Origin of the sequence: uncultured Martelella sp. (assembly GCF_963677965.2) — a bacterium.
Taxonomy (GTDB): domain Bacteria; phylum Pseudomonadota; class Alphaproteobacteria; order Rhizobiales; family Rhizobiaceae; genus Martelella; species Martelella mangrovi.
The window spans coordinates 3448117-3505787 of the sequence record NZ_CAXXFM010000001.1 but is presented as its reverse complement, the minus strand read 5'-3'; the positions used below and the strand labels follow the sequence as shown (position 1 = coordinate 3505787).

Sequence of the window (57671 nt, the reverse complement as noted above, 5' to 3'; positions counted from 1 at the left end):
CGCGCAACCCTTTTATTGGAACCCCGCCGCCAGACTTAAGTCGACACAAGATAAAAACCGCGACATTAATTCAATATTGCAGTGCAAATTTTCCGCATTTATCTGTTAAATATATATTTTCATGGAAATATTACGTCGAGAACCCCTGATGCTTCGCACCTGCGAAAGCCAACCGGATATATCCTTGAGTACGGCCCCACTGGTTCGAAAAAAGGTGCTCTAACACGCAACAGCATTTTTCTGTATCGTTACAGCCAATATCACATTAAGCTGCCCAATACGGGTGCCGGACCGCAGTGAACCCGGTATTTTCGTCCACCACACGCAGGACGGAGGACGGTTTCGGGCCTGGCGCAAAGGACGCCGCGCAAAATTGCCAGGAAGGTTCGCAAAGTTCGCGCGATCCGTGAGAATCAGCGTATCGTGGCCCATTCAGGCTGGCCACGATCCGGGGTCAGACAGGTTCAGACACCGGCAGGGAGAGAGGCCGAACCGCCTGAACCGGAACGACGCGGGAGATGAAGGACGCCGATGAAATCCACGACCGGCCAGATGCGCGACACAACCAGTGCGCGCCCGACACTGAAGACCATTGCCTATATGACCGGCCTCGGGGTGACGACCGTCTCCCGGGCGCTGAAGGATGCACCGGACATTGCCGAACACACCAAGGAACGCGTGCGCCTCGTCGCCAAACAGCTCGGCTACATGCCGAACCGCGCCGGCGTGAGGCTTCGCACCGGCAAGACCAATGTGATCGCGCTCGTCCTCAACATGGAAGAGGAGATCATGGGCATGTCCGGGCAGATGATTTTCGGCATCTCGGACGCCCTCTCCGGTACGCCCTATCATCTCGTCCTGATGCCCCAGCCGATCCATCACGACCCGATGGCGCCGATCCGCTACATTCTCGACACCGGCTCGGCCGATGGCGTGATCATTTCGCGCATCGCACCCGACGATCCGCGCATCGCGCTGATGCGCGAGCGCGGCATGCCATTCGCCACCCACGGCCGCACCGAGAACGACCACGATTATCCTTTTCATGATTTCGACAATGAAGCCTATGCGATGGATGCGGTCGAAAGGCTGGCAGAGCGTGGGCGCCAGCGTATTGTCTGTCTGCAGCCGCCAAGCCACCTGACCTATTACCGTTATTTCCGCAGCGGCTTTGAGCGCGGTCTTGGCCGTTTCGGCCTTCAGGAAACACCGCTGACCTCCGTCAGCACCGATTCCCCGCTTTCGGAAATCCGCGAAGGAATGATGGCCGCACTGTCATCCAGCACCCCGCCGGACGGCATAATCGCCTGTAGCGGTAGCAGCGCCGTGCCGATCATGGCGGCGTTGCGCTCACGCGGGCTGACGCTCGGTGAGGATATCGACCTCGTCGCCAAACAGCCGGCGCATTTTCTCAATTGGATAAGCCCGGAGATCATCGCCATGAGCGAGGATTTCAGACAGGCCGGGCGCGAACTCGCCCGCGCCGTCCTCGCCCGTATCGAAGACCGCACATCCGCGCCGCGACAAAGCATCAGCAAACCGGACTGGTCGATGGCGCCGGTGCTGAAAACGCCCGGCGATCACTGACGCTCGCTTCAGCGATCCGAGCGCACGGCAACAGGTGCGGGTGACGGACGCGTCACCACGAAGGCGGCGCAGCTTAAAAGCACCAGCCCGACGGCAAGCTGCAGCCAGAAAAAGGACTGTGCGAAAAACAGCACGGAAAGGAAACTGCACCCCATGGCCAGGACCGCCATGATCTTGGCCGGAACGGCGATTGCGCCCTGATGGCGCCATTGCCGGAGATGAGCACCGAAACGGGGATGGTTCATCAACCGCGCTTCAAGCTCCGGCGACGAGCGCGCGAAGGCCGCAGCGGCAACAATGAGAAACGGCGCTGTCGGCATCAGCGGCAGAAAAACGCCGATAACCCCCAGTCCAACCATGATCCAACCGACAACAAGCAAAAATCTGCGCTTCAACACCCTGCCTCCCGAAATCCGGGCTTCAATAACCAAAAACGTCTTCCCGGTCCAGAAGCGGCGTTCATGCGTTTGAAAACAGGCTTTTTTTTGACTGCGTTATACCAAGAGTCGATGACTAGAACGCATATGACCGGAGCGATTTTGAAAGCCGGCTAGGCGAAAACCGCAGTCGTAGCCATAGCTACGGCAAGGATTTTCAACGACGCGGGCTTTCAAAAGCGCCCGGCCCTTTAAGGGTGCGGCTGGAATGGCCACCGAGGGCGTCAAAATCCTCGCGCGATGCTACGGCATCGCTCTGCGGTATTTTCCTACTCGGACGACCATTCCAGCGCGCATCATATGAGTCCTAATCATCGACTCTTGGTATTACGGTGCAGGCGGCGAAATGCCCTGTTGTTCGGCACTTCCTTCAATGATCGATTCGATCAGCCTGTCCCAGTCACTGTCGGCGGGCAGCGGCGGTTCGCCCTGCATGGCGGTCTCGCCGTCGGGCGCAGGGGCTGGAATGGCGGACTGATCATCGGCGGCGTCACCGGCCTCGCGCGCGCGGCGCAGCTCTTCCTCGCGGCGCAGGCGTTCGGCTTCTTCACGCTGTTGGCGCTCGATTTCCCGCTGTTCCGCACGGAAGCTGTAGAGCGTCGCCTCACGGCGCAGGCGCTGTTTTTCGAGAATATCGGCCTGCAGCCGCTCAACCCGCGCTCGTTCGCGTTCAACCGCCCGCAACGCCAGAAAATTGTTCACCTCCGTCAGCTCGAGGCTGCGGTCGGGATCGGCAAGCGGCCCGGAAAAACCGATGGAAAAGCCCGCATTGGCCCCCTCTTCGCTTTCCTCACCGAGCTTCAGCGCCACGTCGATCGAAGCGTCAACGTCACGCCTGGCAAGATCGGTGCGCATGGCCCCGTATATCCGCGCTTCCGGCAGGTCGACGAAGACATTGCGGGCCTGCAGCACACCGTCGGTAATGCTGAAGGGCACAGCGACATCGCCTGCCTCAAACGATCCGTCGACAAAGATCAGCGAACGCATTTCCTGTTCGATTGCTTCATTGGTCACCTCGGTGCCCTGCGCATCGGCCCAGGCAAGCAGCGGATCGGCAACAGAAAGATCCAGCCCGGAAACGACCGGCGATTTCAGTGTCAGCATGCCGGAACCGCTCGCCTGTTCCAAAAGTCCGGCCGCAGTATCCGCCGTCGTTTCCACGACAAGGCCGAGATCGAAGCGCCCGCTCACCACAGGTGCTCCGTTCGATTGCCACAGCGTTTCCGGCAGCGCCGCGTCGGCGAGATTGACCTGCGCCTGAAAATAACCGTCGCCGCCGGCATTGCCGATCTGCAGATCACCCGACAGCGTGCCGCCCAGAAAGCGCCCGGAAAGTCCGGTCATCGAAAGCCCGCCACCGCGAAAATCCACCGTGCCGCTCATGCCGGTCACCGGCTCCATCAGGCCGGCATCGAATGAAGCGGCCTGAATGTCGATATCGGCCTCCGCCGTGCCGAAATAGGCAGAACCGAACGGCGTATCGGGCAACCCTTCCGGGCCGAGCGTGAAATTCGGCCCGTAGACCGCCTCCATCAACCATCCGAGATCGAAGCTGTCGAACGACAGCGCGCCATCAAGATGCGCCACCGGTTCGCCGCGGGCCAGCGCAAGCCGGCCGCGCACGGCATTGCCGTCCAGTTCCCCTTCGATGGCCGAAAGCGCGTATTGCTGCGCGGAAATATCGAGCGTCGCCTTTGCCGACAGCGGAACCCCGAACGCCGTTCCCGGCACGGCGAATGCGTTCATCGCAAGGTAAGGTTCAAGATCGGGACTGGTCAGGGAAACCGCATAACGGCCACCGAGGAAATTTTCGGTGTCGAGACCGGCCTCGCCGGAGACCGAAAGCCTCGTCTCTCCGCTTGCCGCACGCAGGCCGAGCGAGACCGGCCCCGTCGCTTCGGAGCGCTCCAGCGTGAGCGAAACCTGCGCGCCGGCCGGCGCGGGGATCGGCAGCGTCGCAAACCCGGCCTGACCGAAGACAATGGCGGCATCGGGGTTCGACAGCTGGATCTGCCCACTCATGCCGCCGGGGCCCATAAGCGCATCGCGCCGCCACGACCCGGAGATTTTGCTGTCATTGGCGCTGCCGCTGAAAACCGCGGACACGCCTGTCCCGTCCTGTCCAAAGGCGATATCCGCCTCCAGATCGGTATCTTGATACCAGGCGGCATTTTCCGCCAGTCTGTCGAGAACCGGATGATCGCCGAAACGCTGTTCGAGCGTTGCAACGAAACCGGAAATATCGTCAGCCGCAAAGGTCACCCGTCCCGACCCTGTCGGCAGCGAGCGGCCGGTCTGGGCCTGCCCAGAAAGCGTGATGGCCGCACCGGCGAGATCGCCGATCTCCAGCCGGTCAACGGTCACCGCGCCGGACTGATAGGTGAAATCCGTATCCACGACCTCGGCGCTCAGATCAAAGGCGTTCACGGTACCCGCCCGCAGCGTTGCGTGAATGCGATGCTGGTTGAGGCCGCCATCGATATTCTCGCCGACCATCAGCCCGGCAAGGGCCCGCAATGCGCTGAGATCGATAACATTGCCGGAAAGATCGAGGTCCAGCTGGGGTGTCCCCGTGCCCTGCGACTGGCGTGAGACGGCGCCATCGAGCACCGCATCCCCTGCAACGACCTGGAGATTTTCGAAAATCTGGGTATCCGGCGTCAGATTGACATCGGCGGAAAAGCCGGCCCTGTTTAGCGCCCGGATTTCCGGCCCCACCTCGCCCGTCAGCCACTGTGACAGACCGGAAGGCTGGCGCGAGGCAACAAGCAGGGAGCCGGCAAACGATGTCTCGTCACCGAGCGCAAGCCTGCCGGAAACCTCCACCTGCGTGCGCCCCGGCAGTTCGGCCGACCCATCCTCGATCGTCCAGCCGTCGCCATCGGGCGCGGCATCGAGAACGATGGAGCGGATCGTGGTATCACCGGATACGAGTGCCGGCAGACGGAAGGTGACCGTGCCCGGCAGCTGCGGCACCGGCACCTGCCGCAGAAAGCCGATCAGCGTATCGAGCCTTTCGCGCGCGCTCGGCGTTGCAACACGATCCTTCTTCAGATTGGTGTCGTAATCGGACAGCCGCTCGACATTGAACTGCTGGCCGTTGGCCGTCAGCAGAAACGTACCGCCCGGCCGTGTATCGAAATTCGCCTCGCCGGAAATCACGTAAGGGTCGACCTGAGTGCCGATCTCAAGCCGGTATTCGGAAACGGCGATCGACTCATTGGTGAGTTCGAACTGACCGCTGGCGCGTGGCGGCGGAATATCATCGGCATCGGCGTCGTCCTCGACAACCGAAAGCCGGAAACCGCCGGCATAGGCCGGGCGGCCATCCGTCAGCGTGACATCGCCTTCAAGTGCGGCCGAAACCGGCCATTCCTCGGGGTCCGCGGAAAGCCGGAGGCGCATCGTGCCGGTTTCGGCATCCGGCCGCCCCGTCAGGATGGTGAAGGCGCCCGGATGACCGTCAAGCACGGCGCTGCCTTCCATCCGCCACGGCCCTTCGATGGCGTTTGCCGACAGCATGGCGTTGATATCGGAAAGGGTGCGCACGCGACCGCTGCCGTCATCGGCCAGGCGGATCTCGCCGTCGCGCAATTCGACATCCTCGAACACCACGCGCCGGGCCGAAAGCGGCGCATTGCCGGTGGCCGTCCAGGACATCGCCCCGTTTTCATCCAGCGTCAGATTGAGAACCGGGTGGTCCAGCAGCATCTTGAAGATGCGGACCTCGCCGCTGAGAAACGGCGCAAGCTCGGCATCCATCGAAAAGGCATCGGCCGTGGCCAGCGGCATGCCCGACGCATCGCGGCCAACGCGAACATCATGCATGGTGATCGAGGGAAACGGCAGCACCCTGACATCGACCTCACCGACAACCTCGACCTTCTTGCCCAGCGCCCGGCTTGCCTGAACCTCGAATTCCTTGCGAAAACTGCCCCAGTCGACGAAATACGGGATAACCAGCGCCGAAAACAGCAGAAGAACCAGAAGCGCTCCGATGAAAACAAGTATTCGTCCTAGCAATCTTGCGGTTCCCTTATGTCATTCATGCAGGCGGTCGCGATAGTGCCGGCACCGGCAGATCGGACTTGCCCCCTCCCGTGCCGCAGGCGGCCTGTTCCGCCCGGATTACGTCATTGCCGCAAACCTATCACGAGCGACACAGGCAAACCAGTTCGGCGTGCCTCCCGACAGCCTGGACCGACCGATTTTACGCGGTCAGAAGATCTTGCCCGGATTGAAGATGTTGTCTGGATCGAGCGATTGCTTGATGGCGCGCATCGCCACCACCGCCGTGCCGATCTCCTGACCGACGACGCGCTTCTTGCCCTGCCCCACGCCATGTTCTCCGGTCGCGGTTCCGCCCATCGCAATCGCGCGTTCGGCCAGGCGCGTGGTGAAATCCTCGACACGGATAATTTCGTCGGGATTTTTTGCGTCGAACAGCACCAGAAGATGAAAATTGCCGTCGCCCGCATGGCCGACCACCGGTGCCAGAATGCCTTGGCGCTGAACATCGTCGCGAGTTTCGCGCATGCAGTCGGCAAGCCGCGAGATCGGCACGCAGACATCGGTTGAAAACCCGTCGAGTTCCGGCGCCAGCGCCCGCCCCGCCCAATAGGCGCTGTGACGCGCTTTCCACAGTTTGGTGCGTTCTTCGGCATTGGCCGTCCAGATGAATTCCGAACCGCCGCATTCGGCCGCGATTTCGGCAAACTGGGCCGACTGCATGGCCACCGCCTCCTCACTGCCGTGAAATTCCAGCAGCAGCAGCGGTTTTTCGGGAAATTCAAGCCCGGAATAGGCGTTGCAGGCCTTCACCTGCAAACTGTCGAGAAGCTCGATACGGGCCACGGGAATGCCCATCTGGATCGTCATGATCACGGCGTTGCAGGCGTCTTCCGGCGTTTCGAAGGACGATACCCCGCCGGCAATCTTTTCAGGGATCCCGGCAAGCCGCAGCGTGATCGAGGTTATGATGCCGAGCGTGCCTTCCGCCCCGACGAAAAGCCGCGTCAGGTCATAACCGGCAGACGATTTGCGGGCGCGCCGCGCCGTGGTGATCTCCTCGCCATCGGCCGTTACCACCGTCAGCGCCAGCACCATGTCCTTCATCGTGCCGTAACGCACGGCATTGGTGCCGGACGCCCGTGTTGAGGCCATGCCCCCGATCGAGGCATTGGCACCGGGATCAAGCGGAAAGAACAGACCGGTATCGCGCAGATATTCGTTCAGTTCCTCGCGGGTCACGCCGGGCTCGACCCGGCAATCGAGGTCTTCGGCATTGACTTCCAGCACCCGGTTCATGCGCGACAGGTCAAGGGAAATGCCGCCCTCGGGCGCATTGACCTGCCCTTCGAGCGAGGAGCCGGTCCCGAAGGGAATGATCGGAACCTTGTATTCGGCGCAAAGCTTCACAACCGCCTTCACATCGTCCGAGCTTTCGGCGAAGAACACCGCATCTGGCAGCTGCGGCGGCAGATAGGTGGTGGTGTGCGCATGCTGCGCACGGAAAGCTTCACCCGTCTGCACCTTGTCGCCGAAGCGCTCCTTCAACAGCGCAATGACCTGCTGGGCTGCCTGCTGATCACGCGGACGGGTCTGAACGTCTTCAATTGCCAAAACTTGCACTCCGAACCTGTTTTGCCATAGCTTCTCATCGAAGCCGGACCGTTTCAGCGTTTTATGCGAGGATCGTCCCCGACGTCCAGAGCCGGCGGGCATTGTAAACCATCCAGCAGCGGCATTCCCGATGAATGATTTTCAGGACACGATTGCGCAATTGCTCGGTGTCGAGCGTGTCACCCTTTCCCATTTTGCGTCCGGCGACCTGTCGTCCGTCATGCGGGCCGATACACACGATAACCGGCATTTCATCGCCAAGGGCGGCCCGGCGCCGGCGCTCGAAGCCGAAATGCTGCGCCTGATTGCCGCTGCCGGGGCGCCTGCGCCCAAGGTGATTGCCGCCAACGACAAGGTGCTGATCATCACTCAGGTCGACGGTCACAGCGGCTTTTCCGGCGCTCAGGCCGATCTCGGGCGCGCACTTGCCACGCTGCATGCTGCCACTGGCGCACGCTATGGCTTTGGAGATGACTACGCCTTCGGCAAGGTGGCGATCATCAATGACAAAACCGATTCCTGGGTTGCCTTCTGGCGCGACCACCGGCTTTTGAACAATATCGGCGATATCCCGCCGGCAATTGCCCGGCGCCTCGAAAAGCTTGCCGGCAATCTGGCCGATTTACTGCCCGACAGCCCGCCGGCTGCCCTGCTTCACGGCGACCTCTGGTCCGGCAATGTGATGTCGTCGTCCGGCAGGGTCACGGCCTTCATCGATCCTGCCAGCTATTACGGCCACTGCGAAGTCGACCTGGCCATGCTCAATCTTTTCGGAAGTCTCGACGACGCCTTTTATGGCAATTACCCGGCGCTTGAGCCCGGTTATCGCGAGCGACAGGCCATCTACAGCCTTTGGCCCGCCCTGGTGCACCTGCGTCTGTTCGGCAGCGGATACCGGTCTATGGTAGAAGGATTTCTTTCACGCTGCGGTTACTGAACGCCAGTGTTTTTCAAAGCGGTGACCACGGGAGAAATTCGGTTTATGCTGAATCAATGATTTAAAAAGCGTCTGATTCTCTTGCAAAGTTTGCCTTGACCAGTCTTAGTGTGGCCGTGATCGGCGCCAAACAACCTCATCTTTTTGGCCGCGCGAAATCCTGGGTCTTGCCGTCAGCTTGCCCGGCGCTTTATGCGTCGCAAGGGCCTTTGCAGCAACCGGGCCTTGCGCAAGGGACGCCATGACGGGGACTTTGGTCCGCGCCATGGCGGGAGGAGCAAAACAGCTTGTCGGAACAGGCAACATCATATCAGGACATGTGAATGACAAGAAAGCTGAAAGTCGCTGTTGTCGGGCTCGGCATCGGCCGCAACCACATTCTGAACGGTTACCGCACCAATACCGAGCGCTTCGAGGTCACAGCACTCTGCGACCTGGATACCGATCTGCTGCATTCCTGCGGCAAGGAATTCGGCGTCGAACGGCTTGAGAAAGACTATCTCGAAATCGTCGGAATGGACGATATCGACGTGATCGATGTCTGTACCCCGCCCGGCACGCACCGCAAGATGATCCTGGCGGCGCTTCACGCGGGAAAATACGTTATCTGCGAAAAGCCGCTTGTCGGTGCGCTGGCGGAAATCGACGAGCTTCTCGACGCAGAATCCCGTTCTTCCGGGCGGGTCATGCCGATCATGCAGTATCGCTACAATGATGGCGCCCAGAAGGCACGCCACATCATCAATGCGGGTCTTGCCGGCAAACCGCTCGTGGCCACCTGCGAGGTGCACTGGCTGCGCGATGAAACCTATTATGAAAAGGACTGGCGCAAGAGCTGGTCCGGCGCGCTGGGCGGCGTTCTGATGAACCACGCCATCCATGCCAACGACCTGATGTTCTATCTTCTGGGGCCCGTTCGATCGCTGTTTGCGCGCACGGCGACCCGGGTCAACAAGATCGAGGTCGAGGATTGCGCCAGCATCAGCGTCGAACTGGAATGCGGGGCGCTGGCCACCACATCCGCCACGCTCGGGTCCGTCGAACCGCTCAGCCGAATGCGGCTGTGCTTCGAAAACGTCACCATCGAAACAGACAGCAGGCCGGATTTCACCGCCGCAGACGCCCCCTGGCGCTTTGTTGCCGCCAATGATGCAATCGGCCGCAAGATCAATGCGGCGCTGGCGGATTTCACACCGCCGCCTTCCGGTTTTGCCGGCCAGATGCAGGATTTCCACAAGGCGGTGTGCGAGAAGACACCGCTTCCGCTGACGCTCGGCGATGCCCGCCAGAGCCTCGATTTTGCCACTGCCGCCTACTGGTCTGCGAAAACCTACAGCGCCGTCGCGCTGCCGATCCTGCCGGACCACCCGTTCTACAATGGCTGGCAGAACGCCTTTTGAGGCGCTGAACGACAAAACGCCCGGATGTCAAACCCGGGCGTTGAGGAAATCTGATAGTCTGTCAGGATCAGTAGGACGCTGCATTGTCAATCGAGCGGCCGGCATCCTGCGTTGCGTTGATCGCGCCTGCAGTGTCTTCGCCCATGCCCTCGATCGTGTTGCCACAGGAGGTGATCAGAGCGCTCATGGCAAACAGTGTAGCGGCGGCAATGACTTTCTTCTTGAACATTTCAAACTCCTGAATTTTGATCGGTCGTCGGATAAACGCCTGGAAGCCGGCAGGGTTCCCCAGGCTGCGCAAGTTTCTGCCCGGTTTGGTTCGTGCACAGGCGATCCACAGTTTATCCACAGGCCCGGCGCCGGATTTCCACAGGCTTTCCACCTCTAGCCGCCTGCCACGTCTCACGCCCTCGAAGACAGTATCAAAAAACAACTGGTTTCCAACACCCTCAGTCACCATGTTTGCGAACACGAGGAACGAGGATTTGCAGACGTGAATGACAGTGAACCGGATTTTGAGCACCGCGGCGATGATGGCGACAAACTCTCCGATATTCTGGCCCGCCTGCGGCCGGATGCAAATGGCCGGGTCACGCTCGAACGGCTGGACAATGCACTTGCGGAACGCTCTTTCGGTGCCTTCATTGCGCTGTTTGCAATTCCGAACCTTGTTCCGCTTCCGCCCGGCGCAACGCTGGTTCTGGGGCTTCCGCTGATCCTTGTCACCTGGCAGATGATGGCCTCACGACACGCCCGGGTCTGGTTTCCCGAACGTATTGCCCGTTTTTCGATCGATGGCGAGCGCTGCATGCGGCTTCTGGCGCGTATCTTGCCATGGCTCAGGTGGATCGAAAGCGCCGTGCGGCCGCGCTTCTGGTTTGTTGAAACACGCCGGGCCGAACGCGTTCTCGGCGCATTCGGCCTTGTGCTGGCAATCGTGGTGTTTTTTCCGATCCCGTTCGGCAACTGGCTGCCTGCTCTCGCGCTGGCCATCATCGGCCTGTCGGCAACGGAACGGGACGGTTACGGACTGATCGTTGGGCTGGTGATCGGCGTGCTTTCGATCCTGCTGGCCGGTCTTGTGCTCCTTGCCGCAGGTTTCCTGCTTGCACTGTTGTTCTGAAGCACTCTAAGCCACGCGGCTTTGCCGCTGGGCCGCGCCGAAGGCATGGCGGATGGCATCGGCCACAGCTTCGACAAGCTCGCCGCCCTGCTCGGAAAATTTCAACCGGATTTCATAAAAGCCGAGCTCCGGCAGCCCCTCGGCCTCGCCCAGCACCTGCATCCCGTCTGCGACATAATAGGACGCAATCGGTGCGACGGCGAGGTCGGACAGCACAGCGGCCCGTTGCACCATGGTCGTCGCACTCATGTAGGCAACGCGGTAGGCGCGTCCCTTTTCCGTCAGTTTCTGAACGGCTTCGTTGCGCCAGGAACAGCCCTGCTCCCACATGGATACCGGCAACGGATCCTTCATATACGCCGTGCCGCAGGACGCACCGGCCCAGACCAGCCGCTCGCGCAGGATGAGTTCACTGTTCTCATCAACCGTTTCATCACCATCGTTAAGCAGCGTGAGATCAAGCCGTTGCTCGCTCAGCCGCCGCCTGAGCCCGATACTGTTATCGATGCAGACATCGACCATCACCCCCGGAAAGGCCTCGGCAAAACGCTTCAGAATAGACGGCAGGATCTTCTCGCCGATATCGTCTGTCGCGCCAAGGCGCACGACGCCGTGCATGTCGGGATGTCTGAAACGCGACATCGCCTCGTTGGAAAGAGCCAGCATGCGCCGCGCGTAATTGAGCAGCGTCTCGCCGCTGTGGGTCAGCCGCACGGCGCGCGCATCGCGCACGAACAATGAGACACCCAACTGCTCTTCCAGCCGCTTGATCTGCATGGAAACCGCCGAGGGCGTTCGAAATACGGTTTCAGCGGCCCCGGAAAAGCTGCCGGTTTCGGCGATCGCAACAAATGTTCGCAGAATGTCATTATCCAGAACCGGAAGCGGCGTCTGCAGAAAATGAGCCATGCGGCACTCCATCAATTCAATTTCATTGATCTATACCATGACTACATTTCGTTTGATTGAATGTCAAATGCCCCTATCCTGCTTTCAGGTTCTCGAAAACGACCTTGAAGGAGAAAACGAAATGGGACTGTTCATCATTCTGAAGCACCTTGTCACACCGCTCACACGCCTGACCGAACTGCGTGGTGAATCCGAACAGCGCGCCGTGCGCGAACAGAGTCTCAACCGAATTCCGCCACATCTGCGCGACGACGTCATCGTTCGCGAAAAGCCCTGGCGTTATGACTGAGACGGACGACCGCCAATCTTATGAATGGCGGTCGTCCTTGCTGCAGTGCAGCAATGCTATGCACCCTCCGGTGCCCGCCGTCAGATCGGCGGCATGAAGCGAATAGGCCACGGTTTCACAAAAAAATCACAAACCGACCCTCGATCACCTTCTCTGGCGCATTTGTCTGTGGCAGTGTCGCAAACAGACAATTGAATGCCATAATTCTTGCAGAAGTTAAGTTTACAAGATCATAAACGGGGTTCTATTGGGGCGGTGTGAGCACAATGGTGAGATCATTCGTTTTTTACCTGGTTCCGCAGTTTTCGCTACTGCCTTTTTCGGGCGCGGTCGAAACTTTGCGCATTGCCAACCGAATGCTGGGCTTCGAGGCCTATAGCTGGCGCATCGCCTCGGATAACGGCGAAAAGGTCATGTCCTCCAGCGGCATCGCCGTCGATCCCGACACCTCGCTTGCCGACGAGCGCCGCTGTCTGATGGGCGAGAACCGCCCCGACCTCGTCCTTGTCTGTTCCGGCGTCAATGTCGACGATTACGGCAACAAGTCGTTCGAAGCCTGGCTGCGCGAACTCAACAATCGCGGCCGCGGCATCGGTTCGATGTGCACGGCGACCCATCTTCTGGCGCGCGCCGGGCTGCTCAAGGGCAAGCGTTGCGCCATCCATTGGGAAAACATGCCGGGGTTTTGCGAAACCTATCCGGAAATTGACGCCCATGCCGACCTTTTCGAAATCGACCGCAATATCTACACATGCGCCGGCGGCACGGCCGCAATCGACCTGATCCTGCACCTGATCAGCCAGGAATTCGGCGACGGCCTTGTCAACGCGATCTGCGAACAGACCCTGACCGACCGCGTGCGTCCTTCCAGTGAGCGCCAACGCCTGCCGCTTCGCGCCCGTCTCGGCGTGCAGAACGGCAAGGTGCTGCAGATCATCGAACTGATGGAGGCCAATCTGGCCGAACCGCTGTCGCTGATCGAGATCGCCGATGCCGTCGGGCTGTCGCGCCGGCAGATCGAGCGGCTGTTCCGTCAGGAAATGGGCCGTTCGCCGGCACGCTACTATCTGGAAATCCGGCTGGACCGTGCGCGCCGGCTTCTGGCGCAGTCGACGCTTCCGGTCGTCGATGTCGCAGTGGCCTGCGGTTTCGTCTCGGCATCACACTTTTCCAAGTGTTACCGCGAAATCTACCAGTGTTCGCCGCAACAGGAGCGTGCCCTGCGCCGTCAGGCGCCCATGACCGTGCGTGAAAACACGTTCAGCCTCGCCGTCTGAGCGTTGAGCGTTTTCAGCCCTTGAGCAGAAGCGTCACCCAGCCTTCGCGCCAATAGGTGCGTACATGGCGCATGCCCTGCGCATTATAGGCGGCAAGCACCTTCCAGCGCTGCGTCTCCAGAATGCCCGACAGGATCACCGATCCGCCGGGCGCCAGATTGACACGCACCCCCGGCGCCAGCTTCATCAGCGGGCGGGCGAGGATATTGGCAATCACCAGGTCAAAGGGGCCGTGTTCTGCAAAGGCGGCGTGGTGAAAACCCGGCGCGGTGACGAAATCAACACCGGAAACAATGCCGTTTCCGCGCGCGTTGCTGCGCGCGACCCTGACGGCAACATCATCGATATCGGTTGCTAGCACCGGGATCGGCCTGAGCTTGCGCACGGCCATGGCCAGAACGCCGGTGCCGGTGCCGAGATCGAGCGCATTGCGCGGGGTCTCGGCCTTCAGCACCGTATCGATCATCTCCAGGCAGCCGGCCGTGGTGCCGTGATGGCCGGTGCCGAAGGCCTGCCCGGCCTCGATCTGCAGCGCGATATCGCCTGCGCGACGGTCTTCCCGGTCATGGGCGCCATGCACCAGAAAGCGGCCGGCGCGCACCGGCTTCAGCCCTTCCAGAGACTTGGCGATCCAGTCGACATCGGGAATGATCTCCTTTTCGACATCGGGTCTTTCGCCGGCCTCAAAAATCTCAAGGGCGCTGTCAAACACCTGCCGCAGCGCGTCTTCCTCTTCGGCTTCCAGATAGACCGATGCTTCCCAGATACAGGCCTTCTCGTCGATTTCCATCGTTGCCAGCGCATAGGGCTCCTCGCCCAGAAGCTCCGAAAGCGCATCGAGAACGCGGCCCGCGCCGGCCTCATCGGTGGTGACGTAAAGACGGATCTGGCTCACTGGGGTCTGCCTCTGTTGCTGACGGAACGGTTTGCTGACTGGCGATACTGCCGCTGGCCCGTCAAGGCAAGCCCTCAGTCGAGCAGGTTTTCAAGCTTCTGAACCGCGACATCCGGGTCTTCGCCGTAGGCAATCGTGCCTTGCAGCACACCGCCATCGTTGAGCAGGAAAACCGCAGCATTGTGGTTCATGGTATAGTCGCCGTCGGGCTGATTGGGATCGAGCGGCACTTTCTCGTAGTAAATGCCGAAGTCATCGACCATTGCCAGCACCTTTTCCGGATCGCCCGAAATCGAACCGATCCTGTCGGAGACATTGGAAATATAGCGCTGCATGATTTCCGGCGTATCGCGCGCGGGATCGACGGTGATCCAGTAGGCATTGATCCGGTCGCCGTCGGGATCAACCTCATGGAGCCAGCCATTCATCTCGAAAAGCGTCGTCGGGCAGACCTCCGGGCAATGGGTGAAGCCGAAGAAGATCGCCGTCGGCTTCTCCCTGAGCGCCTGTTCGGTGATCGTGGAACCGTCACCTGCCGTCAGCTGAAACTCCGGGCCGAAGGGGACATTCATCATCTCCTCGTTGGTCTGGCCGATTTCATAGACCAGCCAGACAATCAGCCCGCAAATGACAAGAACGGAGGCCCAGAGTACACGCCGAAACGTCTTCATATCCTAATTCCCTTCGCCAGAACCGGCCTCACGTCTCCAGCAGACCATGCCGGCGATGCCATTCCTCGGTCGAAAGTTCCGGATAACCTTCGAAATGAACATGGCCCTCGCCTTCCGGCACATCGACCCAGGCGGCCTTCGATCCGAGCATGATATGCACGATTTCCGGCGGCCGCGGCAAGGGCGTATCGACGACGGAAGCGACAGGGTGAACCAGTTCCGGCCAGCGTGCGTCATAAAGATAAAGCGCCGTGCCGCAATTTCCGCAGAAATGCCGCTCGGCCTCGCTTTCGCCGTCATGCATGCGGGCGTGATAGAAGCGCTTGTGCTCCGCACCCGAAACCGACAGCGTCGCGGCGTCGCCTGCGAGATTGATGGCAAAGCCCCCGCCCCCGCCGGTTTTGCGACAGATGCTGCAATAGCAGCGCATATAGGGATAAGGCGTCCTGCTCTCGACGGAAAAGTGAATTTTGCCGCACTGGCAACTGCAATCAAGTCTGATGGTCTCTCTCCCTGTTTCCGTCTGTTCGCCTTGCCTATTCCGGCGCGCCATTCTCCCAGACGACGTCCTGGCCGTAAAGCGGCACGGTCGACATCGACATCTTCGCCGAGCCCTCGGTGATTTCGCGGGTATGGGCCAGATAGATCAGCGTGTTGTTGGCGCGATCAAAGATCCTGTTGATCACAAGGTTCTTGAAGATCAGCGAGCGCCCCTGCTTGAACACCTCCTCGCCATCCATGCCGAGATCGATATCGCCGATCCGGATCGGCCCGGTCTGGCGGCAGGCGATGGAGGAATTGGACGGGTCCTCGAACCAGTTGCCCTTCGACAGCCGGTCGATCACCGAACGGTCGAAATAGGCGATGTGACAGGTCACGCCCTCGATTTCCGGGTCGTGCAGCGCTTCGATCTCGATATCGTTGCCGACCCAGTCAACCCCGACCTCACCGACCTGTTCGGCCCTTGCGGCGGTCGCCATCAGCGTCAGCCCCGCAATGAGGGAAACCATATATCCACGCATGCCCGCACCCTCCGTCTTTCTCTTTGATACCTCAGCAGATAAGAGCACGCGCCGGTTTTGCAAGCAGACTGGATGTCTCATCCGCCGATCAGCGCCAGCCACTCATCCTCGTCCATGGTCTGAACGCCAAGCTCTTCCGCCTTTTTCAACTTCGACCCCGCGCCCGGTCCGGCGACGACGATATCGGTCTTCTTGGAAACCGATCCCGAAACCTTGGCGCCGAGGCTTTCTGCCTTGGCCTTGGCCTCGTCGCGGGTCATTTTCTCAAGGCTGCCGGTAAACACCACCGTCTTGCCGGCGACCGGGCTGGAGGTGTCGATGCGCTGCGCATCGTCAAGCGGCGTCACCTCCTCCAGCAGCCGGGCGATCACTGCGACATTCTGCTCCTCGGCAAAGAAATCGACGAGCGCGCGGGCCACCACCGCGCCGATCCCGTCGATATTGTTGAGATCGTCCCAGGCATCGCCCTCGCCCGCCGCCGCATCCCGCATCGCCTGCTCGAAGGCGGCATAGGAGCCGTAGGAACGCGCCAGCAGTTTCGCCGTGGTCTCGCCGACATGGCGGATGCCGAGCGCGAAGATGAAGCGCGGCAGCGCGATCTCCCGGCGCTCGTTGATCGACTGAAACAGGTTGGCGACAGAGGTCTTGCCCCAGCCGTTGAAATTCTCAAGCTTTGTCAGCGCCTCGGCCTGCCGGCGTTCCAGCGTGAAGATGTCCGGCGCAGTGCGGATGGCAAGCCCCGCATCCTCATGCTCGAAGAAGAAATCGACCTGTTTGCTGCCCAGCCCCTCGATATCGAAGGCATTGCGCGAGACGAAATGCTTCAGGTGTTCCACCGCCTGCGCCCGGCAGGAAAAACCGGCCGTGCAGCGCCGCACAGCATCAAGCTTGCCGCTGTTCTCGTTGATATCGCGCACCGCGTGCGCGCCGCAGACCGGGCAATGGTCGGGAAATTCGTAAGGTGTCGCATCCTCCGGCCGTTTTTCCGGCAGAATATCGACGATCTGCGGGATGACGTCACCGGCACGCTGGACGATCACGTAATCGCCAACCCGGATATCGCGGCCCTCGCGGATCGGCTCGCCATTCGAGCCCTTGCCGACGATATAATCCTCATTGTGCAGCGTCGCATTGGTGACGACCACGCCACCGACGGTGATCGGCTCAAGCCGCGCCACCGGCGTCAGCGCCCCGGTGCGGCCCACCTGGATATCGATCGCGGTCAGCCGCGTGATCGCCTGTTCGGCGGGAAATTTATGCGCCGTCGCCCAGCGCGGCGAGCGTGAACGAAAGCCGAGCCGCGCCTGCAGGTCCAGCCGGTCGACCTTGTAGACCACGCCGTCGATATCGTAATCGAGGTCCCCGCGTTTGACGCCGATCTCGTGATAATGCGCCAGCAGGTCATCGACAGAGGAAAGCCGCTTCATCAGCGGGTTGACCGGAAAACCCCAGGCCTCGAAGGTCTCGACCATGCCCATCTGGGTATCGGCCGGCATCTCCGACATTTCGCCCCAGGCATAGGCGAAGAATTTCAGCTTGCGCTTTTCGGTCACCTTCGGGTCAAGCTGGCGCAAGGAGCCGGACGCGGTGTTGCGCGGGTTCACATAGGTCTTCTCGCCTGCCTCGGAGAGTGCGGCATTGAGCGCGGCAAAATCGCTCTTGGCCATATAGATTTCACCGCGTACCTCGACGATTTCCGGCGCGCCTTCCGGCAGCCGGTTCGGAATTTCACCGATGGTGCGGACATTGGCCGTCACATTCTCGCCCGTGGTGCCGTCGCCGCGCGTGGCGCCGGAGGCCAGACGGCCATTTTCGTAGCGCAGCGACATCGACAGACCGTCGATCTTGGGTTCGGCGGTAAAGGCGATGGAGCCGTCCGGCATCTGGCCGAGAAAGCGATAGACCGAGGCGATGAAATCCTGAACGTCTTCGTCGGAAAACACATTGCCGAGCGAAAGCATCGGCACGGAATGGGTGACCGGCGCAAAGACCTCCGAAGGGGTTGAACCGACGCGCGCCGACGGGCTGTCATCGCGAACAAGATCGGGAAACCGCGCCTCAATCGCATCATTGCGGTGCTTCAGCGCATCATATTCCGCGTCGGTAATCTCCGGCGCGTCCTTGCCGTGATAGGCGGCATCATGACGGGCGATCTCGCTGGCCAGAAAGGCCAGTTCGGCCTCAGCCTGTTTTCGGGTCAACTGATCGACCGCGACCGTATCGTTCGCCATTGCCGTGCGCTCCTTCATGCCATTCGAGATGAATTAGAGCATCTGGCGCGCGCTCGGCAAGCTCAAAGACCGGCAGACGCCGAAACACCCTCGCCGGTCGCGTTATCGCCCTTCAGCACCGCCGTGTTGAGCAGCGCCGTCAGCGGCAGATGGTCGGATGCCGCCCGCGCCAGAAGCGAATCATGAACGGCAAGATCGGCCACAAGCCCGTCGCGATTGGCAATGATCCGGTCGAGCGCCAGCACCGGCCAGCGGGCGGGAAAGCTCGCGCGCGCCGGCGGCAGAGCGCCGAATGCCTGTTCAAACTTCTTCAGCGCCGAACCGTCGCCAAGCCGCCATTCATTCATGTCGCCCATGATCACCGACGGCGCCTCGACGCGACGGCCGAGCATGCCGATGATATAATCCGCCTGCTGACGCCGCGCCCAGCGCAAAAGCCCCAGATGAACGGCGGCAACCCGCAGCGACAGGCCGTTGTTGAGCGCGATATCGGTGACCAGCGCGCCGCGCGGCTCAAGCCCCGGCAGTTTCTCGCGGTGGATATCGCGCACCGCGCCGTCACGAAAGAGCAGCACATTGCCGTGCCAGCCATGAGCGCGGGCGCTCGCCTGTACAGGCACGGCCACCAGGCCGGTTTCGGCCTCGACCCGCTTCAGGTCTAAAAGCCCGGTGCGTTCGCCGAAGCGTGTATCGGCCTCCTGCAGGGCGATCAGATCGGGACTGATTTCGCGAATCACCTCGAAGATGCGCTCCGGATCGCAGCGTCCGTCGACGCCTACGCATTTATGCACATTGTAGGTCGCAACCTTCAGCCCGTCTCCGGCCATGGGAACGGCCTTGTCCGGGCGTTTTCCATTTTCGCGGAAAGACCGCATCACGGCATTGGCAAGAGGGGATTTGATCGGGCTCATCGTTTCACTTTGGAAGAATGATCGGCAATAGCAAGCTTATAGTGGGTATCTTTCAAAGATACGGCAAGCCCAGCCACAAAATCCGGTCGCGCAGGCGATAGACAAAGGGGCGCTCGCGAAGCGCCTTGCGCAACACCTGGGTCGAACGCTCGCGCGCAGCGGCGATCCGAGCCTCGATCTCACTGGCAAAGCCGATGTCGAAGACCTCCAGATCGGTCTCGAAGTTCAGCCGGAGAGACCGCGAATCCAGATTGGAGGACCCGAGATAGGACCATTTTCCGTCAACAGTCATCAGCTTGGAGTGGTTGAACGGCCCGTTGTCACGCCAGATCCGGCAACCGTTTTCGATGATCTCGTCGAACTGCGCCGTCATCGCCCGGTCAACCAGGCCGAGATTGTTCTTGCCCGGCACGATGATGTCCACCGTCACGCCGCGCCGCGCCGCCGTGGCAAGGGCGGAGACAAGATCACGATCCGGCAGGAAATAGGGCGACATGATCAGCACCCGGTCCTCGGCAACCGAAAGCGCGCCCATGATCATATTGTTGTTGTTGGAAAGGTTGCGGTCCGGGCCGGACGGCACCACGCGGGCAATCAGCGGGCCTTCATCAGACGAGGTCTCGGCAATGCTCCAGGCCGCGCCATCCAGCGTCTCGTGCGTTTCGAAATACCAGTCGGCGGCGGCGACCGCGAAATAATCGGCAACGGCAGCCCCCGTCAGCATGAAATGCGTGTCCTGGGCGGCGTTCGGGCCGGTAAAGGCGGCGCGAATGTTCATGCCGCCGGCAAACACCGTCTCGCCGTCGATGATGAGAATTTTCCGGTGGGTTCTGAGATTGGCATAGGGCAGCCGAAGCCTCAGCAGCACCGCGCCGTTAAAGGTCGCAACACGGATGCCGTGCTCGCGCAAAAGCCCGGTGATGCGCGGGCGCGAATAGCGCGCGCCGATGGAATCGACGAGGATACGGACTTCCACGCCACGCTTCACCGCATTCGACAGGCTTTCAACGAAGCGGCGACCGATTGCGTCACTGTCGAAAATATAGGTTTCCAGCAGGATCGAGCGCTCGGCCTTGTCGATCGCCTCCAGCATCGCGGCATAGGCCTCGTCGCCGGTTTCCAGCAGGCGCACCTTGTTGCCGGCAGTCGCAGGCATGCCGGTCACGGTGTTGCCCAGCATCCACTGCCCGCCCATGCGCGGCCCGAGATCGGTCACCACGCGGTCGCGATTGATCTTGTGCTTCTGCTCTTCGTGCGCCACCGCATCGGGAACGCTCTCGCGCTTGTCGCGCACCGACTGCCGGCGCATGCGGTTGATGCCGGCGACCGCATAGATCGCCGCCCCCAGAATCGGCGACAGCATGATGACGCCGACCCAGCCGATCGCAGCGCGCACCTCGTCCTTGGTCATCGTGGCGTGGATCGCCGCAGTCGCGCCAAGCGCAAAGGAAATGACCGCTAGAATATGCGGCCAGTAGTGTTCCAGAAAAACATTCATCAAGGACAATCCCGTTGGTTTGGCGCTTTGTTCCCGCACCCTGCAGCGCGGCCCGGGGCTGACCTTATATCAGCGACCTCTAAAAAATTCTCAGCTATCGCCGGAGAGCAGCTTTGCCGCCGCCGCGCGCGCCTCTGCCGTCACCTTGGCGCCGGCCAGCATGCGGGCGATTTCCTCCTGCCGTTCCTCCGGCCCGATCACCGCAACGCGGGTTGCCACCGTATCATCCTTGCCCTTGCCGTTGCCGGCCTTGGAAATCAGATAGTGCCCCTTGGCGCGCGCGGCCACCTGCGGCGCGTGCGTAACCGAAAGAACCTGAACATTTTCGGCCAGCCGGCGCAAGCGCTGGCCGATTGCATCGGCAACCGCGCCGCCGACACCGGTGTCGATCTCGTCGAAAACAAGCGTGGGCGCAGAGCCCTTGTCGGCAAGCGCCACCTTCAGCGCCAACAGAAAACGAGAAAGTTCGCCGCCGGAAGCCACCTTCATGATCGGGCCTGGCCGCGTTCCGGGGTTGGTCTGCACCTCGAAGGACACCGTGTCGATCCCCTCCGGCCCGGCGCCTGCATCATCGCTTGCGACCACGGCGGTAAAGCGCGCCCGCTCCAGCTTCAGCGCCGGCAGTTCGGCCATGACGGCGGCGGAAAGCTGCTCGGCCGCCCTGCTGCGGTCTTCCGACAACACCCGCGCCTTTTCATAAAAAGCCTTTTCCGCTGCCTCGGTCTCGGCGACAAGCGCCTCCAGCTTCGCCTCGCCCGCATCCAGCTCTTCCAGATCGCCCACCATGCGCTCGGCCAGGGCGGGAAGCTCGGTCACCGGCACATTGTATTTGCGCGCCGCGCCTCTGAGCGCAAAAAGCCGTTCCTCGACACGTTCCAGCTCCTGCGGATCGAAAGCGGTGCGCTCCAGCGCGGCCTCGACTTCCATCTGCGCATTGGAAAGCTGATCGAGCGCCGAATCGAGCAGATTGACCGTGTCTTCCAGAAGCCCCGGCGCTTCATGCGACTTGCGCTCCAGCCGCCGGACCAGCGAGGCGATCATCGGAACCGGCGAAGCATTGCCGTTCAGAAATTCGAGCGCTTCGGCAATATCGCCGGCGATCCGCTCGGATTTCATCATCGTCGCGCGCCGTTCGGCCAGTTCGTCCTCTTCGCCGTCAACCGGGGAAAGCGTCTGCAATTCCTCCACCGATGCCCGCAGATAATCTGCCTCGCGCTCTGCTTCCTCGATCTGGGCCCGGTGCTTCTTCAGCCGCCGCCCTGCATCGCGCCATGCGTGATACAGCGCGCCGACAGCCTCGACATCGCCGGAAAGCCCGCCGAAAGCGTCAAGCAAACGGCGATGGCCGTCGGTGTCGATCAGCGCCCGCTCATCATGCTGGCCGTGAATTTCCACCATCAGCCGTCCGGCCTGGCGCATCAGCTGGACGCTGACGGACTGATCGTTGATGAAAGCCCGGGTACGCCCGTCCGCAGACTGCATCCGCCGGAAAATCAGGTCGCCTTCGTCATCGAGATCGTTTTCGCGCAGCAGCAGGCGCGCGGGGTGATCCATGCCGACATCGAACACCGCGATCACCTGACCGGAATCCTGACCATGGCGCACAAGCGAACCATCCCCGCGAGCGCCGAGCGCAAGCGAGAGGCTGTCGAGCAGGATGGATTTGCCCGCGCCGGTCTCCCCGGTCAGAACAGAGAGGCCGTCTCCGAGATCAAGTTCCAGCCGCTCGATCAAAACGATGTCTCGAATGGAAAGCTGGACAAGCATTTTTCGTTCGCGCCTTGGCGAAATTAGGTTGTTTAGCTGGGCGTCGCGTCGGAAACAGCGGAGCCCCGACCGACTGATTTGGGCTCAAGCCCCTGCTTGTTCAGCAGGTTATAGGCACGCTGGTACCAGACGCTGTCGGGATAGTTATGTCCGAGGATCCAGGCCGCATTCTGCGCTTCCGGGATCACGCCCATGGCATAATAGGCCTCCACCAGCCGCTCCAGCGCTTCCTCGATCTGGTTGGTGTCGGAGTAGTTGTTCACCACGCTGTTGAAACGGGAAATCGCCGCGACATAGTCCTTGCGCTCCAGATAGTAACGCCCGACCTGCATGTCCTTGCCGGCAATCTGGTCACGGGCGTAGCGGATCTTGGCGCGGGCATCCGTTACATATTCGGAGTCCGGATAATTATCGATCACCGCCTGCATCGCATCGATCGTGCGCTCCGCAGCTGCCTGATCCTGGGTCACGTCGACAATCTCCTTGGAATAGGAAAGGCCGACCAGATACTGGGCATAGGCCGCATCGGGCGAATTCGGGTATAGCTGGATATAGCGCCTGCCGGAGGTAACGGAGGCCTCGTATTTGCGCGAGCGATACTGCAGATAGGTCTGCATGATCAGAGCCTGACGGGCATAATCGGAAAGCGGATTCTGGTCCTGAATCGATTTCAGCTTTCTCAATGCCTCACTGACCTTGCCAGCATTAATGTTGGCAAGCGCCTCGTCATAAAGCTGCTGCGGCGGATCGGCCTCATACTGCAGCGTGGTGATATCCACGTCCTTGTCTCTGGAGCATCCGGCCAGCAGAACGCCTGCTCCGAGAACTATGGCAACCGGAAGCGCAGCTGCGCGAAACGCCCCGTTATCGGTTGTCTTTTTGGTACCAGCCATTCTTCGAGCCTCATTTGCAGCGTCTTTGGATCGCATTTCAAAGTCGAACGTCGTTTTACGCATATCCCGCAGGCAAGAGCAATCTCAAGCCACCGAAAAACCGATAAATTTCATCCGACCCCGACAACCTGCCTACATACATTTAAAGGCAGAAACACGCCAGAGCTGCCCAAATAAACATCAAACATGAAAAATGCCGGTTCCCCGCAGGAGCACCGGCATTTAAAAAATCTCTCTTAGCCTACAGCCGGATCAGGAAACCGGACCGGCGGCCACAACATCATCCTGACGCAGGCGGAACGGCAGAGCGCCGCGCGGGGACACGATGACACAGGCACCGGCGGTGTCGAACAGCGCGCGCACAGCCTGCGCATTCAGCGCATGACCGCCGCGATAGGAACGGAAACAGCCGGCAAACGGCATGCCCATCATCGCCAGATCGCCCACCGCATCAAGCGTCTTGTGGCGCACGAATTCCTGCTCGTAACGCAGGCCACCGGCATTGATAACGCGGTCATCGTCGGAAATCACAACTGAGTTTTCAAGCGAGGAACCAAGCGCAAAGCCCCGGGCCCACATCGGCTCGACATCACGCATGAAACCGAATGTACGGGCACCCGACAACTCCTTGCGGAAGGTTGCCGCCGTCATGTCGCCCGACCATTTCTGGCGACCGATCACCGCGGTATCGAAGTCGATTTCAACTTCGAAACGGGTGCCTTCATAGGGCAGAAACTCGGCCCAGCCGGCGCCGTTTTCAACCCGAACGGGTTTCATCACCTTCAGGTAGCTACGCTTTTCGGGCAGCGTCACAATGCCAGCCTGATCGAGAGCGTCGACAAACATGCGCGAACTGCCGTCCATGATCGGCACTTCCGCATTATCGACGGTGATGAGCAGATTATCGACGCCAAACGCATAAAGAGCGGCCATGACATGCTCGATCGTCGCGATCCACTCGCCGGGATGCTCGCCAAGCACGGTGCAAAGGGCGGTCGGGCCGACATTGTCGGAAACCGCCTTGAACGCACTGATACGGCGGCCATCGGCGTAGCGTTCGAAAACGATGCCATGGTCGGCATCAGCCGGCCGCAACGTCATGGTTGCCGGCTTGCCTGAATGCACACCGATTCCCGAAACCGTCACGGGTTTCGCCACCGTTGTCTGCAAACCAAAAAAACCAGCCGACATATTCACGCCCTTATCAAAACAAATTTCAAACCTGTCGCAATGACGCCGTGCGCCATAAACCTTCTGCATCCGGCAGCAGGCCCGACCGTAGCCGCGCACGTGTGATGCGCGCCGAGTCAGTTGCGTGCCTTGTAATTACGCATTGCCCCTTCCGAATCCAAATCACTGTTTCTTTCTTTATGTTACGAAAGCTAAAAAACCCGGCCGCCAAGGGCGACCGGGTTCACTTCGCGAGAAGGTTTCGGAAAAGACGGTTACCGCTTCCCTAACGTGGGAAGCGGTGAGACCGTAACGTTCAGTTCGCCTGACGACGCAGGAAGGCGGGAATATCGAACTGATCGTCATCCTGGCGGGCGGCGGGCTGCTCGGCAGCACGACGCGGCGCATAAGGATTGTTTTGCGGAGCCGCCTGCGGCGCCTGCTGGCGCGGAGCCTGCTGACGGGGTGCGGGCTGCTCGTGATGGCCCTCGAAGCTTTCATCGCCACGGCCAAGCGTGTTCGACAGGCGCTTGAACAGGCCCTTGGGGCCACGCTCTTCCTGCTCCTGACGGCGGCTTGCGCTCATTTCCGGCTGAACCACCGGCGGAAAGTCGGAGACTTCCGGCATCCGGCGCGGTTCAGCTGCCTGCGGACGCGGCTGCTGCTGCGGTGCAGGTGCGGCCTGGGCCGGAGCCTGCTGGCGCGGGGCCTGCTGCTGCGGCTCGGCAGCGAAGATGCTGCTCTTCGGCTGCATGTTGACGCTCGGCTGCGGCTGCTTGGGCTGCGGCGCACGGTTTACGGCCATCTGCAGTTCACGTTCCATTTCGGCTTCAGCCGAACGGATGGTCTCGGCAATCGGGTCCGGACGAGCCTGCTGCGGCTGCGGCTGGGGCTGAGGAGCAGCCGGCTGCGGCGCCTGGCTGACCGTCTGACCGCCATTCTGGCCGCCGTTGATGCTGCGCACTTCCGGGCGTGCCTCACGGCGCGGCTCGGGCGCATCCTCATAGCCTTCGGCCATCGAACGATCGATGCCGGTGGCAACGACGGAAACGCGGATGATGCCTTCCAGGTCTTCGTCGAAGGTTGCGCCGAGAATGATGTTGGCGTCCGGATCGACTTCTTCACGGATACGGGTTGCAGCTTCATCGACTTCGAACAGCGTCAGGTCGCGACCACCGGTGATCGAGATCAGCAGGCCCTGAGCACCGCGCATCGAGGTTTCGTCGAGCAGCGGATTGGCGATTGCGGCTTCGGCGGCCTGCATTGCACGGCCTTCGCCGGATGCCTCGCCGGTGCCCATCATCGCACGGCCCATCTCGCGCATCACCGAACGGACGTCGGCGAAGTCGAGGTTGATGAGGCCTTCCTTGACCATCAGGTCGGTGATGCAGGCAACGCCCGAATAGAGCACCTGGTCGGCCATGGCGAAGGCGTCCGCGAAGGTCGTCTTGTCATTGGCAATGCGGAACAGGTTCTGGTTCGGAATGACGATCAGCGTGTCGACCGACTTCTGCAGTTCCTCGATGCCCGAATCGGCAAGGCGCATACGGCGCTGGCCTTCGAACTGGAACGGCTTGGTGACAACGCCGACAGTCAGGATACCCTTGTTGCGGGCAGCCTGTGCCACGATCGGCGCGGCACCCGTGCCGGTTCCGCCGCCCATGCCGGCGGTGACGAAGCACATGTGGGTGTTGTTGAGGTGATCGATGATTTCATCGATGCACTCTTCGGCAGCAGCCCGTCCGACTTCCGGCTGGGAGCCTGCGCCGAGACCTTCGGTCACGCCAACGCCGAGCTGGATGACGCGTTCAGCCTTGGTCATGGTCAGCGCCTGGGCGTCGGTATTGGCAACGACGAAGTCGACGCCCTGCAGGCCTGCCGTGATCATGTTGTTGACGGCATTGCCGCCGCCGCCGCCGACACCGAATACGGTGATGCGCGGCTTCAATTCTGTAATATCTGGCTTCTGAAGCGTAATAGTCATTCGTTTCGTTCCTTCTCGCTATGGCCGCACCGCCAAGCCGGCCAATCTCTTGTGTTCGTTAAAAACTTTCCCTGAACCACTGGCCGACGCGCGACAGGCGTCCACCGTCCGATGGCAGAAAACCCCGCTGTTCGCTGCCATAGGTTTCGCTTTCCGCAAGCTGCGGATAAATCAACAGGCCCGCCGCCGTGACAAAGGATGGCCCCTTGGCCGGAAGCGGCAAACCGGAAACACCCATCGGGCGCCCGATCCTGACATTGCGGCTCAAGATGCGCCGCGCCAGTTCACAAAGACCGATCAGCTGGCTTGCGCCGCCGGTCAACACCACGCGCTTGCCGACAACCGCCGAAAAGCCCGAGAGCTGGATACGGTCGCGGATCAGTTCGAGTGTTTCTTCCACCCGCGCCCGGACAATCTTTGACAGCAGCGCCTTGGAGACCTGCCGTGGCTGGTCGAGGTCATCGTGACCGATCGAGGGCACCGCGATCATCTCGCGTTCGTCGGCGCTGGAAGTCAGCGTCGAACCGTGCACGCATTTCAGCCGCTCGGCGTCTTCCATGCCGGTTGAAAGCCCGCGCGCCAGATCGGTGGTGACATGCATGCCGCCGAGGCTGATGGCATCGGTGTGGACCAGCCGGCCCTCGGAGAAGACCGAAATCGTCGTGGTTCCCGCGCCCATGTCGATGGCCGCGCAGCCCAGCTCCACCTCGTCATCCACCAGTGCGGCAAGGCCGCTGGCATAGGGCGTGGCCACCATGCGCTCGACGGAGAGATGCGCGCGGTTGATGCAAAGCTCGAGATTGCGCAGCGCCAGACGCTCTGCCGTGACCACATGCAGGTCGACCCCGAGTGTCTCGCCATACATGCCCAGCGGATCGCGGATACCGCGCTCGCCATCAAGCGTGAAACCGGCCGGCAGCGAATGCAGCACCTGCCGTTCATCATTGATCGAGCGGCGCGAGACCGCAGACAGCACGCGGCGCAGGTCGGAGGCATCGACATCCTGGCCACCGAGATCGATGGCCGCCGTATAGGTATCGCTCTTGATGCGACCGGCCGAGACATTGACGATCAGGCTGTCGATCGTGATGCCCGCCATGCTTTCCGCAGCATCGACGGCCTGACGGATAACGTGTTCGGCCGCGTCGAGATTGACGATGACGCCGCTCTTGATGCCCTGCGAACGCTGATGCCCGATACCGATGATCTCGATATTGTGGGTGCGTCCCGGCAGGATCTGGCTTTCGCCGCGCGGCGTCAGCCGGGCAATCATGCACACGATCTTGGACGAACCGATGTCAAGCACGCTGACGATATGCGTCTTCTTCGCGGAAAGGGGTTTTGCCCGGCCAAAGCCGGCACTGCCGAACAGACTCACAGACGCCTCCCCTTGTTCTTGAATGTCTTTTCGAGCGCTTCCGTTGCCGCCTGACGCCGCTCCATGGCAGCCGGCGTCAACTGGATCGCGATCCGGTCATCAAGCCTGAGATCCACGGCTGCGATTTCGCGCTCCAGGATCGAACGGTCTTGCTCCAGCATCTTCAGACGTGCCAGCGCGGCTTCGGTCCCGGTCTGGGGCAGTTTCACGATCATGCCATTGTCGAGGTAGAGGTCCCAGCGGCGTCCATCGACGCGCTTGAAGGCGCGTACGCGTTCCGACAATGCCGGCCAGCCCTCAAGTAGGCCATCGATATCGGCGGCGGCAAAATTGCCGCCCTGGCCGAGAACCAGCGGAAGCCTGCGGAATTTCGGCGCGCTGAGCGACCCGATGACATTGCCGTCACGCTCGATCATCAGCGTACGGCCATCTTCCTGCTGCCAGAGGGCATAGGGGACGCGTTCGGTCAGCGTGATCTTCAGCGTCGAGGGATAAACCTTGCGGACATCGGCCTCGGCAACCCAGGGCAGGTTGAGCAAACGACCGCGGGCGCGCTGCACATCGAGCGCCTGCAGCGCATAGGCGCTTTCAAGGTCGAGGCTCTGCAGAACGGCAATTTCCGAAGTCTCCTGATTGCCGGATATTTCGATATCCTCGACGGAAAAACCGGCGAGCTGGAAGGCCGCCTGCCGCACGAGGTCGCTCTTGCCGGCAACGGAAATCGCATTGGCACCGACGGCGGCAAAGAAAACCAGCGCCGCGATGCTTCCGGCATGGCGCGGCAATGGCGTGCGACCGCTCAGAAAGCCGGTCGAAACGCGTACCACGCGCCTGACGGGGCGCGGCAAGACACCGCTCCGTCCGACGGGATCGCTGCGGCCGCTGTCGACCGTATCGCCCTTTCTGAGTTTCATCGCAAACACGAAGCGTCCTCCACAATCCACCGAAGAAATGCACCAAAATCATAACCTGCATCGGCGGCCATCTCGGGAACCAGAGAGGTTTCGGTCATGCCGGGCTGGGTATTGACCTCCAGCCAGATAACCCCGTCCTCTCCGAGCGTCTCATCGAAACGGAAATCCGAACGCGAGACACCGCGGCACCCGATTGCCTGATGCGCCTGAACGGCCAATGATTGAATCTTTTGGTAAATATTCGGTTTAATTTCGGCCGGAAGAATGTGTTTCGATCCGCCCGGACGATATTTGGCGTCATAATCGTAGAATTTCTGACCCACCGTCACGATTTCGGTCACGCACAGTGCCGTGCCGTCCATCACGCCGCAGGTAAACTCGCGGCCCTTGACGAAGCGCTCGACCATCACCTGTTCGCCGAAGCTCCATTCCGTCGAGGCAATCGACTGCGGCGGCGCGGCCTGCCCTTCATCGACGATCAGCACGCCGAAGGACGACCCCTCGCTGACGGGCTTCATCACATAGGGCGGCGTCATCGGATGTTCATTTCCGATTTCGCCACGCTTGAGAAGAATGCTGTCGGCGACCTGAACGCCACAGGCAGCGGCCACGCGCTTGGCCTGCGCCTTGTCCATGGCAAGCGCCGAGGCGAGCACGCCGGAATGGGTATAGGGGATTTGCAGATATTCGAGGATACCCTGCACCTTGCCGTCTTCGCCGAAGGGGCCGTGGAGCGCATTGAAGGCGACATCGGGCTTCAGTTCGGACAAAACCGTGGCGACATCACGGGTCACGTCGATACGGCTGACGCGGTAACCTTCCGCCTCCAGCGCATCGGCACAGGATTTTCCCGTCGCCAGGCTGACCTGACGCTCGGAGGAAAAACCGCCCATTAACACAGCCACATGTCCGGAACTCATGCCCGTCCCCATCTTGCCGGCAAAAGCCGGAACAAACATTCGGAATACCGCTTTTTTGTGGAAAGCGTTTCGTATCCCCATTTGTGACGGAGGATGGTTAATGAAGTGTTTACTTTGGTTAACCGAATGAGAAAAACCTGTTCCCGATAAGGGGTTAACAGGTGCCGACTACGCCAGATGCCCCGGAAAGAAAGGCTTTTGCCCTCAGTCGAGTTCCTGCGGAACGAAGGCGTAAAGTTCGCGACCCTCGGGGTATTTTCCAAGGCGCCGGATTTCCCATTCCAGCAGAATTCCGGTGTGGTTATAGACGCGCTCGCGAACGGTTTCGCCGAGATATTCCAGATCATAGGCCGAAGCGTGGCCGAGATTGATCATGGAATTGCAGTTCACCGGCGACATCTGCGCCCCGCCTATCATCAGACCGCGGCAGCCTGCCTCATCGATCAGCCGCCAGGCGGCGTGGCCGTCCGGGTTTCTGAAGGTCGATCCGCCGGTCTTTTCCTGAACCGGCTGAACGGTTTCGCGATGGTTGCGAACCACCTCCATCTCCTCGCGGATTGCCGCGCGGTCTTTTGCAAACCCTTCAAGCAACGCCCCGGTAATAATCACATCGTCCGGCATGCGCGCCGACCGGTCTCCATAGCGCATGGCTTCGCGCGGAATGGTCACCTTCTCGCCCTTGCGGTTCAGGCCATAAATTTCGACGACGCGGTCGCCAATCTCACAGCCATGCGCGCCGGCATTCATCGCCAGGGCGCCGCCAAGCGAACCCGGAATGCCGTAAAGAAAGGAAAATCCGCCAATACCCTGATCCATGGCGAAACCGGCAATATGCTTGTCCGGCGAAATCGCACCGGCGACAATCCGGTTATCGCCCGCCGCTTCCTGCTGGCCGAAACCCTTGGCCGACAGGCGCACGACGGCGCCTTCAAGCCCGCCATCGCGCACCAGAAGATTGGAGCCGAAGCCGATAACGGTCAGCGGCACATCCTCCGGCAGCGCATGCAGGAAAAGCTGAAGATCGTCTTCATCGAGCGGGTGAAACAGTAGTTCGGCCGGACCGCCGGCGCGCAGCCAGGTGACCCGGTCCATACCGCTGTCGGGTGCAAGCCGCCCCCTCAGTTGCGACACAGCCGCGCCCAGTCTTTTCATCAGTTTCTTGCCGTCGAGCATTGACGTGGTCCCTTCAGGACATTCCGTTCAGCTCAACCGGAAGCCGAGCAGCCCAGGCGGTAATACTACCCGCACCGAGCATGACAACAAAATCCCCCGGCTCGGCAATCTGTGCAATCTTCGTCGCCAGTTCGTCCTCGCCGGCCAGATATTGCGCATCACGGTGACCGGCGGCATTGATACCGGACACAAGCGTTTCGGCGTCATAGCCTTCGCGCGGGTCTTCGCCGGCCGCATAGACCGGCGCGATGAACACCGTATCGGCATCGTTGAAGCAATTGGTGAAATCGTCGAACAGGCTTTCAAGCCGCGAATAACGATGCGGCTGATGGACGGCGATGATGCGCCCGTTGCACGCCGCTCGCGCCGCGCCCAGCACCGAGCGGATTTCGACGGGGTGATGACCGTAATCGTCGAAAATCTGCACGCCGTTCCACTCGCCCACCAGCGTGAACCGCCGCTTGACGCCGCCGAAGGCTGCAAGCCCCTTGCGGATATCGTCCTCGGAAATATGCAGCCGGTCGGCAACGGCAATCGCGGCCGTCGCATTGGACACATTATGCCGCCCCGGCATCGGCAGGGTCAGGTTTTCAAGTTTGACCGACGGCCGCCGGCGGCGACGGATATCGACATCGAAAATCGTGCGGATGCCGTCGTTGCGAATATTGGAAAAGCGCACGTCGGCCTGACGGTTTTCGCCATAGGTGACGATCCGCCGGTCCTCGATCTGGCCGACAAGCGACTGCACTTCCGGGTGATCGAGACACAGAACGCCGCAGCCGTAAAACGGCACATTCTCGACAAACTGGCGGAAGGCCGCCCGCACACCGTCAAACGTGCCGTAATGATCGAGATGTTCGGGGTCGATATTGGTGACCACGGCGATTTCGGCGGGCAGTTTCAGGAAGGTGCCGTCGGATTCGTCGGCCTCGACCACCATCCACTCGCCCTCGCCCATGCGCGCATTGGTGCCATAGGCATTGATGATGCCGCCATTGATGACCGTCGGGTCGAGCCCGCCGGCCTCCAGCAGGGTCGCGACCATCGATGTGGTGGTGGTCTTGCCATGGGTGCCGCCGATGGCGATCGCATCGCGGAAGCGCATCAGTTCGGCCAGCATTTCCGCACGGCGCACCACCGGCAGATGTTTTTCCCGCGCGGCGACAAGTTCGGGATTGGTCCGCTTGATCGCCGAGGAGACGACAACCACTTCCGCCTCGCCCAGGTTTTCGGGCCGGTGGCCGATGGAAACGACAATCCCCTTTTCGCGCAGCCTTGCGACATTGGCACTTTCTGCCTGGTCGGAGCCCTGCACCTTGTAACCGAGATTCATCAACACTTCGGCAATGCCGCTCATGCCGATACCGCCGATGCCGACGAAATGAACGACACCGATTGCCTCAGGCATTTTCATTCGCTTGTTCCTTCGATCGTCTTTCCGGATGCCAGCGCCTCGGCCAGGTCGGCCAGTCTTGCCGTTGCATCCGGTTTGCCGGCAGCGCGCGCGGCGGCTGCGGCCGTTTCAAGTCTTTCGGGCTGCTGAACCGCGTCCGTCAGGATTTTGACGAACCGCTCGGTCGTCAGCTCCGACTGGCGCACGACCTCGGCCCCGCCATTCTTCGCCAGCAGCGCCGCATTTGCCGCCTGATCCTGATCGAGCGCATGCGGCAGCGGCACGAATACCCCTGGCCGGCCGATCACGGAAAGCTCGGTCACGGTCGAGGCGCCCGAGCGCGCGACCACCAGATCGGCATCGGCGATCAGTTCCGGCATGTTGTCGAAAAAGGAAGCGACATTTGCCGTCACGCCAAGGGCTGCAAAGCGTTCGCGCACATCATCGAGATCTTCCGGCCGCGCCTGCTGGGTGACGACAAGGCGCGCCCGCACATCATCCTCAAGCGCTGCCAGCGCGGAAGGAATGGCACCGGCAAAGAAATGAGCGCCCTGCGAGCCGCCGAAAACGAGAAGGTGAAAGGGATCGGATGCGGACCGTTTGCGATAAGGTGTGTTCGCAGCCGCGATCACCGCCTGGCGCACGGGATTGCCGGTTTCGACGATTTTTCCACCGAACTTCGCATCGTCTTTTGGCAGGAAGCCGCCGGCGATGACCTTCACCCGCGGGGCCAGCATGCGGTTTGCGCGGCCCATAACGGCATTTGCCTCGTGCACCATTGACGGTATGCCGATACTGGTGGACGCCATCAGCGGCGGAACGGTCGGATAACCGCCAAAGCCGACAACCGCGGCAGGCCGGTGTTTTTGAAACAGGGCCCGCGCCTTGCGGGTGCCGGAAAACAGTTTCCATGCCGCCTTGATCACCGCGACCGGATTCTTCGATCCGAACGTCGCGGACGGCACGATGTGGATTTCAGCGGGAAACGTGCCGGCGAAACGCTCTGCACGGTGATCGGTAATGAGGTGCACGGTGTGGCCGCGCGCGATCAATTCATGCGCCAGCGATTCGGCCGGAAACAGATGGCCGCCGGTTCCGCCCGCAGACAGAAAGAAACAAAAACTGTCCATAGTCTACTCCGCCGCCACGCCGCGCGGCCTGCCCGGTTCAAAGAAATGGTCCTGACGGGCACGCTTTTCGGGCCGGTGGCGTGTCAGCGCCAGAATGAAGCCCGCACCGATGCAGGTCGCGATCATCGACGATCCGCCGGCCGAAATCAGCGGCAGGGTCATGCCCTTTGCCGGCATCAGCTGCAGTGCAACGCCGATATTGATGACCGACTGCATGCCGATCTGAAGCACGAGGCCGGCTACGGCAAAACGGGCGAAATCATCGCGCTCGCGATAGGCATGGGTCAGCCCGCGCAACACGATGAAGGCGAAGATCGAGACGATGAACATGCAGAACAGAATGCCGAATTCTTCCGCCGCCACCGAAAACACGAAGTCCGTATGGCTGTCGGGAAGCCGGCGTTTGACGATCCCCTCGCCCGGCCCGAGGCCGAACAGGCCGCCATGCTGGATCGCCTTTGCGGCCAGCTCCACCTGCAGGTTATCACCCTCGCCGGTCAAGAACCGGTCGATACGCGAGGTCACATGCGGCAGCCAAGTATAGGCCGCCAAAATGCCGGCCATGCCAATGCCGCCAAGACCGGCAATCCACACCCACGACATGCCCGCCATGAAGAAGATACCGCCCCAGACGATGCCCAACAGCACGGTCTGACCGAAGTCGGGCTGGGCAATCAGAAGCACAGCGGAAATGATGAACAGGATGCCGGCAAACAGATTGCCCGGAATTTCGGGATAGCGCTGATGTTCGGCAAAAAGCCAGGCGCAGACCACCGCAAAGGCGGGCTTCAGAAACTCCGACGGCTGCACGGAAAACCCGGCCAGCACGATCCAGCGTCTGGAACCGTTATTGGCCGTACCGATAAAGAGCGCGGCGACCATCATCAACAGCGAACCGACCAGAATGATCACCGCCAGCCGCCGGATCATCCGCGGCGAACAGAAGGACAGGCCGATCATCACCGCAAGCGAGGGAAAGATGAAGATCGCATGGCGGCGAACAAAGTGAAAACTGTCATAGCCAAGACGGTCGGCAACGGCGGGCGATGCGGCAAATGACAGCATGAAGCCGATGCCCATCAACGCGATAAAGGCTGCAAGCAGCCATCTGTCGATGGTCCAGAACCAGTCCGCGATCGGTCCGCGTTGGACACGAGAGACCATGGCTTATTTCTCCCTGCCGGTTTCATCGGGCGGCATGATGCCATCAAGCGCCATGACGGCGCTGACGAAGGCGTCGCCCCGCTTTTCAAAACTTGTGAACTGATCGAAGCTGGCGCAGGCGGGTGAAAGCAGCACCACAGGCGTTTCCCCGTCCCCGGCCTCAGCGTCGCGCGCGGCATCGCCGACGGCCTTTTCCAGCGTGCCGGACATGACGATTTCGGTCTTGTCGCGCAACGTCCCGGCAAAGGCGTCCGCCGCCTCGCCAATCAGATAGGCCTTGCTGATCCTGGGAAAAAACGTCTCCAAGGCGGCAATGCCGCCCTGTTTTGGCCGCCCGCCCGCAATCCAGTAGATATTGTCGAAGGTCTTGAGCGCAGGCGCTGCCGCTTCGGCGTTGGTCGCCTTGGAATCATTGACGAACAACACCTTGCCGCGCCGCGCGATCGGCTGCATGCGATGCGACAGACCTTTGAACGTGGCGATACCGGACAGGATTTCCGTGTCCGAAAGGCTGACCACGCGGCAGGCCGCAATGGCGGCGGCGACGTTCTGGCCATTATGCGCCCCGCGCAGCACGGTATGGGTGGACAGGTCGGCCACCACATGATCGTCCCCCTTGCCCACGGAGACGATCGCCTTCCCGTCAAACGCCAGACCGGCCTCGATAAGGCTACGGTCGGCGGAAATATCTATCACGCTGTGACCGGCGCTGCGCAGACGCGCGGCGATATCGCAGCAATATTGGTCATCGGCGCCGACAACAGCGTTTTTCGCCCCTGCCACCAGCCGTTCCTTGATCGCCGCATAGCGATCCATATCGCCGTGACGGTCGAGATGGTCCGGTGTGAGGTTCAGGAGCAGGCCGACATCGGCATCCAGCGTCGGGGCCAGATCGATCTGGTAGGAGGAGCACTCCACCACGTAAAAGCGTTCGGGCGCAAGCGGGTCGAGATCGAGCACCGCCCGGCCGATATTGCCGCCGATCTGCGCATCGCGTCCGGCCTCTGCCAGAATATGGCCGATCAGCGCCGTGGTCGTCGACTTGCCGTTGGTGCCGGTAATCGCGATCAGCTTTGCATCCGGGCATGTGGCGCGGCGCTCCCGTGCAAACAGCTCGACATCGCCGATGATCTCGACGCCCGCCGCGCTCGCCAGTTCCACGCTCCAGTGCGGTTTGGGATGGGTCAGCGGCACGCCCGGCGCCAGCACCAGCGCCTCGAAGGCGCTCCAGTCCGCGTCTTTCAGATCGACCACCGGGATCCCGGCGGCAGCGGCTGCCGCGCGGCTTTCCGCGCGATCATCAAAGGCGGAGACCTCCGCACCGCCGGCCACGAGTGCGCGTGCGCTCGCAAGCCCCGAACCGCCAAGCCCGAAAAGAGCGATTTTTTTGCCGGAAAAGACGGAGACCGGAATCACGGATTATTTTCCTATCGCAGTTTCAGGGTCGAAAGGCCGATCATGGCCAGACCGAAGGAAATGATCCAGAACCGGATCACCACCTGGCTTTCGGTCCAGCCGAGCTTTTCGAAATGGTGGTGGATCGGCGCCATCAGGAACACCCGTTTGGCGGTCTTCTTGTACACCGCCACCTGAATGATGACGGACAGCGCCTCGAGCACGAACAGACCGCAGATGATCGCCATCACGATCTCATGCTTGGTGGCAACCGCGACCGAGCCGATCAGCCCGCCCAGCGCCAGCGAACCGGTATCGCCCATGAAAATGGCGGCCGGCGGGGCGTTGAACCACAAAAAGCCCATGCAGGCGCCGATCACGGCCGACAGCAGCACCACGAGTTCGCCGGTGCCCGGCACGTAATTGATCTGCAGGTAGCTTGCGAACACGGAGTTGCCGACGACATAGGCGATCAGCGCAAACGAACCGGAGGCAATGATCACCGGCACGGTCGCCAATCCGTCGAGACCGTCGGTCAGGTTCACCGAATTGCCGGCGGCAACGATCACGAAAGCGCCGAAGGGAATGAAGAACCAGCCAAGATCGATGATCACATCCTTGAAGAAGGGGAAGGTCAGCGCCGAGCCCAGCGTCGCCCCGTCAATCGAAGCCAGATTGGCGGCATACATCATGAAGGCGACCGCCACACCGGCAATCACAAATTCGAAAAACAGCCGCCGCCGGCCGGAAAATCCCTTGTCCGACTGCTTGGTGACCTTGAGGTAGTCGTCATAAAAGCCGATCGCGCCGAAACCCAGCGTTACCAGCAAGGTCGCAACCACATAGGCATTGGACAGATCGGCCCACAAAAGTGCGGAGCCGACAATGCCGGCAAGAATCATCAGCCCGCCCATGGTCGGCGTGCCGGCCTTCTTGAAATGGGTCTGCGGCCCGTCGGCGCGAATCGGCTGCCCCTTGCCCTGGCGGATGCGCAACGCGGCGATAATCCGGGGTCCGAACAGAAAGACGATCAGCGCCGAGGTGAAGACGGCCGCGCCGGAGCGAAACGTGATATAGCGGAACAGATTGAAAAACTGGAACCTGTCGGACAACTCCACAAGCCAAATCAGCATGAACGCCCCTTTCCAGCGACGGCGAAATACGCCGGGTCAGGCCCTGAACGGGCCGCAACCGGCGTCTCAGAATTGCGTTTTGCGCGGTATCTCAAACGTCTGTTTACCACGAAAATGTTTATGCGCGGTTTATCACCGTGCGGGATAGGTATCGACCAGTTTCGCGACGATTTTGCCGAATCCCGAACCATTGGACGACTTTACCATCACCGTATCACCGGCCGCGAGCGCACCGGCGGCGAATTCGGCCAGTTCTTCGGCATTCTCCCGATATTCCACAACAATGCTTTCCGGCAGGGCATCGCGCAGCGCCTTCACATGCTCTCCGGCAAGCCAGACATCCGTGACACCGGAGGATACCAGCGGCCCGGCAAGCGCCTCATGCGCGTCTTCGGCATAATCGCCGAGTTCGAGCATATCGCCGAGTATGGCGATCCTGCGGCCGCCCTGGTTTCCCGCCCCCAACAGTTCAAGCGCGGCCCGCATCGACGCCGGATTGGCGTTATAGCTTTCATCGATCAGGGTGACGGTACCATCGCCGATGGCCAGCTGCTGGCGCAGCCCCCGGCCCTTCAGCTGCTCTGCTGTTTCAAGCGCTTCGAGCGCGGCATGGGCATCGCCGCCCGCCATAGAGATCGCAGCAAGTGCGGCCAGAGCGTTTTCCGCCATATGCTGGCCGGCAAGGCCCAGATTGAAGGCAACCGGTTCTTCGGTTCCCAGCAGCGCCTGCACATGCCCCTTGTCGCCGATGGTGCGGTAATCGAGAAGACGGAACAGCGCCTTGGCGTGCTCGCCGAAGGAAACGATCTGCGCACCGCAGTTTTTCGCCGCCCGCGCCAGATGTTCGAATTCATCGATATCGCGGTTGATAATGGCAGCGCCATCCGGCTCCAGTCCCTCGAAAATCTCCGCTTTGGCGGCCGCGATTTCGCGGATGCCGGAAAAATTGCCGATATGGACCGGCGCGACCGTGGTCACCACCGCCACATGCGGGCGAACCAGCTTGGTCAGCGGACGGATTTCGCCGGAATGGTTCATGCCGATCTCGAACACGCCGAATTCGGTATCGGCCGGCATGCGCGCCAGTGTCAGCGGCACGCCCCAGTGATTGTTGAACGACGCCACCGCCGCATGCACCTTGCCCGAGGCCTTCAGCCCGCGCGCTATCATTTCCTTGGTGCTGGTCTTGCCGACCGAGCCTGTGACGGCAATGATCCGGCCGGCAACGCGCGCCCTCGAGGCCGCGGCAAGACGCACCATCGCCTCCAGCACGTCGTCGACCACGATCATCGGGCAGGTCAGACGTCCGAGAGCCGGCAGTTTCGCTTCCGAGATCACCAGCATGCCCGCGCCGTTGGCCGCAGCATGGCCTGCAAAGGAATGACCGTCCACCCTGTCGCCGGTAATGGCAAAGAACGCCTCACCGGGCGCGATCGTGCGGCTGTCGATTGAAATTCCGTTCACGCCTTCCGGCAGTTCACCGACGGGACGGCCGTCCATGGCCGTGACCATTTCGGCTGATGTCCATAGCAAACTCACGATTGCGTATCCTCCAGTGCCTTTTTCACTTCAGCCAGATCGGAGAACGGGCGGGTGACGCCACCGGCCGTCTGCCCTTCCTCATGGCCCTTGCCGGCGACAATCAGCGTGTCGCCCTGTTTCAGCAGACCGGCTGCATGGATGATGGCTTCACGGCGGTCGCCGATCTCGACGGCGCCGGGCGCGGCAGCCATGATTTCCGAACGGATCACGGCCGGTTCTTCCGAACGCGGATTGTCATCGGTGACAATCACGATATCGGCCAGCCGTGTGGCGATTTCGCCCATGATCGGTCGCTTGCCCTTGTCCCGGTCACCGCCGCAACCGAACACCACCACGACACGGCCGGTGGTAAACGGGCGGACTGCGGCCAGAACCTTTTCCAGCGCATCCGGCTTGTGGGCATAATCGACATAGGCCAGCGCGCCGTTTTTCGCCTTGCCGGCAAGCTGCAGACGGCCATCGGCGCCCTCAAGCTTTTCAAGGGCGGCAAGCGCGTCCTTCGCCGAAACACCGGTGGCGATCGCAAGGCCGGCAGCGACAAGCGCGTTGGAAATCTGAAATTCACCGGCAAGCGGCAGCCGCACCTCGTGGATCGCGCCCTGGTGCAAAACCTCGGCAAACTGGCTGTCGCGCTTCTGCTCGACGCGTTTCAGCGTCAGGAAATCGCCGTTGCGACCCACCGTCAGCACCTTGTGGCCGGCCGCTTTCGCGGCTTCTGCAGCGCGCATCGACCATTCGTCATCGGCATTGATGACCGCCGGAGCGCCGCGCGGCAGAACCCGGTCGAAGAGGTGCATCTTGGCACCGAAATAGCTCTCCACCGTCGGGTGGTAATCCATGTGATCGCGGCCGAGATTGGTGAAACCGGCCGCTGCAAGCGTCACACCGTCAAGGCGGTACTGGTCGAGGCCGTGGCTGGAGGCCTCCATTGCCGCATGGGTCACGCCGTTTTCGGCAAGTTCGGCCAGAAGCGCATGCAGCACGACCGGATCGGGCGTCGTCAGGGCGCCGTAATCCTTGCGGCCGGGCGCGATCACGCCGGTGGTCCCGATCATCGCAGCGGGATGTCCGGCAAAGGCCCAGATCTGGCGGGTGAACGACGCAACGGAGGTCTTGCCCGCCGTGCCCGTGACAGCCACCATGGTCTTCGGCTGCGCCCCGTAGAACCGCGCGGCGGCAAGCGCCAGAAACAGGCGCGGGTTTTCGACCTGCAGAACGGGAATGCTCGCATTGTCGACGTTTGAGGCGCTGACGGCGACCACAGCGCCCTTTTCAGCCGCGTCGTTTATGAAGGCGGCGCCATCGGCCCTGGTGCCAGCAACGGCAACGAACAGCATGCCGGGTTCAACCTTGCGGCTGTCGGCAGCAATCCCGGTAATCTCGATTGCACCGGCGCGCCCGGCCAGAGCCGCATTCAGTTCGGGAAAGGCCGTTCCGGCCAGCGCGCGCATCAGCATTTTCAATCTCTTCCGTTCTGTCCGGCCGATTCGAAAACCGCACCGACCGGAATCATACCTCAGTATGCCGCAAGCCGGGCATTGCCGTCTTCCCCGAAATCGGGGTCGACGCCGAGAATCGGGGCCGTGCGGCGGATGATCTCGCCTGTCATCGGACCGGCATTCCAGGCGGCCGTCCGGCCGGGAACACCTTCGACCTTCTTCGGATCATCGATGGTGACGAGAACGACATATTCGGGATCGTCCATCGGAAATGCGGCAAGAAAGGCGTTGAAATTATGGTCGTGGGCATATTTGCCATCGATAATCTTTTCCGCCGTGCCGGTCTTGGCGCCGACTCGGTAGCCGGGCACCTGTCCGTTGCGGCCGGAACCCTCGGTTCCGTTCAGACGCAGCAGGTAGCGCATCTTGTCGCTGGTGTCCTCGGAAATCACCCGCGTGGCCGCACGGTCGGCCTCTTCCGGCGTGCGCGGCAGGAAGGTCGGCGGCATCAGCTTGCCCCCGTTGATGATGGCGGCAGCCGCGGCTGCCGTCTGCAACGGCGTGGTGGTGATGCCCTGGCCAAAGGAAACGGTCGCGGAAAAGACGCCGCCCCATTTCTGCGGTTTCTGCGGCGTGCCCGAACCGCCGATCTCGGTTTCGATGCGATCGAGCAGGCCCAGTTTCTCGAGGAAATTCTTCTGGTAGTCGGGCCCGACGGCGCCGGCAATGCGCGAGGCACCGATATTGGAGGAATAGGTGAAGACTTCCGGATAGGTCAGGATCCGGTTCTGGGCGTGGTCGTCACCGATGCGCGACGAACCGAAATAAAGCGGTGTCTTGGCGTCAACCATGCTCTGCAGATTAAACTTGCCGGATTCCAGCCCCATCGCAAGCGTGAACAGCTTGAAGGTCGAGCCCATCTCGTAAACGCCGGTAATCGCGTGGTTGAGCATCCGCTTGTCGCTGGCAGGCGGCGGGTTGTTGGGATCGAAATCCGGGTAGGATGCCAGCGCCACGACCTCGCCGGTATCGGCCCTGAGGATGATCCCGGTCGCGCCCAGCGCCTCGAATTTCTCAACGCCACGAACCAGCGTATCGCGGACAATGCTTTCCGCCCTCAAATCAAGCGAGACCTCGAAAGGCTTCAGACCCATCGACCCGGTCAGGCCAAGGCCCATCAAGCCGGAAATGCCGTCGGTCTTGTCCATGTAGCGTTCGATGCCGGACAGGCCTCTGTTGTCGATATCGACAAGCCCCAGAATATGGGCTGCTTCGGGGCCACCCGGATAAAAGCGGCGCACTTCGGGACGAAAACCGACGCCCGGCACGCCAGCGGCCAGCACCTGGCTCTGCTGTCTGGGCGTGATCTGACGCTTCAGCCAGACGAATTCGCCTCTGGACCGCAGCAGACGGTAGGCGCGCTTGACGTCGAGATCGGGGAAAATCGGCTTCAGCGCTTCCAGAACATCATCGGCGCTGGTGATCATCGAAGGGTCGGCATAAAGCGACATCATCCGCACGTCGGTTGCCATGATGGCGCCGTTGCGGTCGACGATATCGGGACGGCGGGCAAGCGTCAGCGGTGCGGCCGCGCGCGCCACGGTTCCGTCTTCCTTGGCCAGCGAATAGTGCACCAGCCGGCCGCCGATTACGGCATAGACGGCTACAAAGGCAACCGTGACGAAAGCGACGCGGCTGCGCGCAAGGCTGACGCGCTTCTTGGCCGTTCCCTGAAACACATCGGTCTGCGGGGCTGCCGCCTCGCTGGCATCGGCGCGCTTCGCTTCGGTCTTTTTCTTGAAGATGCTGGCAAGTTTCATCATGGGTTCACCGATCCGGTTATGACGAGATCCGTGCCGTCGGGCGCATCCCCGGCCATCAGCGGCGGAAGGTCTTCCGGCTGAGGTTCGGGCGCAATCGGCGGAAGCTGATCGAGGGTTGCGATCTGCTCGGGCTCGGCGGGTTCAAGGCCAAGCTCGGCGGAAAAATATTCCGACAGCCGCGCCATGCGCGCGGGCTGCGTCAACAGGGCCTCGTCGGCCTTCAGAAGGTCGATCGTGTTTTCCTCAAGCGCGATCTGGTCATCGAGACTGCGCACCTCGTCGAGCGTTGCCTCGGCGCTGTATTTGATCGTGTAGGTGACGGTCGCCGTCACCACCATGGCCAGAATGAGAATGAGATCGAGCGGACGCAGCATCAGTTCTCGTAACCTCCAAGGCGGGAAAGATCGGCAAGGGCCGGCAGGCCGAAGGCATCAAGCCCGGTTGCCGGTGCGGGAACATCCGTGCGGATCGCGGCCCTGAGCTTGGCGGAACGCGCACGCGGGTTTTCGGCGGCCTCGGCCTCGCTGGCAGAGATCATCGCCTTGCCCGGCTGATTGAAAAGAGCCGGCGCCGGCTCGACCGCCGGCAGGTGACGCGAACCGCCGGCCTTGCCGAGGCGCGCCGCGATGAACTGCTTGACGATCCGGTCTTCCAGCGAATGGAAGGTGACGACAGCCAGCACGCCGCCGGGCTTCAGGCTGCGCTCTGCGGCAAGCAGTGCGCCGGCCAGTTCGCCAAGCTCGTCATTTACATAAACGCGAAGCGCCTGGAACACGCGGGTCGCCGGATGGATCTTGTCCTTGGCACGGCGCGGCGTGACGATCTCGATCAGCCCGGCCAGATCGCGGGTGGTGGCAAACGGCTCATCCTGACGGCGTTTTTCGATGGCACGCGCAATGCGGCCCGCGTTCTTTTCCTCACCGAGAATGCCGAAGATCCGGGTCAGATCGTTCACCTTGGCGCGGTTGACGACGTCGGCGGCCGAAACGCCCTCACCCGACATGCGCATGTCGAGCGGCCCGTTCTTCTGGAACGAAAACCCGCGTTCGGCCTCATCGATCTGCATCGAGGAGACGCCGATATCGAGCACGACACCGTCGAGGCCTTCTGCCGGCGCAAACTGATCGAGCACAGAAAATTGGGTGTGATGAAGCTGCAGGCGATCGCCATAGGCAGCGCGCATATCATCTGCCGCCGCGATGGCGTTTGGGTCCCGGTCGAGACCGATGACGGTTGCCCCGGCATCGAGCAGCGCTTTCGAATAACCGCCGGCGCCGAAGGTTCCGTCCAGAATAATCTTGCCGGGTGCCGGGGCAAGTGCGCCCCGCACCTCGGCAAGCATCACCGGAATGTGGCGAACCGGTCCGCCATTGGCATCCGCCATGCCAAGTGTCCCCGACATTCCGTTCCCTCGTTTATTCAACCGCCTGCGCGTTGCTGAAAACGCGCCCTGCGCGCCTCGGCCTGCGCCTCCTGAAAGGCCTGCGGCTCCCAAAGCTGGAAGTGGTCCGCCCGACCCACGAAAGTGACCTCCTTGTCGATGCCGGTGAAGTCGCGGATGAAATCCGTGATCATCAGCCGTCCCTCGGCATCGAGTTTCGCAAACACACCGCCACCATGGATCAGCAGCGACATGCTGTTCGCTTCTGCCGAAAACGGGTCCTCCTGATCGATCTGCCGCTCGAAGCGGTCGAGAAGATCGGGACCACCGATGGAAATGGCGGGAAAGATGAAATCCTGGAAGCAGTAGAGCTCCGCAATCTTTCTTTCGGCCAGAACCGTGCGGAAAACCGCAGGCACCGAGACCCTCCCCTTCGCATCGATCTTCTTGGTCGCATTGGAAAGAAACCGGTTCATGACGCAAAACCACCGAAGACTTTGGCAGCCTTCGTCCGACAGCCCTTCTCCAAAAAGACACAAGAAACCCGCTTCGCCCAAAGGGCGAATTCAGCACGAAATGCAAAGACTTAGAACTGATTTGCCACCCATATGCCGCAGGCGGCGAACTCTTGGTAAATGGGATAACATGGGCAGAATTGGGCGTCAATGGGACAACCTGCTATTAACCACGTCGGAAACGCTTTTCAAACGTCGATTCTACCAACCGGCTATTAACGAAAGCTTTCGCCTGCAAAAGACTGAAAATATTATGGAAATAAAAAACGCCACGTCCCGGAAACGAGACGTGGCGGCTGGTCCCAAAACGGACCAGAACAAAGAAAAATGGACCAGTTGGCCTGTAAGCCGGGTTCTGTAAGGCTCTGCAGTTTCCCGCAGAACGTGGCGGCCATTCATCTGGGACAGCACTTGCGCACTGCCTCTCGCAACCCACCCGGATGACCGGCCTGGAAACAGGCTGGCGACAAGCGCCGCGTCATCCCTATTCGGTTTTGCTCCCGGTGGGGTTTACCGTGCCGCCTGACGTTGCCGCCGGCGCGGTGGGCTCTTACCCCACCCTTTCACCCTTACCCCGCCATCAGGCCGCTTGCGTAATCTTTCACAAGCGGTCTGAAAGCGGGGCGGTTTGCTTTCTGTGGCACTGTCCCTGGGGTCGCCCCCGCCGGACTTTCTCCGGCACCGTGTTTCCGTGGAGCCCGGACTTTCCTCACCGTACCGCCTTTCGGCATTGGCACAGCGCGGCCGCCCGGCCAACTGGTGCGGACGTCCTAATGGGTTTTGCCGCAGAAGGGAAGCCGTTTCGCCGCCGTGACGATCAATCAGGAAAAGGAGGGCGCGAAATCGACGCCGTAGCCCTCGTCTGCAAGCTGCCCGCCTGCCATCAAAACGGCACCGAGCCGGCCGATTTCGTCCGAGCTCTTGGCGCCTGCCCCGCAACCGGCCGTCAGCACCGCAATCCTGTCCGACGGCGAAAAGCCGATCATCGGATAGCCCGACGGCGAATAGGACGTGACGCAGGTGCCCGTTGTTGACTCCAGCACGCGGATGCCCGGCATCAGGTCGCACAGAATGCGGGTCAGATGCTCGCGGGTGGCATTGGTGCCGCGCGACTTGAACCAGGCGCGCACGTCCGCCTCGGTTTCAAGCGGCACGTCATCCGGATCGCCGCCGATCTTGATGTAGAAACGGCCATCGGGATAGCGGATCGGCGGCAGAAGATAGACACCGTCGACATCGAATTCCGGCTTGTAGATCAGACTGGGCATGGCTTTGAGCGTTTCAGCCTCTTCCTCGCCGACCTCGAAATAGGCGACCGTGCGGGCAAACACGGTCAGGTCGAGATTGCCCGGCAGCAGTTCCGGATTGATGGAAAAACCGCCGGCGGCAACCAGCACCTGATCCGCGGTATAGACCGCACCGTCAGCGGTTTCGACGCGGACGCCATTGCCGTTTTCGCGCACCTTCGTCACGGTCGCCTTGATCACCGTGGCGCCGGCCTTTTTGGCCAGGATGGTCTGCGCGGCCACCATGCGGCGCGGCGAAATGAAGCCGGCCCCGGAAGCCTCAAGGACACCTTCCGTCTTCTTTGCAAATTCGAAGTAAGGGAATTTCTCGACCAGCCCCCCGGCATCGACGATCTCTGCGGCGGCACCGCAACTGTCAGCCGCCGCCATGATCGTTTCCACGTATTTTCCGCGTGAGCGGCCCGGTCCGACAATCAGCGCCCCGACCTCGTTGAACACCTCAATGCCGCTTTCGCGCTCGATATCGCGGTAGCGCGCAATCGAACGATTGGCCAGACGCGCCCAGACGGGATCGCGGTCAATGGTCCGGGTAATCCGCCCCTCGTCGTAATGGCTGGCGAAAACGCCGGTGTGGCTTGCCTTGTCGGCGGGCTCATCCGGCCCGATCACGGCAACGCCGTCCTGCAGGCCCGCCAGATGGCGCGCGGCAGCCGAACCCATCAGGCCACGCCCGACGATCATCGTCCTGAAATGTGCAGTCATAGACCCCTCTATATCCCGCTGCCCGGCAAACAGGTCCGTTTCGCCGCGCGCCAGGCCGCTTTTGAGCAAGGTTGCGGAAGCTTGAGCAAGGACCGGGACATTTGCAAGAAAAACCTTGTCCCGCTCCGTGGCTGCGGTGTCAGTAGCACAGCGCCGATCCAGGCCGTTTGCGCTCGCTCAAGGACGGTGCGCCGTGCCCTGCCCTGCATCATAGAGAACGAAGTTCTGCTCGGACAGTTCCTCGGGCGGATTATCGAGATTGGCCTCGTAGATCGGATCGATCACATAATACTTCAGCACGAAGCGGCCGTTTTCCAGGGTCCACTTACCCGCTGAATAGGCGTCCCCCAGCCCGCGCCATTTCTCGAATATCCAAATGGTGTTGGTGTCGGGGTCGAAGTCGGGATTGATGAGCAGGGCCTCGGAAGCGAAACCATTCACGACAGGCGCCTGTGCAAGCTGTGTGCGGGTTTCGTCACCTTCGGCATAGTCCAGCGTGAAATCCGGAACCGCAAAGGACACCGGCTGCAACCCGCCGCCATCACTGTCGTCGGTATTCATGACGAAGGCGACAACCAGATTATAGGCGCCGACATAACAATTGACCTGATAAAGCGTGCCGGAATGCTCCACCGGCGCGCCCTGATAGTCAGCCTCGTTCCAGACAACCGGATAGGCGATAACGTCGAGCCCATCGAAACGGGTGCTCAGATCGGCATCGCAATATTCTGGATGAAGAGCCATGACCAGCGCCCGCGCATCGGCCGCGCCCTTTTCGTCCGCATTCTTTTCGGCAGCATTCCCCGCAGCGGCACTTGCGAAAACGGCAAACGCCAGAGGCAAGGCACAGAAGGTGCGCACAGCCACCTCAGGCAGCCTTGCGTTCACGCTCGATTTCCTCATAGGCCGCATTGATGCGCGCCATCCGATCATTGGCGGCAGCATGGAATTCCTTCGGCACACCGCGCGCAATCAGCCGGTCGGGATGATTTTCAGCCACCAGCGCCCGGTAACGCGAGCGGATGGTCTTGAAATCGTCACTGCGCGAAACCCCGAGAACACCATAGGGGTCACGGTCGCCCATCTCCATATGACGGGCGCAGATCGCGGTGAACCGCGCTTCGCTGATGCCGAAAATCTCGGCAACACGCGCCAGAAAGGCGAGTTCCTTTTCATGCACGGCGCCATCCGCCTTGGCGATGTGGAACAGCCCGTCGATAATTTCCTCCAGAAGCGGGCAACCTTCATCGCCTTCGGCACAAAGATGCTTCAGCTTTTGGGCATAAGCCTCGTAACCGGCAATATCCTGACGCGCCAGATTGTAGAGACGGGCAACATTGTCCCGCTCGCCTTCCGGGATTTCGAAAATCTCGTGAAAAGCGTCAACTTCCTCGATGGTCACGAAACCGTCGGCCTTGGCCATCTTGGCCGAAAGCGCAATGAGCGAGACCGAGAAGGCAACCTGCCGGCGTGTTTCGGGGTCTCCTTCGAACAGAGTCCGCACGGCTTCGACAACGCTCGTCAGCACATTGCCGGCGGATTGACTGACGAAATTGACCAGCTTTTCCCAAAATGACATTCGACAGTCTCCCGGCGTTGAATCACCGCCTTTTCACGTCCTGACAGATTGAACAAAAAACATCGCCGGCGCAAGTCGAACCGATCGGTTCAATCTCACTTTTTCGCGACGGCTTCGATACCATCCAACGCCCTGCGGACCTGCGGTGACCGCATAGCGCGTGCGTTTTGCAATTGCCTGCAACGCAAAGCCGCGGCTATAGACTAGGCCGCAAGGACGTGCCGCAGGGGAGTTTGACCGATGGAACGCAAGAATACATTCAATATTGGCTATTTTCTGTTGGCCTTTCTGATCATCATCGGCTTCCAGATGTGGTTTACGTCACGCGACGTCGCCCAGATCAGTTATTCCGAAATGATCAATTATATCGAGAAGGGCCAGGTTCAGTCCGTCGCGATCGCCGACAACACCATCCAGGGGCAGTTCAAGAGCGCCATCGACGGCAAGGAATACTTCGTGACCTACCGCGTCCCCCAGGAACTCGCGGTCGATTTCGACAAGTACAAGGTGGACGTGACCGGCGTTCCCGATCACAGCATGCTGACGAAGATCCTGTCCTGGGTGCTGCCGATCGTCATCTTCTTCGCGATCTGGGCATGGTTCTTCCGCAAATTCGCGGAAAAGCAGGGCATGGGCCTTGGCGGCATGATGAATGTCGGCAAGTCCAAGGCGAAAATCTATGTCGAGCGCAGAACCGGGGTCACCTTCGACGATGTCGCCGGCGCCGACGAGGCCAAGACGGAGCTGAAAGAGGTCGTCTCGTTTCTGACCGAGCGCGACAAGTTCGGCCGGCTCGGCGCGCGCATTCCCAAGGGTCTGTTGCTCGTCGGCCCGCCCGGCACCGGCAAGACGCTGATTGCCAAGGCAGTGGCCGGCGAGGCTGACGTGACATTCTTCTCGATTTCCGGTTCGGAATTTGTCGAAATGTTCGTCGGCGTCGGCGCAGCACGCGTGCGCGACCTGTTCAAGCAGGCCCGCGAAATGGCCCCCTGCATCATCTTCATCGATGAACTCGATGCGCTCGGCCGCGCGCGCAATTCTTTCGGCGGCGGCGGAAATGACGAGAAGGAACAGACGCTGAACCAGCTTCTGGTGGAACTGGATGGTTTCGACCCCTCCGCCGGCATCGTCATTCTGGCCGCCACCAACCGCCCGGAAGTGCTCGACCCGGCACTCACCCGCGCAGGCCGTTTCGACCGTCAGGTGGTGATGGACCGGCCGGACCGGGAGGGCCGCGCGGCCATTCTGGCCGTTCACATGAAGAAGGTGAAGCTGGCCGACGCGGTCAGCGCCGATGAAGTCGCGGCTCTGACACCCGGCTTTTCCGGCGCCGATCTCGCCAATCTGGTCAACGAGGCCGCGATCTTCGCCACCCGGCGCGACGGTGAATATGTGACCATGGACGACTTCACCCTGGCCGTGGAACGCATTGTCGCAGGCTCCGAACGCCGTGGCCGGCTGCTGAACCCCGATGAACGCGAACGTGTCGCCTTCCACGAAATGGGCCATGCGCTGGCCGCCGCCGCCCTGCCCAAGACCGATCCGGTGCACAAGATCTCGATCATTCCCCGCTCGATCGGCGCGCTCGGCTACACCATGCAGCGGCCGACCGAAGACCGGTTCCTGATCACCGCGGGCGAGTTGCGCGACCGCATGGTGGTGCTGCTGGCCGGCCGCGCGGCCGAAGACCTCGTCTATGGCGAAATCTCCACCGGCGCCTCCGATGACCTTGCGCGGGTCACCGACATTGCCAAGCAATATGTGATGAGCTTCGGCATGGACCCCGATATCGGCCAGACGGCACTGGAGCAGCAGCGCGCGCAATATCTGGAAAGCGGCCCCGCCATGGGCAAGCCGAAGGACTATTCCGACGTCACCGCCCGCGAGGTCGACCTTGCGATCCGCAAACTGATCGACGAGGCCTATGAACGCGCCAAGGCGGTTCTCAGCCAGCGCCGCAAGGACCTCGACGACGGCGCCCGCATGCTGCTCGACAAGGAAACCATCACCCCCGATGATTTCCCGCCATTGGTCCAGCAGCCGCTGGCGCAGGCGCGCTTCTTCTCCTGAGCGTCTGATTTCAAACTGATAGACCTGAAACGGGCGGCACCTTTCATGCCGCCCGTTCAGACTGCTGACAAAGCTATTCCCACGTTTATTCGTCATACCGGCCTTGAGCCGGTATCCAGGGCCGCTTGTTATGCGCTTCCAGAAAGAGTCTTTGCGCGCAAGGACTTGCGCTTAATGGATTCCGGCTCAAGGCCGGAATGACGGCGAGAAAGAAGGCAAATCGCCCATTGGCATCTTCGTGTAAAAACAGACGTAAAACACGTAGTATATTTTTATATATTTCTATATATATGTAATTTAAATTCAATATTTACATTTATTACATAAATATAAATCAAATTATACAAGTTATATTGCAATTTAAACTTATTTGCCTCTCTATTCCTAGTTACGGATAAAGGGGCAAACAATGCGAAAGGTATCGGGGCACGGAAAAACGGATGAAGATATGCGGTGGTTGCGCCGGTCCGGCCGCCTGCGGCCAATCGTACTGACCGGCGCTCTTGCCATGGCCGGCGCCGTTTTCCCCGGCTTAGCACAGGCAAATGACGACTGTCCGAATGCCGGTTCCGGCAGCAATATCTGCGTAGTTGCTGACGATCCGGCACCGGCCGCCGCCACCGCCGTCAGGGGCGCCCGCGCGCCACAGATCACATCCGGCGGTTTCTTGATGGGCGCCTACCAGATCAATCGGGTTTTCAAGAGACGTCCGCCCGGCACGGGTCCGTTCAGCGATATCAACAATCCGGATATCATGCCCCCCGGCTCACAGCTCGCCCCCTTGTCCAGAAGAACAGGGACAATGGATGAGGTGCGGCTCAACACGGTGGCCGAACGATCACCGGTCTTGCCGCATTTCCAGGCCTACCCCTCCATGCTGATGGCCATGACCCGCCTGCCCTCGTTCAAGGTGCGCACCGGCGGACGTTATGACGATACGGGCGCACTTGCCTCCGGCCCGGCGCTTGATGCCGTCTGGGGCCGGTTCGCCGGCGAACGCTACATATTCGAACCACGCCCCGGCAATCCGGATGTCAGCTACAAGATGTCCAGCTTCATCATACAGGGCGGGATCGACGGGCTGTTTCTCGATCATGAATCGGGTGTGCTGATTGCCGGCCTCAGTGCGCATTATCAGTCCGGAAAGAGCAAAATCAGCTCGCTCCTCGGCCTGACGACGATGCAGTCCGATGCCTACGGGATCGGCGCCACGGTTCTGTGGCTGGGATCGAACGGATTCTATGCAGATACGCATCTGTCCCACACCCGCTATTCCACCACCCTGCAATCATCTGGCCCGCTCAAGGCGCATCATCAAAATCACGCTCTGGGCTATGCGCTTTCGCTGGAGATCGGGCAGGCCATCGGCATTACCGATGAATGGTCGCTGGTTCCCCAGGCGCAATTGCTGTTTTCCGCCCTTGATATCGAACGTTTCTCCGGCCCGCTTGGTGAAGCCGACGGGCTTTCGGGCGGCAAAAGCCTTTCCGGGCGGGCCGGACTGACGATTGAGAAGCAAAGCAGCTGGAAAAACGCAAATGGCGAGACCCGCTCCGCCAGCGTCTACGGGCTGATCAACCTGCGGAACGAGTTTCTCGAAAGTTCCGGCAACCTGCATGATTTCTCCTCCGAACCGCGTGACATCACCGGCGAGCTCGGCATTGGTGGCTCAATCAAATGGCAGGTCGGTAAACGTCAGGTCTCGGCCTTCGGTGAAGTCACCACCTTCTCCGGTTTCAATACCGGTTCTCACGGCTATGGCGGCAATGTCGGTCTGAGGCTCAGATTTTAGCGAGCAACAGCGGGAAAAAACGCCCCCTGTCCCGGGTTGCCGCGCCATTGCCGGTTCAATCGGTTTAGTCCCGATCTTGTTCACCAGTGGTCGCAAATCCCCGATTTTATTCGTTTTCAGGCTTTACAGGCCGCCCTCTCCTGTCGCATCCATGTCGCATATTCAGTTGATACTCCCACCCGATTTGATGGAAGGATTGATATGTCGAGCCAGAAGGTTGCAATGCTCACCGCCGGGGGGCTTGCTCCCTGTCTTTCCTCCGCCGTGGGCGGACTGATAGAGCGTTACTCCGATATCGCGCCCGAAGCCGAAATCATCGCCTATCGTTCGGGCTATACCGGGCTTCTGACCGGCGACAGCATGCCGATCACCCCGGCAATCCGCGAGAAAGCGCATCTGCTGCACCGCTTTGGCGGCTCGCCCATCGGCAACAGCCGGGTGAAGCTGACAAACCAGAAGGATTGCGAAAAACGCGGTCTGGTGGGCGCAGGCGAAGACCCGCTCAAGGTCGCGGCCGAACGGTTGACCGAAGACGGCGTCACCATTCTCCACACCATTGGCGGCGACGACACCAACACCACCGCAGCCGATCTGGCGGCCTATCTCAAGAGCAATGGCTACGACCTCACCGTGGTCGGGCTGCCCAAGACCGTCGACAACGACGTCAAGCCGATCCGCCAGACCCTTGGCGCGCTGACGGCAGCCGAATACGGCGCCGCCTTTTTCGACAATATCTCGAATGAGCAGAGCGCTTCCCCGCGCACGCTGATCGTCCACGAGGTGATGGGCCGCAATTGCGGATGGCTGACGGCTGCAACCGCGCGTGCCTATCTGGAGCGGTTGAAAACCGTCGAATATGTCGACGGCATGCTGATGAACCCGGCCATGAAAATGATCGACGGCGTTTACCTGCCCGAGGCCGCTTTCGACCTTGAGGCGGAAACCGAGCGGCTGAAAGCGGTCATGAGCCGCAACGGCACCGTCTCGCTTTTCGTCTCCGAAGGCGCATGCCTCGATGCCATCATCGCCGAACGTGAAGCGGCGGGCGCCGATGTTGCCCGCGATGCCTTCGGCCATGTGAAGCTCGACACCATCAATGTCGGCAACTGGTTTGCCAAGCAGTTCGCCGACCTGCTGGGTGCAGAGCGCGCCCTGGTGCAGAAATCCGGCTATTACGCGCGCTCGGCGCCGGCCAATGGCGACGATCTCAGGCTCATCCATTCGATGGTGGACCTTGCCGTTGAAAGCGCGCTTGACGGCGTTTCCGGCGTCACGGGTCATGATGTCGAGCGCAACGGTCAGCTGCGCACGATCGAGTTCGACCGGATCGAGGGCGGCGGTCATTTCGACCTCTCGACCCCCTGGTTTGCGGGCGTCATGGAAGAAATCGGCCAGGATTTCGCGCCCGCCGATTGACCTTTTCATGCCGCAGGGCTTTTATGGGTGCTGCGGATGGAGGATCCCGAGTGACTGTAGAAAACGCGGCTCTCTATGCCGTGCTGGCTTTCGCGACCTTTCTCGTTCCTTCAGGCCGAATGCTTGAATTTGCGAAGTGGCAGTGTCAGCGCGGGCTGAAAGCAAGCCTGTCGATGGGAATGGGCATCATCGCCGTCAGGGCCGTGTTCTTTGCGACCGGACTTGGCGCAGCGATTGCCCTTGTCCACACGATGCCGGACGGTCGCGCGCTTGCCGCGGTCGCGGCCTGCATCTTTCTGGCGCTCTTTGCGGCACGGCGGGTCTTGGCGCTGAGGCAGCCCTCACCGCTTGCCGGCAACGACAACCTCCCCGCAAAGACCGTTTTTTCCCGCCTCTGGTTCGGCATCCGTTTCGATACCCGTCCCGTAACCGATATTCTGCTGGCGGCCGCAACGGCGATCTTCTTTGTGCCGACGCAATTGCCCGGCCGCGAAACACTCGCAATGTTTGCTCTTGCCCATATTGGCGCAAGCCTGCTGGCGCTGGTGGTCTACGCAATGTGTGCGCGCGCGCTGCTTGCCCGCGTCAACCGGCGTCTTGATCGTTCGCGGCAGCAGCGGATCGCCAAACTGCTGCGCTCCGGCCTGCCGCGTGTTTCCGCCCGCTTTCGCCAGAACGCCGCGTAAACACCACCGCCGGCCTGTGGATTGGGGCCCGCCGTCATCAAAACTTAGCAGAACATCTCTACCCGTCAGACTGAAGGGAACCGGCGCCTTTGCCGGAAACACCGGCAATGACGGAGCCGCAGATGAGCGCAGCCGAGGAAAATCTTCCTAACACCACCACAGCTACGGGCCGTCTCAATACAGCCCTGCTGCAACACAAGGCGCTTTCCAAGGAAGGGCTTTCGGAACGGTTGTTCGGCCTGCTGTTTTCCGGTCTGGTCTATCCGCAGATCTGGGAGGACCCGGATGTCGACATCGCGGCAATGGCGCTTGGCCCGCAACACCGGGTCGTGACAATCGGCTCCGGCGGCTGCAACGTGCTCGCCTACCTCACCCGTTCGCCCGAACATATCGATGTCGTCGACCTCAACCCCCATCACATTGCGCTCAACCGGCTGAAACTCAACGCCTTTGCCCACCTGCCCGACCATGCCGCCGTGCTGCGCCTTTTCGGCAACGGGGTCAAAGGCAGCATACGCGACTATGACACTCATATCGCCCCGCATCTCGATCCGGCCACGCGCCGATACTGGGAAAGCCGCGACAGTCTCGGCCGCAGACGCATCACGGTATTCGAGCGCAATATCTACCGCACCGGCCTGCTCGGTCATTTCATCGGCGCAGGCCATATGGTTGCCCGGCTGCACGGCGTGAAGATTTCCGAACTGACCGAAGCGCAGTCGCTGCGCGAACAAAGGCGGTTCTTTCAGGAAAAGATCGCGCCGCTGTTCGACAAGCCGCTGATCCGCTGGACCACGTCGCGCAAATCCTCGCTGTTCGGGCTTGGCATCCCGCCCCGCCAGTATGAGGAACTGGCCAGCGCCAGCACCGACGGAACGCTCGCTTCCGTTCTGTGCCACCGGCTGGAAAAGCTCGCCTGCCATTTCTCCCTGAAGGAAAATTATTTCGCGTGGCAGGCCTTTGCCCGCAGCTATCCGAGCGATGGCGCGGGGCCGTTGCCGACCTATCTGCAGGCGCAGGCCTTCCCGCTGATCCGCGACAATGCAGGCCGTGCCACGGTTCATCACGCAAGCGTCACCGAACTGCTTTGTGAAAAGCCTGCGGCAAGCGTCGACCGTTATGTGCTGCTTGATGCCCAGGACTGGATGAATGACGGCCAGCTGAACGATCTCTGGCGCCAGATCACCCGCACGGCCCGCCCGCAGGCACGCGTGATTTTCCGCACGGCCGCCGAGCCCTCCGTCATTGAAGGCCGCCTGACGCCCGAAACCGGAGCCGCGTGGCGCTACCTGGAGGCAACATCGCGCGAACTTGCGATCATGGACCGCTCGGCGATTTACGGCGGCTTCCACATCTATGAGAAAGTCTGAGATGGCCGATCAGCAGCAAACGGCCGGCAATCAGGCTGCGGCCATGGATGCAATGTATCGCCATCAGCGGCACATCTACGATCTCACCCGGAAATACTACCTCTTCGGCCGGGACCGGATGATCAACGGTCTTGCCGTGCCGCCCGGCGGTTCGGTGCTTGAAATTGCCTGCGGCACCGGGCGCAACCTGAAAAAGATTGCCGCCCGCTATCCCGATGCGCGGCTCTACGGCCTCGACATTTCCGAGGAGATGCTGATCTCGGCGCGCGCCGGGTTCGCGCACCGGCCCGACCCGCCGGTGTTTCTCGCCGCCGATGCCTGTCACTTCCGCGCCGGCTGTTTCGGTGTCGAGGGATTTGACCGGATCGTGATCTCCTATGCGCTTTCGATGATCCCGCAATGGCGTCTGGCTGTTGCCGCAGCCCTTGATGCGCTGAATGACGGGGGATCGCTTCATGTTGTCGATTTCGGCCAGCAGGAGGGCTTGCCGCACTGGCTGAAGTCCGGCCTGCACCGGTGGCTCGGGCGCTTTCACGTCACCCCGCGCGCCAGGCTTCACGCCGTGCTTCAGGCGGAAGCTGCAACCCGCGCCGGCTGCAGCTTTCACTTCGAAACCATCGGCCGCGGCTATGCCTGGCATGGCCAGATCAGGCGTTTTCAACCGTCAGCAAGGCTTGCTTCAGTCCCGTCTTAATGAAAGTTTAGGCGGTTCGGTATAGGTTGCGGGGCAATTTTGAAGCCCGCTGCTTGTGGCTGGCTGACAGTTTTTAAGGAGACGCCCATGATTTCAAGGACCATCCGCGCGGTTGTGGTGGCCGCCGGTCTCACATCACTCTTCGCCGGCTCCGCCGTTGCGGCACAGCAATGCGGCGGCGATTTCTCGCGCTTCCTGTCGGGCGTGAAATCCGAAGCCGTACAGCGCGGCCTTTCGGCAAGCGCCGCAGACGCCGTTCTCTCCGGCGCTTCCGTCAGCAACAAGGTGTTGCAGATGGACCGCGCGCAGGGCGTCTTCAAACAGACATTCCTGGAATTTTCGCAGCGCACCGGCAGCAGCTCCCGCCTCAACACCGGCAAGCGGAAAATTCAGCAATATTCCAGCACGTTCGACCGCGCGCGCCGCGAATTCGGTGTGCCGGCCGGTGTACTGACCGCGTTCTGGGCGATGGAGACCGATTTCGGCGCCGTTCAGGGCAATTTCAACACCCGCAATGCGCTGGTGACGCTTTCCTATGACTGCCGCCGCCCGCACATCTTCCGTCCGCAGCTGCTGGCGCTGATCGAAATGACCCAGCACGGCGACTTCGACCCGGCAACGGAAACCGGCGCGTGGGCCGGTGAACTCGGCCAGGTGCAGATGCTGCCCGAAGATATCATCCGCTACGGCGTCGACGGCGACGGCGACGGCCATGTGCGCGTCAAGAAGAGCTCGCCCGATGCCCTTCTGACGGCGGCAAACTTCATCCGCAGCCTCGGCTGGCGCGCCGGCGAACCCTGGATTCAGGAAGTCCGCCTGCCGCAGGACCTGCCCTGGGACAAAACCGGTTTCGGCGGCGGCATGACAGCCGGCCAGTGGTTCAATCTCGGCGTTCAGCCGCGTGACGGCAATACCCGCTTCTCCAGACTGCCGGCATCACTTCTCCTGCCGCAGGGCCGTTTCGGACCGGCTTTCCTCGCCTATCCGAATTTCAACGTTTATCTGGAGTGGAACCAGTCGTTCATCTACACGACATCGGTCGCCTATTTCGCGACACGGTTTGAAGGCGCGCCGGCCTATGACAAGGGCAAGCCCGAGCCAGGCCTTTCCGACAGCCAGATGAAGCAGCTTCAGACGATCCTGTCGCGCAAGGGCTTCGATGTCGGCAAGGTCGACGGCATTCTCGGCGCCGGCACCCGCGATGCGGTCCGTTCGGTCCAGATGCAGCTCGGCATTCCGGCCGATGGCTGGCCCACACCGCAATTGCTGCAGGCTTTGCGATAAAGCCGCAGAGCAATAACAACAAAAGACCGCTCCGGGGTTCCGGGGCGGTCTTTTTTATTGGCCGGCAGAGTATCGGACGTAGAGGTTTAGATGTGAACCTGCCCTCCCACGGGTGTCATGCTCGGGCTCGACCCGAGCATCCAATTCACCCAAACCATTGATCGTGAATATTTTTCGCAGACGCTCGTCGTATGGCCCTGGATCCTCTGGTCAAGCCGGAGGATGACGCGGTGTGTGGGACGGGTCTGTCAACAAATTGAAAGACCGCTCCGGGGGGGCCGGGGCGGTCTTTTTTTTATTCGGGACAATCGGGCTGTGACGACGCCGATATGAATCTTCCGTCAGCGTTTAAAGCCTGTTCGAAAGGCCGACACGGCAGACACGGTCGGCTCTCCGCCAAACACTGTCTGGCAATCAGTCGATATCCTCGACCGCCGCTCCTGCGCCGCCCTCGATGCGATGTGCAAGGGCTGCTTCCATGAACGGGCTCAGCGCGCCATCCAGAACATCCGACGGCGATGTGCTTTCAACGCCGGTTCTGAGGTCCTTCACCAGCTGATAGGGCTGGAGAACATAAGAGCGGATCTGGTGGCCCCAGCCGATATCGGTCTTGGAGGCCGCTTCCTGGCTTGCCGCTTCCTCGCGCTTTTGCAGCTCCGCCTCGTAAAGACGGGCACGCAGCATGTCCCAGGCCTTGGCCCGGTTCTTGTGCTGGGAGCGTTCCTGCTGGCACTGCACCACAATCCCGGTCGGAATGTGGGTGATGCGCACGGCAGAGTCCGTGGTGTTGACGTGCTGTCCGCCGGCACCGGAGGCGCGGTAGGTATCGATCCGGCAGTCGCTTTCAT

Annotated in this window: 48 protein-coding genes and 1 other RNA gene (1 of these 49 running past the window's edge); 13 read left to right on the top strand and 36 right to left on the bottom strand. The window is 61.1% G+C overall.

Going from position 1 to position 57671, the window contains the following annotated elements; genetic code table 11:
* Positions 1-531 precede the first annotated feature (531 nt).
* Complete coding sequence (locus ACHZCU_RS16280) at positions 532-1587, top strand: LacI family transcriptional regulator (RefSeq protein ID WP_319519580.1); 1056 nt, start codon at positions 532-534, stop codon at positions 1585-1587.
* A gap of 8 nt (positions 1588-1595) precedes the next feature.
* On the opposite strand, the gene ACHZCU_RS16275 is transcribed toward ACHZCU_RS16280, so the two are convergent.
* From ACHZCU_RS16275 to ACHZCU_RS16265, 3 genes are all read right to left on the bottom strand, one after another.
* Positions 1596-1985 carry a YbaN family protein gene (locus tag ACHZCU_RS16275; RefSeq protein ID WP_319519579.1) on the bottom strand — a complete coding sequence of 130 codons (390 nt, stop codon included), beginning with the start codon at positions 1983-1985 and terminating at the stop codon, positions 1596-1598.
* Between the two features lie 366 nt (positions 1986-2351).
* A complete protein-coding gene (locus tag ACHZCU_RS16270; RefSeq protein ID WP_319519578.1) occupies positions 2352-6047 on the bottom strand; it encodes an AsmA-like C-terminal region-containing protein in 3696 nt (1231 codons plus the stop codon).
* Between the two features lie 195 nt (positions 6048-6242).
* On the bottom strand, positions 6243-7646 hold the full coding sequence (locus ACHZCU_RS16265; protein ID WP_319519577.1) for an FAD-linked oxidase C-terminal domain-containing protein: 1404 nt from the start codon (positions 7644-7646) through the stop codon (positions 6243-6245).
* Between the two features lie 130 nt (positions 7647-7776).
* Here ACHZCU_RS16265 and ACHZCU_RS16260 point away from each other — a divergent pair, with 130 nt between their 5' ends.
* Entirely contained in the window at positions 7777-8583 is an 807-nt protein-coding gene (locus ACHZCU_RS16260) for a fructosamine kinase family protein (protein ID WP_319519576.1), read from the top strand.
* Positions 8584-8906: 323 nt separating this feature from the next.
* The gene (locus tag ACHZCU_RS16255; protein WP_319519575.1) at positions 8907-9983 is read left to right on the top strand and encodes a Gfo/Idh/MocA family oxidoreductase; all 1077 of its coding nucleotides are present in this window, start codon (positions 8907-8909) and stop codon (positions 9981-9983) included.
* Between the two features lie 67 nt (positions 9984-10050).
* Here the strand turns inward: ACHZCU_RS16255 and ACHZCU_RS16250 are convergent, their stop codons facing one another.
* Positions 10051-10212, bottom strand: coding sequence for an entericidin (locus ACHZCU_RS16250; RefSeq protein WP_106302128.1), 162 nt, complete (start codon positions 10210-10212; stop codon positions 10051-10053).
* Between the two features lie 264 nt (positions 10213-10476).
* On the opposite strand from ACHZCU_RS16250, the gene ACHZCU_RS16245 reads away from it, so the two are divergent.
* Entirely contained in the window at positions 10477-11106 is a 630-nt protein-coding gene (locus ACHZCU_RS16245; protein WP_319519574.1) for an exopolysaccharide biosynthesis protein, read from the top strand.
* 6 nt (positions 11107-11112) lie between these two features.
* Here the strand turns inward: ACHZCU_RS16245 and ACHZCU_RS16240 are convergent, their stop codons facing one another.
* Positions 11113-12015, bottom strand: a complete 903-nt coding sequence (locus tag ACHZCU_RS16240; RefSeq protein WP_319519573.1) for a LysR family transcriptional regulator — start codon at positions 12013-12015, stop codon at positions 11113-11115.
* A 121-nt stretch (positions 12016-12136) separates the two neighbouring features.
* On the opposite strand from ACHZCU_RS16240, the gene ACHZCU_RS16235 reads away from it, so the two are divergent.
* Together ACHZCU_RS16235 and ACHZCU_RS16230 are read left to right on the top strand one after the other, a co-directional pair.
* Positions 12137-12304, top strand: coding sequence for a hypothetical protein (locus ACHZCU_RS16235; protein ID WP_181190629.1), 168 nt, complete (start codon positions 12137-12139; stop codon positions 12302-12304).
* Between the two features lie 266 nt (positions 12305-12570).
* A complete protein-coding gene (locus tag ACHZCU_RS16230; RefSeq protein WP_319519572.1) occupies positions 12571-13581 on the top strand; it encodes a GlxA family transcriptional regulator in 1011 nt (336 codons plus the stop codon).
* Between the two features lie 13 nt (positions 13582-13594).
* Here ACHZCU_RS16230 and ACHZCU_RS16225 read toward each other — a convergent pair whose 3' ends face one another.
* From ACHZCU_RS16225 to ACHZCU_RS16080, 30 genes are all read right to left on the bottom strand, one after another.
* Positions 13595-14476 carry a 50S ribosomal protein L11 methyltransferase gene (locus ACHZCU_RS16225; RefSeq protein WP_319519571.1) on the bottom strand — a complete coding sequence of 294 codons (882 nt, stop codon included), beginning with the start codon at positions 14474-14476 and terminating at the stop codon, positions 13595-13597.
* A gap of 74 nt (positions 14477-14550) precedes the next feature.
* On the bottom strand, positions 14551-15147 hold the full coding sequence (locus ACHZCU_RS16220) for an SCO family protein (RefSeq protein WP_106301345.1): 597 nt from the start codon (positions 15145-15147) through the stop codon (positions 14551-14553).
* Between the two features lie 28 nt (positions 15148-15175).
* The gene (locus ACHZCU_RS16215; protein WP_319519570.1) at positions 15176-15577 is read right to left on the bottom strand and encodes a GFA family protein; all 402 of its coding nucleotides are present in this window, start codon (positions 15575-15577) and stop codon (positions 15176-15178) included.
* 106 nt (positions 15578-15683) lie between these two features.
* Positions 15684-16169, bottom strand: coding sequence for a CreA family protein (locus ACHZCU_RS16210; RefSeq protein ID WP_319519569.1), 486 nt, complete (start codon positions 16167-16169; stop codon positions 15684-15686).
* Positions 16170-16246: 77 nt separating this feature from the next.
* On the bottom strand, positions 16247-18400 hold the full coding sequence (gene ligA, locus ACHZCU_RS16205) for an NAD-dependent DNA ligase LigA (protein ID WP_319519568.1): 2154 nt from the start codon (positions 18398-18400) through the stop codon (positions 16247-16249).
* A gap of 62 nt (positions 18401-18462) precedes the next feature.
* Positions 18463-19311: an endonuclease/exonuclease/phosphatase family protein gene (locus tag ACHZCU_RS16200; RefSeq protein WP_319519567.1), complete on the bottom strand. Its 849-nt coding sequence runs from the start codon at positions 19309-19311 to the stop codon at positions 18463-18465.
* 52 nt (positions 19312-19363) lie between these two features.
* Positions 19364-20809 (bottom strand): phospholipase D-like domain-containing protein, encoded by a 1446-nt coding sequence (locus ACHZCU_RS16195; protein WP_319519566.1) that lies wholly within the window; start codon positions 20807-20809, stop codon positions 19364-19366.
* A 90-nt stretch (positions 20810-20899) separates the two neighbouring features.
* The gene (gene recN, locus ACHZCU_RS16190) at positions 20900-22576 is read right to left on the bottom strand and encodes a DNA repair protein RecN (protein ID WP_319519565.1); all 1677 of its coding nucleotides are present in this window, start codon (positions 22574-22576) and stop codon (positions 20900-20902) included.
* Positions 22577-22608: 32 nt separating this feature from the next.
* Complete coding sequence (locus ACHZCU_RS16185; protein ID WP_106301361.1) at positions 22609-23469, bottom strand: outer membrane protein assembly factor BamD; 861 nt, start codon at positions 23467-23469, stop codon at positions 22609-22611.
* A 252-nt stretch (positions 23470-23721) separates the two neighbouring features.
* Positions 23722-24660, bottom strand: coding sequence for a UDP-3-O-acyl-N-acetylglucosamine deacetylase (lpxC, locus tag ACHZCU_RS16180; protein ID WP_319519564.1), 939 nt, complete (start codon positions 24658-24660; stop codon positions 23722-23724).
* A 295-nt stretch (positions 24661-24955) separates the two neighbouring features.
* Positions 24956-26623 (bottom strand): cell division protein FtsZ, encoded by a 1668-nt coding sequence (ftsZ, locus tag ACHZCU_RS16175; RefSeq protein WP_319519563.1) that lies wholly within the window; start codon positions 26621-26623, stop codon positions 24956-24958.
* Positions 26624-26681: 58 nt separating this feature from the next.
* On the bottom strand, positions 26682-28001 hold the full coding sequence (gene ftsA / locus ACHZCU_RS16170; protein ID WP_106301369.1) for a cell division protein FtsA: 1320 nt from the start codon (positions 27999-28001) through the stop codon (positions 26682-26684).
* Positions 27998-28915 carry a cell division protein FtsQ/DivIB gene (locus ACHZCU_RS16165; protein ID WP_319519811.1) on the bottom strand — a complete coding sequence of 306 codons (918 nt, stop codon included), beginning with the start codon at positions 28913-28915 and terminating at the stop codon, positions 27998-28000. Before ACHZCU_RS16165 ends, ftsA begins: the two co-directional genes overlap by 4 nt.
* Positions 28912-29835, bottom strand: coding sequence for a D-alanine--D-alanine ligase (locus ACHZCU_RS16160; RefSeq protein ID WP_319519562.1), 924 nt, complete (start codon positions 29833-29835; stop codon positions 28912-28914). The genes ACHZCU_RS16165 and ACHZCU_RS16160 overlap by 4 nt, the downstream gene beginning before the upstream one ends.
* A gap of 204 nt (positions 29836-30039) precedes the next feature.
* A complete protein-coding gene (gene murB, locus ACHZCU_RS16155; protein ID WP_319519561.1) occupies positions 30040-31008 on the bottom strand; it encodes a UDP-N-acetylmuramate dehydrogenase in 969 nt (322 codons plus the stop codon).
* Positions 31009-31021: 13 nt separating this feature from the next.
* Complete coding sequence (gene murC, locus ACHZCU_RS16150) at positions 31022-32422, bottom strand: UDP-N-acetylmuramate--L-alanine ligase (protein ID WP_319519560.1); 1401 nt, start codon at positions 32420-32422, stop codon at positions 31022-31024.
* Complete coding sequence (gene murG, locus ACHZCU_RS16145) at positions 32419-33531, bottom strand: undecaprenyldiphospho-muramoylpentapeptide beta-N-acetylglucosaminyltransferase (protein WP_319519559.1); 1113 nt, start codon at positions 33529-33531, stop codon at positions 32419-32421. The genes murC and murG overlap by 4 nt, the downstream gene beginning before the upstream one ends.
* A 3-nt stretch (positions 33532-33534) precedes the next feature.
* On the bottom strand, positions 33535-34695 hold the full coding sequence (gene ftsW, locus ACHZCU_RS16140; RefSeq protein ID WP_106301383.1) for a putative lipid II flippase FtsW: 1161 nt from the start codon (positions 34693-34695) through the stop codon (positions 33535-33537).
* A 3-nt stretch (positions 34696-34698) separates the two neighbouring features.
* Positions 34699-36111 (bottom strand): UDP-N-acetylmuramoyl-L-alanine--D-glutamate ligase, encoded by a 1413-nt coding sequence (gene murD / locus ACHZCU_RS16135; protein WP_319519558.1) that lies wholly within the window; start codon positions 36109-36111, stop codon positions 34699-34701.
* 11 nt (positions 36112-36122) lie between these two features.
* Positions 36123-37223 (bottom strand): phospho-N-acetylmuramoyl-pentapeptide-transferase, encoded by a 1101-nt coding sequence (gene mraY, locus ACHZCU_RS16130; RefSeq protein ID WP_106301388.1) that lies wholly within the window; start codon positions 37221-37223, stop codon positions 36123-36125.
* A gap of 132 nt (positions 37224-37355) precedes the next feature.
* A complete protein-coding gene (locus ACHZCU_RS16125) occupies positions 37356-38762 on the bottom strand; it encodes a UDP-N-acetylmuramoylalanyl-D-glutamyl-2,6-diaminopimelate--D-alanyl-D-alanine ligase (protein ID WP_106301391.1) in 1407 nt (468 codons plus the stop codon).
* On the bottom strand, positions 38759-40222 hold the full coding sequence (locus ACHZCU_RS16120; RefSeq protein WP_319519557.1) for a UDP-N-acetylmuramoyl-L-alanyl-D-glutamate--2,6-diaminopimelate ligase: 1464 nt from the start codon (positions 40220-40222) through the stop codon (positions 38759-38761). Before ACHZCU_RS16120 ends, ACHZCU_RS16125 begins: the two co-directional genes overlap by 4 nt.
* Before the next feature lie 59 nt (positions 40223-40281).
* Positions 40282-42024: a peptidoglycan D,D-transpeptidase FtsI family protein gene (locus ACHZCU_RS16115; protein WP_394706079.1), complete on the bottom strand. Its 1743-nt coding sequence runs from the start codon at positions 42022-42024 to the stop codon at positions 40282-40284.
* Positions 42024-42401, bottom strand: a complete 378-nt coding sequence (locus ACHZCU_RS16110; RefSeq protein ID WP_106301400.1) for a hypothetical protein — start codon at positions 42399-42401, stop codon at positions 42024-42026. The genes ACHZCU_RS16115 and ACHZCU_RS16110 overlap by 1 nt, the downstream gene beginning before the upstream one ends.
* Positions 42401-43429: a 16S rRNA (cytosine(1402)-N(4))-methyltransferase RsmH gene (rsmH, locus tag ACHZCU_RS16105; RefSeq protein ID WP_319519556.1), complete on the bottom strand. Its 1029-nt coding sequence runs from the start codon at positions 43427-43429 to the stop codon at positions 42401-42403. The genes ACHZCU_RS16110 and rsmH overlap by 1 nt, the downstream gene beginning before the upstream one ends.
* 17 nt (positions 43430-43446) lie before the next feature.
* A complete protein-coding gene (mraZ, locus tag ACHZCU_RS16100) occupies positions 43447-43884 on the bottom strand; it encodes a division/cell wall cluster transcriptional repressor MraZ (RefSeq protein WP_319519555.1) in 438 nt (145 codons plus the stop codon).
* A 367-nt stretch (positions 43885-44251) separates the two neighbouring features.
* Positions 44252-44683, bottom strand: an RNA gene (gene rnpB, locus ACHZCU_RS16095) — RNase P RNA component class A.
* 61 nt (positions 44684-44744) lie between these two features.
* Entirely contained in the window at positions 44745-45932 is a 1188-nt protein-coding gene (locus tag ACHZCU_RS16090) for an FAD-dependent oxidoreductase (protein ID WP_319519554.1), read from the bottom strand.
* Positions 45933-46109: 177 nt separating this feature from the next.
* Positions 46110-46820 (bottom strand): DUF1176 domain-containing protein, encoded by a 711-nt coding sequence (locus tag ACHZCU_RS16085; protein ID WP_319519553.1) that lies wholly within the window; start codon positions 46818-46820, stop codon positions 46110-46112.
* Entirely contained in the window at positions 46801-47511 is a 711-nt protein-coding gene (locus ACHZCU_RS16080; RefSeq protein WP_106301412.1) for a TerB family tellurite resistance protein, read from the bottom strand. The genes ACHZCU_RS16085 and ACHZCU_RS16080 overlap by 20 nt, the downstream gene beginning before the upstream one ends.
* Before the next feature lie 240 nt (positions 47512-47751).
* On the opposite strand from ACHZCU_RS16080, the gene ftsH reads away from it, so the two are divergent.
* The 7 genes from ftsH (at position 47752) to ACHZCU_RS16045 (ending at position 56823) form a co-directional block, all read left to right on the top strand.
* Positions 47752-49581 (top strand): ATP-dependent zinc metalloprotease FtsH, encoded by a 1830-nt coding sequence (ftsH, locus tag ACHZCU_RS16075; RefSeq protein WP_319519552.1) that lies wholly within the window; start codon positions 47752-47754, stop codon positions 49579-49581.
* A gap of 448 nt (positions 49582-50029) precedes the next feature.
* On the top strand, positions 50030-51373 hold the full coding sequence (locus ACHZCU_RS16070) for an autotransporter outer membrane beta-barrel domain-containing protein (RefSeq protein ID WP_319519551.1): 1344 nt from the start codon (positions 50030-50032) through the stop codon (positions 51371-51373).
* A gap of 201 nt (positions 51374-51574) precedes the next feature.
* On the top strand, positions 51575-52789 hold the full coding sequence (locus ACHZCU_RS16065) for a pyrophosphate--fructose-6-phosphate 1-phosphotransferase (RefSeq protein ID WP_319519550.1): 1215 nt from the start codon (positions 51575-51577) through the stop codon (positions 52787-52789).
* A gap of 50 nt (positions 52790-52839) precedes the next feature.
* Positions 52840-53475 carry a hypothetical protein gene (locus ACHZCU_RS16060; RefSeq protein ID WP_319519549.1) on the top strand — a complete coding sequence of 212 codons (636 nt, stop codon included), beginning with the start codon at positions 52840-52842 and terminating at the stop codon, positions 53473-53475.
* Between the two features lie 122 nt (positions 53476-53597).
* Positions 53598-54845 (top strand): DUF3419 family protein, encoded by a 1248-nt coding sequence (locus ACHZCU_RS16055; RefSeq protein WP_319519548.1) that lies wholly within the window; start codon positions 53598-53600, stop codon positions 54843-54845.
* A gap of 1 nt (position 54846) precedes the next feature.
* Positions 54847-55539, top strand: a complete 693-nt coding sequence (locus tag ACHZCU_RS16050) for a class I SAM-dependent methyltransferase (protein ID WP_319519547.1) — start codon at positions 54847-54849, stop codon at positions 55537-55539.
* Between the two features lie 87 nt (positions 55540-55626).
* The gene (locus ACHZCU_RS16045) at positions 55627-56823 is read left to right on the top strand and encodes a lytic murein transglycosylase (RefSeq protein ID WP_106301426.1); all 1197 of its coding nucleotides are present in this window, start codon (positions 55627-55629) and stop codon (positions 56821-56823) included.
* Positions 56824-57237: 414 nt separating this feature from the next.
* Here ACHZCU_RS16045 and prfB read toward each other — a convergent pair.
* Positions 57238-57671, bottom strand: a protein-coding gene (prfB, locus tag ACHZCU_RS16040) for a peptide chain release factor 2 (protein ID WP_181190632.1) (it continues 698 nt past the right edge of the window). Within the gene, positions 57238-57671 belong to an annotated coding region that runs on past the window's edge; the region does not span the whole gene.

Excerpts from the sequence above, each read along its gene's own strand:
- ACHZCU_RS16280 (WP_319519580.1), top strand. The coding sequence starts at position 532 with ATGAAATCCACGACCGGCCAGATGCGCGACACAACCAGTGCGCGCCCG.
- ACHZCU_RS16260 (WP_319519576.1), top strand. The coding sequence starts at position 7,777 with ATGAATGATTTTCAGGACACGATTGCGCAATTGCTCGGTGTCGAGCGT.
- ACHZCU_RS16255 (WP_319519575.1), top strand. The coding sequence starts at position 8,907 with ATGACAAGAAAGCTGAAAGTCGCTGTTGTCGGGCTCGGCATCGGCCGC.
- ACHZCU_RS16250 (WP_106302128.1), bottom strand. The coding sequence starts at position 10,212 with ATGTTCAAGAAGAAAGTCATTGCCGCCGCTACACTGTTTGCCATGAGC.
- ACHZCU_RS16240 (WP_319519573.1), bottom strand. The coding sequence starts at position 12,015 with ATGGCTCATTTTCTGCAGACGCCGCTTCCGGTTCTGGATAATGACATT.
- ACHZCU_RS16235 (WP_181190629.1), top strand. The coding sequence starts at position 12,137 with ATGGGACTGTTCATCATTCTGAAGCACCTTGTCACACCGCTCACACGC.
- ACHZCU_RS16230 (WP_319519572.1), top strand. The coding sequence starts at position 12,571 with ATGGTGAGATCATTCGTTTTTTACCTGGTTCCGCAGTTTTCGCTACTG.
- ACHZCU_RS16220 (WP_106301345.1), bottom strand. The coding sequence starts at position 15,147 with ATGAAGACGTTTCGGCGTGTACTCTGGGCCTCCGTTCTTGTCATTTGC.
- ACHZCU_RS16215 (WP_319519570.1), bottom strand. The coding sequence starts at position 15,577 with ATGCGCTGCTATTGCAGCATCTGTCGCAAAACCGGCGGGGGCGGGGGC.
- ACHZCU_RS16210 (WP_319519569.1), bottom strand. The coding sequence starts at position 16,169 with ATGCGTGGATATATGGTTTCCCTCATTGCGGGGCTGACGCTGATGGCG.
- ligA (WP_319519568.1), bottom strand. The coding sequence starts at position 18,400 with ATGGCGAACGATACGGTCGCGGTCGATCAGTTGACCCGAAAACAGGCT.
- ACHZCU_RS16200 (WP_319519567.1), bottom strand. The coding sequence starts at position 19,311 with ATGAGCCCGATCAAATCCCCTCTTGCCAATGCCGTGATGCGGTCTTTC.
- ACHZCU_RS16195 (WP_319519566.1), bottom strand. The coding sequence starts at position 20,809 with ATGAATGTTTTTCTGGAACACTACTGGCCGCATATTCTAGCGGTCATT.
- recN (WP_319519565.1), bottom strand. The coding sequence starts at position 22,576 with ATGCTTGTCCAGCTTTCCATTCGAGACATCGTTTTGATCGAGCGGCTG.
- ACHZCU_RS16185 (WP_106301361.1), bottom strand. The coding sequence starts at position 23,469 with ATGGCTGGTACCAAAAAGACAACCGATAACGGGGCGTTTCGCGCAGCT.
- lpxC (WP_319519564.1), bottom strand. The coding sequence starts at position 24,660 with ATGTCGGCTGGTTTTTTTGGTTTGCAGACAACGGTGGCGAAACCCGTG.
- ftsZ (WP_319519563.1), bottom strand. The coding sequence starts at position 26,623 with ATGACTATTACGCTTCAGAAGCCAGATATTACAGAATTGAAGCCGCGC.
- ACHZCU_RS16165 (WP_319519811.1), bottom strand. The coding sequence starts at position 28,915 with ATGAAACTCAGAAAGGGCGATACGGTCGACAGCGGCCGCAGCGATCCC.
- ACHZCU_RS16160 (WP_319519562.1), bottom strand. The coding sequence starts at position 29,835 with ATGAGTTCCGGACATGTGGCTGTGTTAATGGGCGGTTTTTCCTCCGAG.
- murB (WP_319519561.1), bottom strand. The coding sequence starts at position 31,008 with ATGCTCGACGGCAAGAAACTGATGAAAAGACTGGGCGCGGCTGTGTCG.
- murC (WP_319519560.1), bottom strand. The coding sequence starts at position 32,422 with ATGAAAATGCCTGAGGCAATCGGTGTCGTTCATTTCGTCGGCATCGGC.
- murG (WP_319519559.1), bottom strand. The coding sequence starts at position 33,531 with ATGGACAGTTTTTGTTTCTTTCTGTCTGCGGGCGGAACCGGCGGCCAT.
- ftsW (WP_106301383.1), bottom strand. The coding sequence starts at position 34,695 with ATGGTCTCTCGTGTCCAACGCGGACCGATCGCGGACTGGTTCTGGACC.
- mraY (WP_106301388.1), bottom strand. The coding sequence starts at position 37,223 with ATGCTGATTTGGCTTGTGGAGTTGTCCGACAGGTTCCAGTTTTTCAAT.
- ACHZCU_RS16120 (WP_319519557.1), bottom strand. The coding sequence starts at position 40,222 with ATGCTGATGCGCGCGCTGGCCGGAACGGCCTTTCCCGAACTGAATGCG.
- ACHZCU_RS16115 (WP_394706079.1), bottom strand. The coding sequence starts at position 42,024 with ATGAAACTTGCCAGCATCTTCAAGAAAAAGACCGAAGCGAAGCGCGCC.
- ACHZCU_RS16110 (WP_106301400.1), bottom strand. The coding sequence starts at position 42,401 with ATGCTGCGTCCGCTCGATCTCATTCTCATTCTGGCCATGGTGGTGACG.
- rsmH (WP_319519556.1), bottom strand. The coding sequence starts at position 43,429 with ATGTCGGGGACACTTGGCATGGCGGATGCCAATGGCGGACCGGTTCGC.
- mraZ (WP_319519555.1), bottom strand. The coding sequence starts at position 43,884 with ATGAACCGGTTTCTTTCCAATGCGACCAAGAAGATCGATGCGAAGGGG.
- ACHZCU_RS16090 (WP_319519554.1), bottom strand. The coding sequence starts at position 45,932 with ATGACTGCACATTTCAGGACGATGATCGTCGGGCGTGGCCTGATGGGT.
- ACHZCU_RS16080 (WP_106301412.1), bottom strand. The coding sequence starts at position 47,511 with ATGTCATTTTGGGAAAAGCTGGTCAATTTCGTCAGTCAATCCGCCGGC.
- ftsH (WP_319519552.1), top strand. The coding sequence starts at position 47,752 with ATGGAACGCAAGAATACATTCAATATTGGCTATTTTCTGTTGGCCTTT.
- ACHZCU_RS16070 (WP_319519551.1), top strand. The coding sequence starts at position 50,030 with ATGCGGTGGTTGCGCCGGTCCGGCCGCCTGCGGCCAATCGTACTGACC.
- ACHZCU_RS16065 (WP_319519550.1), top strand. The coding sequence starts at position 51,575 with ATGTCGAGCCAGAAGGTTGCAATGCTCACCGCCGGGGGGCTTGCTCCC.
- ACHZCU_RS16055 (WP_319519548.1), top strand. The coding sequence starts at position 53,598 with ATGAGCGCAGCCGAGGAAAATCTTCCTAACACCACCACAGCTACGGGC.
- ACHZCU_RS16050 (WP_319519547.1), top strand. The coding sequence starts at position 54,847 with ATGGCCGATCAGCAGCAAACGGCCGGCAATCAGGCTGCGGCCATGGAT.
- ACHZCU_RS16045 (WP_106301426.1), top strand. The coding sequence starts at position 55,627 with ATGATTTCAAGGACCATCCGCGCGGTTGTGGTGGCCGCCGGTCTCACA.